Here is a 56,056-nt window from a genome sequence, read left to right on the forward strand (position 1 = left end):
TCCTCGACCTCGTCCAGGTCATGGACCGCATCCGCGCCGAGTGCCCCTGGTCCTCGCAGCAGACCCACAAGGGCCTGGCCAAGTACGGCATCGAGGAGGCGTACGAACTCGTCGAGGCCATCGAGGACGGCGACCGCGACGAACTCCGCGAGGAACTCGGCGACGTCCTCCTCCAGGTCGTCTTCCACGCCCGCATCGCCGAGGAAGACCCCGACGCCCCCTTCTCCGTCGACGACGTGGCGGCCGGCATCGTCACCAAGCTCATCCACCGCCACCCCCACGTCTTCGGCGACGAGACGGCCACGACCCCGGAGGAGGTCAAGGCCCACTGGCTGCGCACCAAGGCGCTGGAGAAGCAACGCGAGTCGATCACGGACGGCATCCCCCTGGGCCAGCCGGGCCTGGCCCTCGCCTCGAAACTGGCGTCGAGGGTCCGGACGGCGGGGCTGGAGGTGCCGCTGCCGGCAGGGCAGGGCGTCGGATACGAGCTCTTGGCGCTGGCGGCTCGGGCGGAGGCCGAGGGCGTTGATCCGGAGGCGGCGTTGCGGGTGGCCGCGCGGGCTTATCGGGATGCCGTACGGGCTGCTGAGGGGGTCGGTGCTTAGTACCGTTGCCTTCACGGGCGTGTGAGGTGTGGGGGCTTGGGTGGCAACGGAGTCGGAGGAACTCAGGGACGCGCTGCAGAGCGTGATGGACGAGTCGCCGGAGCAGACCCAGCGGGTCATGGACATGCTGTCGCGGCACTTCACCGGCGCTGGTGGGCTCTGGGCATCGCGCACGAAGGCGGTGAGAATGCTCGACATGCTGCGAGACGTCGGTCCGAAGGCGTACGCCGAACTGCAAGCCGTCGCCTCGCAGCCGGTGGCTTCACCGGCACCGAGGAGCGTCACCGCCGGCCGTGACATCGGGGTCGCCGTCACCGGAGACGACAACACCGTGGTCACCGGCGACCACGTCCACCTCCGTGACAGCACGTTGCAGCAGACGGTGGTCGGGGTACAGCACGTCCGGCACAACTACGGTGCCGACTCGGCCGTCCAGCGGCTCGTGCCCGACGACTGGCCTCTGGCGAAGGACGTGGAGCCGCTCGCCCACGGTGTACGGCCCACCCGCAACGTGAGCGGGCGCCCGCTGCTGCCGCCGTACGTGGAGCGCGAGGCCGACGGCGCCGTCGAGGCTCTGCTCACCGGCGCACCGACGGGCAAGTTCGTGGTGGTGCTGGGCGAGGCCTACGCGGGCAAGACGCGTACCGCGCTGCGGGCCGTCGCCGAAGTCCTCCCGGACGCACGGGTGTTCGCGCCCGGGCGGGGCGAGGACCTGCGCATGCTGCCCACCGTGCTGCGCGGGCGGCGTGACCCCTGCGTGCTGTGGCTCGACGACCTCGACGTTCACCTCGGCGCAGCCGCGCATGGTCTGGAGCCCCGGCTGCTGGCCCAGTTGACCGGGCTGGGCGTGGTCGTGGTGGCCACGTTACGGGAGGAGGCCTACGACGAGGTCCGGCAGAGCGTGGACGGCCGGGTCCTGGATCTGGCGCACTTCGTCGAACTGCCTCGGGAGTGGAGTGCGGGGGAGCGGGGACGTGCGCGGCTGGCGGGAGACGTCCGGCTCGCCGAGGCCGCGCGGCACAGCGGGCCGGAGGGCGTCGCCGCCTACCTCGCCGTGGGCCCGCAGCTCTTCGAGGACTGGCAGCGCGCCAGACGGGCTGACCGACACCCTCGCGGCCACGCGCTGGTGCGGGCGGCGATCGACCTGGCGCGATGCGGGTTGCGGGGACCGTTGCCGCAGGACCTTCTCGTGAAGGCGCATGAGAGCTACGAGGACGTGACGGGGCTGGAACGCGAGTCCGTGGCCGACGCGCTCGCCTGGGCGGCCGAGAAGCGGTTCGGTGTGCTGCCGCTGTTGCGCAGCGGCGGGGCGGGCAAGTGGGAAGCGGCACCGTACCTCGCGGAGGCGGTACTCAAGGGCGAGGGGCACCCGGCTGTCGACAGCGCGGTGTGGGACCTGGCGTTGGAGACGGCGCGTACCGACACGGCGTACGACTTCGCGACGGTGACGAGGACCGCCCGTGAGGCGTTTCGCCGGGCGGCCAAGCGGGGGGACGGGCGGGGCATGCTCCGGCTGGGGCTGCTGACCGAGAGCCTGGGGGAGCGGGACGAGGCCGAGGGATGGTTCCGGCGGGCGGCTGGGGCAGGGCAGCCGGAGGCCGCTGGACGGCTGGGACGGTTGCTCGTGGAGCGGGGGGAAGAGAAGGAGGCGACCGCGTTCCTGGAGACCGCCGCCGAGGCCGGGGACGGGAAGGCGGCGACGCTGCTGGGGAAGGTGCTGCTGGGGCAGACGCGGCGCTGGCTGAAGGTCGGGGCCGAAGCCGATGACCCGGAGGCGGCGCACCTCCTGGGGGATGTGCTGCTCGGCAGCGGTGAGTTCGACGAGGCGTCCTACTGGTACAGGAAGGCAGAACAACGTGGTCACGCGGCTGTCGCCAGGAGCGGCGGCGTACACGCATTTCTGGAAGGCTGGGCGGACGTAGCGGAGGTGTACCTGACGCGAGCGGCGGACGCGGGCGACACGGTGGCGGCCTACTTGCTGAAGGTGGTCCGAGGTGAGGCGGGGGACCACAACGCGGAGGCGTACTTCGACTACGGCGATGCCCGTACGTATCCGCTCGACGCCACCCACTACGGCCTCGTCATGGAAATGAAGGGCCGGCTCGACCAGGCTCGCGCAGAGTACGAGAAGGCGTACGAGCTCGGCGACGCCTACGGCGCCTACCGTCTCGCCCTCCTGCTCGAAAAGCAGGGCACCCCCGACGAGGCGAAGACCTGGTACCGAAAAGCCGCCGACATGGGCCACCCCGGCGCGAAGAAGGCCCTGGTGGAAAACCCGGATACCGTCAAGGAGTGACCGACCACCCCCTCGCCGACCGCACCGCCCCCGAACTCTTCACCTGGGAGTTCGCCACCGACCCCTACCCCGCCTACGCCTGGCTCCGCGAGCACGCGCCCGTGCACCGCACCCGGCTGCCCAGCGGTGTGGAGGCATGGCTGGTCACGCGTTACGCCGATGCCAAGCAGGCCCTCGCCGACCAGCGGCTCAGCAAGAACCCCGCGCACCACGACGAGCCCGCGCACGCCAAGGGGAAGACGGGCATCCCGGGGGAGCGCAAGGCGGAGTTGATGACGCATCTGCTCAACATCGACCCGCCGGACCACACCCGGCTCCGACGGCTCGTCAGCAAGGCGTTCACACCGCGCAGGGTCGCCGAGTTCGCGCCCCGGGTGCAGGAGCTCACCGACCAGCTCATCGACCGGTTCGCCGCGCAGGGCTCCGCCGACCTCATCCACGACTTCGCGTTCCCGCTCCCCATCTACGCCATCTGCGACCTGCTCGGCGTCCCGCGTGAGGACCAGGACGACTTCCGGGACTGGGCGGGCATGATGATCCGGCACGGGGGAGGGCCGCGCGGCGGAGTGGCGCGGTCGGTGAAGAAGATGCGCGGCTATCTGCTGGAGCTCATCCACCGCAAGCGCGCGAGCCTGCCCGCCGAGCCCGTCCCCGGCGAGGACCTCATCTCCGGTCTCATCCGGGCCTCCGACCACGGCGAGCACCTCACGGAGAACGAGGCCGCGGCGATGGCCTTCATCCTGCTCTTCGCCGGGTTCGAGACCACCGTGAACCTGATCGGCAACGGCACGTACGCCCTGCTCACCCACCCCGACCAGCGCACCCGGCTCCAGGACTCCCTCGCCGCGGGCGAGAGCGGCCTCCTGGAGACCGGCGTCGAGGAACTCCTGCGCTACGACGGCCCGGTGGAGCTCGCCACCTGGCGCTTCGCGACCCAGCCCCTCACCATCGGCGGGCAGGACATCGCCCCCGGCGATCCCGTCCTCGTCGTGCTCGCCGCCGCCGACCGGGACCCCGCGCGGTTCGCCGACCCCGACATCCTCGACCTCTCCCGCCGTGACAACCAGCACCTCGGCTACGGCCACGGCATCCACTACTGCCTCGGCGCACCGCTCGCCCGGCTGGAGGGCCAGACCGCGCTCGCCACGCTCCTCACCTGGCTCCCCGACCTCCGACTCGCGGTGGATGCAGCCGACTTGAGATGGCGTGGCGGCCTCATCATGCGCGGACTGCGGACGTTGCCGGTCGAGTTCACGCCGGCCTCGTAGAACGGCACAGCCGGCTTCACACCGACCTCGCGAAGCGTCACAGTCCGCTTCGCGCCGACCTCATGGCCCACTTCGCGACAACTCGGCCATTGGTGCTGGTCATTGTGAAGGTGACTTCCGCTCACCTCTGTGATCTTCACGTGATCTGCGCGGCATTAACTTGTGACAAGTGATCGTCTGCCGATACGTTCACCAACCAGCGTGGCGCCCAGCCTCACCCGCCACGCAGGTCACCGCTGTCTCGCGAAAGGTCCCCGCATGCTCTCCGGGAACGGTCGTCACCGTCGCCCCCGCCAGGCTCCGGCACTTCTCGTCGCGGCCGGAGTGACCGGCTCCGCCATCGCGATCCCGCTGCTCGCCGCCACCGGCGCGAGCGCGGCCGACGGCGGCACCTGGGACAAGGTCGCCAAGTGCGAGACCGACGGCTCCTGGAGCCAGAACAACGGTGACGGTTCCTACGGCGGGCTCAGCCTCTCGCAGGAGAACTGGGAGAAGTACGGCGGCCTCGACTACGCCCCGAGCGCCGACCTGGCCAGCCGCAACCAGCAGATAGCCGTCGCCGAGAAGGTCCTCGCCGACCAGGGTGTCGGCGTCTGGGGCGCCTGCGGGCTGCTCAACGGGCTCAGCAAGGACTCGGGCTCGGCCGACGTCGACACGGGCCTCGGGACCGGTTCCTCCTCGGCGTCGGGGTCCGGCGCGGAGTCCGATACGTCCGGATCGGGCTCGGAATCATCCGGGTTGCCCAACTCCGCGGAGTCCGGCTCGTCGGACGACGCGTCGGGTGCCGGTTCCACCGACGCCTCCCCCTCGCCCTCCACCTCCACCGCTACCGATGCGGACAAGTCCGCTAAGTCGGACACCTCCGGCTCTGATCCGGCCGCCTCGCAGTCGCCCGACGGCTCGCCCACGGTGCCGGCGAATGAGGTCGAATCGGACAACTCCTGGCAAGTGGGCGGCTCTTCGAACCTCGTCGACATCGGCGCCCTCGGTGGCGACGGCAAGAGCGACGACAAGGGCGGCAGCGAGGGTGGCGCCGGGAGCGACACCAAGGGTGAGACCGGCACCGGCCGGCACCGTGGCGCGAGCGCCGACGAGAAGGCGTACACCGTCCGCGAGGGCGACACGCTGGCCTCCATCGCCGACTCCCTTGGCCTCGACGGCGGATGGCGTCACCTCTACGCCGTGAACGAGAAGGTCATCGGCTCCGACCCGAGCGCCATCATGCCCGGTCAGACCCTCGTAGTCGGGGCTGAATAGGGCGAAAACCGGCGGGAGTTCACGTCACGCTTCGCGTTGAATGTCCGGTTTGGCGAAAGTGTGGGATGAGTCTCAGAAGCCCTGATCGTCTTTGAAATCCCCCGGGTTCCGTGTCTACGGTCAACACCGCTCGTCACCACGAGCCCCGGCTGTCGCAACGCCGAATCCTGCCAGCGGCCGTCCGGGAACAGTCGTCGCGTCAAGCGCCGTAGGCAGGAGCGGGGGACCCAAGGTAAGCGCCGGGCCCAGCAGTTCACGCTGGACCGGCTTGGGGTGAAGCCGCGCACCGCGAGGTGCGCGACCGGGCAACTCAACCGGCCCGAACCCGACAGCTCACCTCGCAGGCGTCGGTGAGGGGATCCACCATGCTGTTTTCCGGCAAGGGCAAGCACCGTCGTCCGTCCAAGGCCACCCGCGCCGCCGCGCTCGCCGGCGTCACCGGTGTCGCCATCGCCGCTCCGCTGATGGCGGCCGGCAACGCCTCCGCCGCCACCGCCTCCGAGTGGGACGCCGTCGCCCAGTGCGAGTCCGGCGGCAACTGGTCCATCAACACCGGCAACGGTTACTACGGCGGCCTGCAGTTCTCGGCCTCGACCTGGGCCGCGTACGGCGGCACCGCCTACGCCCCGCAGGCCAACCAGGCCACCAAGGCGCAGCAGATAGCCGTCGCCGAGAAGGTCCTCGCCTCCCAGGGCAAGGGCGCCTGGCCGACCTGTGGCGTGGGCCTGTCCGGTGCCGCCTACAACGGCGGCGGCAGCTCGTCGTCCTCCGGTTCCTCCAGCTCGTCGAGCAGCGACAGCACCCGCTCCTCCGAGCAGTCGACCTCCCGCTCCTCGGAGCGCACGGCCGCGAAGAAGACCGTCACCACCCCGACCGGCAAGAAGGTCAAGAAGGGTGACGGCGAGTACAAGGTCGTCAAGGGTGACACCCTCAGCACCATCGCCGCCGAGCACCACATCAAGGGCGGCTGGGCGAAGCTCTTCAAGCTGAACAAGGACATCGTCGAGGACGCCGACCTCATCTACCCGGGTCAGCAGCTTCACCTGAAGTAGTCCCGGGCCGCCGGCCCCACCTGAAGTGACACGGGGCTCGCAGCTGAACCACAGCGCCCTCACATCCGTGGTCCTCATACTGAAGGCCTCGTGAGGGTCCCCCCGTCCCCACGGGCTCCCCGCTCCGGTGCGTGTTCCCCCGTACGCACCGGGGCGGGGTTTTTTGTGCCGGGATTCTCGAACCGTCTTTGTTCCATTCGGAAACAATTTACGATCGGTTCTGTCCACGGGGCGGTCCACGCGGTGGCCGATCGCCCGGAGCCGGTTAGGCTCGTCTCGCAGAGTCGCTGCGGCAGTGCCGTAGCCGCGTCACATCCCAAGAAGGAGATGCTCGTGCCGTCCATCGACGTCGTCGTAGCCCGGGAAATCCTGGACTCCCGAGGCAACCCCACGGTCGAGGTCGAGGTCGGCCTCGACGACGGCAGCACGGGTCGTGCCGCCGTCCCCTCCGGCGCCTCCACCGGCGCCTTCGAGGCCATCGAGCTCCGCGACGGTGACCCGAACCGCTACCTGGGCAAGGGCGTCGAGAAGGCCGTCCTCGCCGTCATCGAGCAGATCGGCCCCGAGCTGGTCGGCTACGACGCCACCGAGCAGCGGCTGATCGACCAGGCGATGTTCGACCTGGACGCCACCGACAACAAGGGCTCCCTCGGCGCCAACGCCATCCTCGGCGTCTCGCTCGCCGTCGCCCACGCCGCCTCCGAGGCCAGCGACCTCCCGCTCTTCCGCTACCTGGGCGGCCCGAACGCGCACCTGCTGCCCGTTCCGATGATGAACATCCTGAACGGCGGCTCGCACGCCGACTCCAACGTGGACATCCAGGAGTTCATGATCGCCCCGATCGGCGCGGAGTCCTTCTCCGAGGCGCTGCGCTGGGGCACCGAGGTCTACCACACCCTCAAGAAGGTCCTGAAGAGCAAGGGCCTGTCGACAGGCCTCGGCGACGAGGGCGGCTTCGCCCCGAACCTCGAGTCCAACCGCGCCGCCCTGGACCTCATCCTCGAGGCGATCAAGGAAGCCGGTTACATCCCCGGCGAGCAGGTCGCCCTCGCCCTCGACGTCGCCGCCTCCGAGTTCTACAAGGACGGCAAGTACCAGTTCGAGGGCAAGGAGCGCTCCGCCGCCGAGATGACGGAGTACTACGAGGAGCTCGTGGCGGCCTACCCGCTCGTCTCCATCGAGGACCCGCTGTTCGAGGACGACTGGGCCGGCTGGAAGGTCATCACCGACAAGCTCGGCGACAAGGTCCAGCTCGTCGGCGACGACCTGTTCGTCACCAACCCCGAGCGCCTCGCCCGCGGCATCGAGGAGGGCACCGCCAACGCCCTGCTGGTCAAGGTGAACCAGATCGGCTCGCTCACCGAGACCCTGGACGCCGTCGAGCTCGCCCAGCGCAGCGGCTTCAAGTGCATGATGTCCCACCGCTCCGGCGAGACCGAGGACGTCACCATCGCCGACCTGGCCGTCGCCACCAACTGCGGCCAGATCAAGACCGGCGCCCCGGCCCGCTCCGAGCGCGTCGCCAAGTACAACCAGCTGCTGCGCATCGAGGAGATCCTCGACGACGCCGCGGTGTACGCCGGCCGCAGCGCGTTCCCGCGCTTCAAGGGCTGACACCCTTAAAGCCCTCAAGGACAGCGTCGTACGTACGTCCCCGTACTCGGTCCCGTACCGTGTGCGGGGACGTACGCGCGTGTGAACGGGAGTGAGAGATGGCCGTCAAGGACCGGGACCGTTTCTCCACCGCGACCCGGATCCGGCTGCTCGGCGAGCAGACCGCGGCCCGGGTCTACCGCTCCCAGACCAAGCGGCAGGCCCGCCGCTCGCGGCTCACCGGCCGCGCGGCCCTGCTCGCGCTGGTGCTGTGCTCGCTGGTCGTCGCGCTCGCGTACCCGATAAGGCAGTACGTCTCCCAGCGCGCCGAGATCGCCGATCTGCAGCGGGAGCAGGACCAGGCCCGGCAGCGCGTCGAGCAGCTGCGCGACCTCAAGGCGCGGTGGCAGGACGACGCGTACGCCGAGCAGCAGATCCGGCAGCGGCTGCACTATGTGATGCCGGGGGAGACGGGGTTCATCGTCGTCGACCCGGGCGCGGCCCAGCAGTCGCGGGCCGACCTGGGGGCGGCGGACCGCCCCTGGTACTCGAACGTCTGGGACGGGGTCGACAAGTCCGACGCCTCCGACCAGTAGACCGACAGAGGAATTCAGTAACAGGCATGGAAACGCCCCCGCCCACCACCCCGCGCACCGAGCCGACCGACGCCGACGTCGAGGCCTTCAAGCAGCAGCTCGGGCGTCCGCCGCGCGGGCTGCGCGCCATCGCGCACCGGTGTCCCTGCGGGCAGCCGGACGTGGTGGAGACGGCCCCCCGGCTCCCCGACGGCACGCCCTTCCCGACGCTGTACTACCTGACGTGCCCGAAGGCGAACTCCGCGATCGGCACGCTGGAGGCGAACGGCGTGATGAAGGAGATGACCGAGCGCCTGCGGACCGACCCGGAGCTGGCCGCCGCGTACCGGGCGGCGCACGAGGACTACATCCGGCGGCGCGACGAGATCGAGGAGCTCAAGGGCTTCCCGAGCGCGGGCGGCATGCCGGACCGGGTGAAGTGCCTGCACGTCCTGGTCGGCCACTCCCTGGCCGCCGGGCCGGGTGTGAACCCGCTGGGCGACGAGGCGATCGCGATGCTGCCGGAGTGGTGGCGCAAGGGTGCGTGCGTGACCCTGCCGAAGGAGGACGAGCAGTGACCCGTGTCGCCGCCATCGACTGCGGTACCAACTCCATCCGTCTCCTGGTCGCCGACTGCGACCCGGCCACCGGTGAACTCGTCGACCTGGACCGCCGGATGACGATCGTGCGGCTCGGGCAGGGCGTCGACCGGACCGGGCGGCTGGCTCCCGAGGCGCTGGAGCGGACGTTCGCGGCGTGCCGCGAGTACGCGGCCGTCATCAAGGAGCTGGGCGCGGAGCGGCTGCGGTTCGTCGCCACGTCCGCCTCGCGGGACGCCGAGAACCGGGACGACTTCGTGCGCGGGGTGCTGGACATCCTCGGCGTCGAGCCCGAGGTGATCAGCGGCGACCAGGAGGCGGAGTTCTCCTTCACCGGTGCCACGGGAGAGCTCAAGGGCCGTGCCGACCTCGCCACGCCCTATCTGGTCGTGGACATCGGCGGCGGTTCGACCGAGTTCGTGGTCGGCGCGGAGCAGGTGCGGGCCGCGCGGTCCGTGGACGTCGGCTGTGTGCGGATGACCGAGCGGCATCTCGTCCGGGACGGTGTCGTCTCCGACCCGCCCTCCGAGGCGCAGATCGCCGCCATGCGGGCGGACATCGAGGCCGCCCTGGACCTGGCCGAGGAGACCGTGCCGCTGCGCGAGGCGCGCACGCTGGTGGGGCTCGCCGGGTCCGTCACGACCGTGTCGGCGATCGCGCAGGAGCTGCCCGAGTACGACTCGGAGCGCATCCACCACTCCCGCGTCTCGCGCGAGAAGGTCCGCGAGATCACCGAGTGGCTGCTGCACTCCACGCACGCCGAGCGGGCGACCGTGCCCTCCATGCACCCGGGGCGCGTGGACGTCATCGCCGCGGGGGCCCTCGTCCTGCTGTCGATCATGGAGCGGATCGGGGCCGAGGAGGTCGTCGTGAGCGAGCACGACATCCTCGACGGCATCGCGTTCTCGGTGGCGTAGCCCTCTTTTGTTACCGATCAGTAGCCATCTGCTGAGCAGGTCGGATAACGTATGAGCGCCTCCAGGGGGCCCGGAAACGGCCCTCGGAGGCGCGCCTCCGAGAAACTTCGTGAAGTTCTTCACAAGGAATTCCGCCCTGCGGAACCACGAAAAGCGGCCGACTGACCCTTCCGGGGCCCTCAAAGGCCATTGAACGTGTTCAGAAGTGTGATACAGGGGGTCGACGGAGGCCCTCCACCGAGGGGGTCCCGAGGGGTGATTTCGGACCCCTCACAGGGGTCGCGGAGGCCAAGAGAGGCAGCTCACGCGGCATTGACAACGGTCCGCCGTAGCAGCCGGTTCCGGATCCGCGCCATGACGTTGATCACGCGAGTCGCGGAGGATAACACACCCCCTGTCGGAGCTTGTGAAGGGGCGCACGAGCGACCCCCTAGGAGCGGGTGGATACTCGATGGCATGAGCACCACGGAGCGTCCCAGGATCCTCGTAGTAGGCGGTGGGTACGTAGGCCTGTACGCAGCTCGGCGCATCCTCAAGAAGATGCGCTACGGAGAGGCGACCGTCACGGTCGTCGACCCCCGGTCGTACATGACCTACCAGCCCTTCCTCCCCGAAACCGCCGCCGGCAGCATCTCCCCGCGCCACGTCGTCGTCCCGCTGCGACGCGTGCTGCCCAAGGCGGAGGTTCTCACCGGCCGGGTCACCACCATCGACCAGGACCGCAAGGTCGCCACGATCGCCCCGCTGGTCGGCGAGGCGTACGAGCTGCCCTTCGACTACCTGGTGATCGCGCTCGGCGCGGTCTCCCGCACCTTCCCGATCCCCGGCCTCGCCGAGCAGGGCATCGGCATGAAGGGCGTCGAGGAGGCCATCGGCCTGCGCAACCACGTCCTGGAGCAGCTGGACAAGGCCGACTCCACCACCGACGAGGAGATCCGCCGCAAGGCGCTCACCTTCGTCTTCGTCGGCGGCGGCTTCGCCGGTGCGGAGACCATCGGTGAGGTCGAGGACATGGCCCGCGACGCGGCCAAGTACTACAAGACGGTCTCCCGCGAGGACATGCGGTTCATCCTCGTCGACGCCGCCGACAAGATCCTCCCCGAGGTCGGCCCGAAGCTGGGCACCTACGGCAAGGAGCACCTGGAGAGCCGCGGCGTGGAGATCTACCTCTCCACCTCGATGGACTCCTGCGTCGACGGCCACGTCGTGCTGAAGAACGGCCTGGAGGTCGACTCCAACACGATCGTCTGGACCGCCGGCGTCAAGCCGAACCCGGTCCTGGCCCGCTACGGCCTCCCGCTGGGCCCGCGCGGTCACGTCGACACCGCCCCGACCCTCCAGGTCCAGGGCACCGACTACATCTGGGCCGCCGGCGACAACGCCCAGGTCCCGGACGTCGCCGCCCGCAAGGCCGGCGTCGAGAACGCCTGGTGCCCGCCGAACGCCCAGCACGCGCTGCGTCAGGCCAAGGTCCTCGGCGACAACGTGGTCTCCGGCATGCGGGGCTTCCCGCAGAAGGAGTACGCGCACTCCAACAAGGGCGCGGTGGCCGGTCTCGGCCTCCACAAGGGCGTGGCGATGATCGTCATGGGCAAGATGAAGATCAAGCTCAAGGGCCGTCTCGCCTGGTACATGCACCGTGGCTACCACGGTCTGGCGATGCCGACGTGGAACCGCAAGATCCGCGTCTTCGCCGACTGGACGCTCGCGATGTTCCTCAAGCGCGAGGTCGTCGCCCTGGGCGCCCTGGAGACTCCGCGCGAGGAGTTCTACGAGGCCGCCAAGCCCGCGCCGGCGCCCGCCGCGGCGGCGCAGCCGGAGAAGGCCCAGGAGAAGGCCAAGGCCTCCTGACCGACTCCGGTCGCTGAACGACGTAAGACGTACGACGTACGAACCGAAGGGCCTCCCGCCATCCGTGGTGCGGGAGGCCCTTCGGCGTGTCCGGGGATCTTCGGCGTGTCCCGGGATTGCGTCACCCCTTGTCACTGTTTACGTAGGTGGACAATTCCGGGATCATCGTCACGGAGGTGTGCGCCATGGCCGACGCCGCGTCGCGGCTGAAGAACCTCTTCGAACTCCTGCTGGGAGCCCCGCTCCCGGTCCGCGTGCGGGCGTGGGACGGCTCGCAGGCGGGACCGCCGGGCGCCCCGGCGCTGGTGCTGCGCAACCGCCGGGCGGTGCGCCGGCTGCTGTACAAGCCCGGCGAACTCGGTCTCGCCCGCGCCTGGGTCGCGGGGGACCTCGACATCGAAGGCGACCTCTACACCGCTCTCGACCTGATCTCCGGCCTCGTCTGGGAACGCGGCGAGGGCACCAGGAGCCGGGCCGCGCTGCTCCGCGACCCCGAGGTGCGCGCCGCCCTGCGCGGCCTCGTGCGGCTCTCCGGGCTGCCGCTGCCGCCCGCCCCGCCGCCCGAGGAGGTCCGCCGGCACCGCGGCCACCTCCACACCAAGCGCACGGACAGACGCGCGGTCAGCCACCACTACGACGTCGGCAACGACTTCTACGAGATCGTCCTCGGCCCGTCGATGGTCTACTCGTGCGCCTACTGGGAGACCCCCGGCGGCACGCTCGAGAGCGCCCAGCGCGACAAGCTCGAACTCGTCTGCCGCAAGCTCGCCCTGACCCCCGGTCAGCGGCTCCTCGACGTCGGCTGCGGCTGGGGCTCGATGGCGATCCACGCCGCCCGCGAGCACGGCGTGCGGGTCGTCGGCATCACCCTCTCCCAGGAGCAGGCCGCCTACGCCCGCAAGCGCGTCGCCGACGAGGGCCTCACCGACCGGATCGAGATCCGCGTCCAGGACTACCGGGACGTCACGGACGGCCCCTACGACGCGATCTCCTCCATCGGCATGGCCGAACACGTCGGCGCCGAACGCTACTTGGAGTACGCCGAGGACCTGTACGCCCTCCTGGGACCCGGCGGCCGGCTCCTCAACCACCAGATCGCCCGCCGCCCCCAGCGCGACGAATCGGCGTACCACGTCGACGAGTTCATCGACGCCTACGTCTTCCCCGACGGCGAGCTCGCCCCGCTCGGCACCACCGTCACCCAGCTGGAACGCGCCGGGTTCGAGGTGCGTGACGTCGAGTCGATCCGCGAGCACTACGGCCTCACCCTGCGCCGCTGGGTGGCCCGACTGGAGGCCGACTGGGCCCGCGCCGTCCGGCTCGCCGGAGCCGGCCGGGCCCGGGTCTGGCGGCTCTACATGGCCGCCAGCGCGCTCGCCTTCGAACGCAACAGCATCGGCGTCAACCAGGTCCTGGCCGTCCGCGCCCTCGACTCCGGTGACTCCGGGATGCCGCTGCGGGCACGCACCTGGAACTGAACAGACCGAAGGGGCCCGTCACTCGCTGGTGACGGGCCCCAACTGCCGTACGACCGCTACTCGGCCTTGATGGCCGACAGCATGTTCAGCTTCGCCGCACGCCGGGCCGGCCACAGAGCCGCCAGCACGCCGACGACCGCCGCGCCCAGCAGGAACAGCGCCATCCGCCCCCAGGGCAGGACGAGTTCGTACGTCGCCATCTTCGTGCCCAGCAGTTCCCCGGCCGCCCAGCCGAAGAACACGCCCAGGCCGATGCCGAGGACACCGCCGAACAGCGAGATCACCAGGGACTCCAGGCGCACCATCCGCTTGACGCCCTTGCGGTCCAGGCCGATCGCGCGGAGCATGCCGATCTCCTGCGACCGCTCGAAGACCGACATGGCCAGGGTGTTGATGACCCCGAGGACCGCGACGAGCACCGCCATGGCGAGCAGGCCGTAGACCATGTTCAGGATCAGCGTGAACATCTGCGCGATGTCGTCGGACAGGTCCTGCTTGCTCTGCACCTTGATGGCCGGGTTGGTGCCGAGGGCCTTCACCAGCCGGTCCTTCGTGGCGTCGGAGGCGCCGTCGGCCGTCTTCACCAGGACCTGCATGTCGGCCGGGTCGCTCAGATGCGGGGTGAGGGTCTTGTTGTCGACCATGATGCCCCGGATCAGCTCGTTGCCCTCGTAGACCCCGGAGACCGTGAGCCGCTGCGCCCTGCCGTCCTCGAAGTGCGCCGTGAACGTCGAACCGGCCGTCCAGTCACGGGACTTGGCGGTGTCGCTGTCGACGACCACCTGGTCGCCGCCCACCTTGAAGGAGCCGCTGTCGACCTTCAGGTCGGTCAGCTCGCCGATCGCCGCGCCGGTCACGCCGGTCAGGTACTCGGTCTCGCCGTCGATGCGCGAAGGGGCGTTGCGCAGCGGGCTGGTGATGGTGACGCCGTCGGTGGCGTCGAGCTTGCGGTCGACGTCCGGGGACAGCTCGTTGCCGTTCGCCATCGACACGACGTAGTCCGCGCGGATCGCCGCCGACGCCATCTTGTCGATGGACTTCTGCAGGCTGCCCGCCATCACCGTCATACCGGTGATCAGGGTCAGGCCGATCATCAGCGCGGACGCGGTGGCGGCCGTACGACGGGGGTTGCGGACCGAGTTCTGCCGGGCCAGCTTGCCCGCCGTACCGAAGACGCGCAGCACCGGGGCGGCGGCCGCGATCAGCGGGCGGGACAGCAGCGGGGTCAGGATGAACACGCCGATGATGAGCAGGACCGCGCCGATGCCCATGGGGGCCTGGCCGTCGGAGCTGTTCAGCGTCGTCGCCCAGAGGACCACCGCGACACCGACGCCGGAGAACAGTGCGCCGAGGGTGTTGCGCAGCACCAGTGACTTCGTGGTGGCCTGCGCGTGCACGCTGCTCATCGCCGCGACCGGCGGGATCTTCGCGGCCCGGCGGCCCGGCAGCCACGCCGCCAGCATGGTGATCAGGATGCCGACCGCGAGGGCGGTGGCGATCGTGCCGCCGGAGACGACCAGCGGCCCGTCCGGGACGGTCGCGTCGAGCGCGCCCATCAGCGACCGCATCCCGGCGCCGATCCCGATGCCCGCGATCAGACCGGTCACCCCGGCGACCGTGCCGACGACGAACGCCTCGACGAGCACCGAGCGGGTGACCTGACGCCGGGAGGCGCCGACGGCCCGCAGCAGCGCCAGCTCCTTGGTGCGCTGGGCGACCAGCATGGTGAAGGTGTTGGCGATGATGAACGTCCCGACGAACAGCGCGATGCCCGCGAAGACCAGCAGCATCTGCCGGAAGCTGCCCATCTGGGAGGAGATCAACTCGGCCTGGTCGTCGGCGAGTTGCTTGCCGGTCGTGGTCTCGACGAGCTTCTCCGGCAGCGTCTTGTCGAGCGCGGCCCGCAGCGCCGTCTGGGAGGTGCCCGGGGCGGCCTGCACGTCGATCTCGTCGTACGTGCCGGTCTTGCCGAACAGCTTCTGCGCGGTCGCCGTGTCGAACAGCGCGAGGCTGCCGCCGGCCGCGACATTGCCGTCGTCGGTGGTGAAGATGCCGGTGACGGTGGGGGAGAGGACCGGACCGTCGATCGACATACGGATCTTGTCGCCGACCTCGTACCCGGCGCGCTTCGCGGTCGCGGAGTCGATGGCGACCTGGCGGGCGCCCTTTGGGGCCGTGCCCTCGACGAGCGGGTACCGGGGGTCCTCGGCGCCCCAGTAGTTCCCGCCCTGCGACTGGAAGCCGCCGCCGATGAGCTTGCCGTCCTTGTCGGCGAGGGCGGTGAAGCCGCTGACGACGCCGATGGCGGAGGCGGCGCCCGGGGTCTTCGCGCTCTTGTCGAGCAGCGCGTGGGTGAGTTCGGGGGTCTTGCCGACCTTGTTGCCCTTGCTCTCCTGGTAGTCGGGCCGGACCGCCACGTCGACCTGGTCGAAGCCCTTGGCGGAACTGTTCTGGTAGGCGTCCGAGATGGTGTTGGTGAAGACCAGCGTCCCCGACACGAAGGCCACGCCGAGCATCACGGCGAGGACGGTCATGAGGAGCCGGGCCTTGTGCGCGAGGACGTTGCGCAGGGCGGTGCGGAACATCAGGAGGTACGGCCCTTCGCGTCGAACTGCTTCATGAAATCAAGCACGTTGTCGGCGGTCGGCCGGTACATCTCGTCGACGATCCGCCCGTCGGCGAGGAAGACGACGCGGTCCGCGTACGCGGCGGCCACCGGGTCGTGGGTCACCATGACCACCGTCTGCCCCAACTCCCGCACGGAGTTGCGGAGGAAGCCCAGCACCTCGGCGCCGGAGCGGGAGTCGAGGTTTCCGGTCGGCTCGTCGCCGAAGATGATGTCGGGACGGGAGGCGAGGGCGCGGGCGACGGCGACGCGCTGCTGCTGGCCGCCGGAGAGCTGGGAGGGCCGGTGCGAGAGGCGGTCCTTGAGGCCGACCATCTGAATGACGGATTCCAGCCACTGCTTGTCCGGCTTGCGGCCCGCGATGTCCATCGGGAGTGTGATGTTCTCCAGCGCGGTGAGCGTCGGCAGCAGGTTGAACGCCTGGAAGATGAAGCCGATCTTGTCCCGGCGCAACTTGGTGAGCTGCTTGTCCTTCAGCGTGCCCAGCTCGGTGTCGCCGATGCGCACGGAGCCGGAGGAGAACGTGTCGAGTCCGGCCACGCAGTGCATCAGCGTCGACTTGCCGGACCCCGACGGGCCCATGATCGCGGTGAACTCGGCCTGCCGGAACTCGACGGAGACCCGGTCGAGCGCGACCACCTGGGTCTCGCCCTGTCCGTAGATCTTCGACAGATCCGTGGCGCGCGCGGCCACGGAGGTGGTCCGGTCGGCGATGGGAGTGGTGGTCACGGGTGGGTGCTCCTTGACGGACGACGACGGCGGTTCTGCGTTCTTGTGTTCCTGCGGCCTTTTCGGACCTTGAACCATCGTCGCGTCGCCTCGACGCCGTGTAGTCACCCGCTGTTCCGGTTCCGGAGGGCGACTCGAGTCTGACCGGAGGTGGCCGTGTCATACCTGGGGATGACGGACGTCCCTGAGCGGCCGCCGCGTCGAGAACAGGTGGAGCCCCCCGGTTGAGGCGGTGAAATTCCGTCATTCCGCATGCGCTGCCGGGCCTCGCACGTAAGGCTATTGGCAAGTGCGGATGGCGCGTTCCACGGGCTGATGCACCCTCAGACGTCAATAAAATAAGACAACATCGGTCCGCCCGTCCGCTGTTCGGGGGACGCGCCCCGATAGGCTCGGGACCTCGATGCGGAGCCCATGGCCTGCCCGGATGGTGGAATGCAGACACGGCGAGCTTAAACCTCGCTGCCCCTCGCGGGCGTACCGGTTCAAGTCCGGTTCCGGGCACCTCCGACCTCATTCGTCCCTTTTCCGTAAAGCCGATGGCTGGATGCCGGCTGCGGTGGGACGCTGCCTTCAGTGCATCGCGTTCGCGCAGTTGCGCGGCGCTGCTGGAACGAAGCGTCCCGTCGGGGGAGGGGGCCATGCGTGTTCTGTGCGTGCGGAGAGGCGTCGCCGGGGTCTGTCTGGCGGTGATCCTGGGACTCGGAGTCCTGACCGGGTGCGGCTCGGGAGCCGGGGGCGGCCCGGGTGGCGGAGGACCGGCACCGGGAGGGACCGGACCGGTCACGACCGCGGGTGACGGGGGTGCCGTCAGCGGCGGCCCCGCATCGGGTGGGGGGACCGACGGAAGCGGCGGAACCGATGGAACCGACGGGGGTGCCGGAACTGACGGAGGTGCCGGGACCGACGGTGATCCGGGGGTTCCGCCAGTGGATCCGCCGCCTTCGGACACCTGGGGCGACGGGGCGCCGGGTGCTGGTCTCGACGGCGGGCCGACGGGCAGTGCGCCCCCGTCGCCCGGCTGTTCTTCGCCGGCCCTGGCCGAGAGCGAGACCTCCTGTCCCGAGCCGGGCCTGACGACCGGGGGCGGGAGCGAGGGGACGAGTGACACCCCATCGCCCGTCGAAGACACCGACGACACGGGCGTGTCCCCGGAACAGAGCTGACGGCATGGCCTCCGCTCCCCAGGGCCCTGCAGGTTCCCCCACGCCACCCCGGCCGCGACGCCGTACGCCCGCGCCCCCGCGCATCCGCCCCGCCCGTCTGAGATCCCCAGGGACCACGGCCCCGCCGCCCGCCGCCCGCAGCCCACTCGAACTCGCCAACTCCGTGGCCGGACTGGCGTCCTTCGCCGGTGCCCTGATGCTGTACGCGGGCTACATCTACACGAACGCCTACTTCGGCTACTTCCGCCTCAATCCCTTCGCCGTCGGCTTCAGCACCTTCGAACTCGTCATGCGCAGCCTGCGTCTGGCCACGCTCCCCGTGCTGGAGCTCATGGCCCTGGCCCTCCTGGTCCCCGCGCTGCCCCGCCTGCTGGCGGTCCTGCACGTCCCCGGCCACCGGATCCGCCGCATCCGCGACTTCGGACGAGCCGTCGCACGGTCGTATCTCGCCTTCGTCGTCGTAGGTGTCGTCCTCATGGTGCTGTGGCGCTGGATCCAGCCCGTCCGCTGGCTGGCGCCCCTTCTCGTGGCGGGCGGGCTCCTCCTGGGGCTGACCCACGCCGCTCAACCCGCTCAACCCGCGCAGCGGCCCCGCATCCGCGCCCCTTGGGAACGCGCCGGCTCCCTCCTCGTCGCCGGACTCTTCCTCACCTGGGTCGCGGCCCTGGTCGCCGGGCAACTCGGCCGGCAGGACGCACAGCGCGACGCCGAACAGGTCGCGCGCCGCGTCGCCGTCGTCCTCATGAGCACCGAGCGTCTCGACTTCGCCCCGCCCGGCCCCCACTACGAAGACCTCGGCAAGGGCGTCCACTACCGCTACCGCTACACCGACCTGCGCCTCCTCCTCGAACGCGACCACCGCTACTACCTCCTCCGCGTCGGCTGGGACCACGACACCGACCCCACCTATGTCATCGAGGACGACGACACCGTCCGCATCGAGCTCCGCCCGGGCGTTCTGCCGCGCACCGACCGTTGACAGGGGCCCCGGGCCGTCGCAGACTCGGCGCAGGAAATGGTGAAGTAAATTTCACTACACGAACAGAGAGGTTCGTCGATGCGCACCACCGTCGGCATCATCGGAGCCGGCCCCGCCGGCCTCCTCCTCGCCCGGCTGCTCCACAACGCGGGCATCGACGCGGTCGTCCTGGAGTCCCGCGACCGCGCCTACGTCGAGCACCGCCAGCGCGCCGGAATCCTGGAGCAGGGGACCGTCGACGTGCTGCGCGCGGCCGGGGCCGGCGAGCGCATGGACCGCGAGGGGCTGCGGCACGACGGGATCGAGCTGCGGTACGAGCGCAAGCGGCACCGCGTCGACTTCCCCGCCCTCACCGGCGGCCGGTCCGTGATGGTGTACGCGCAGACCGAGGTCTGCAAGGACCTCATCGCCCTCCAGCTCAAGGAGGGCGGCCCGCTGCTGTTCGAGGCGGAGGCGCTGGCCGTCGAGGGCGCCGACAGTGACCGGCCCGTCGTCCGGTTCCGGCACGAAGGGCGCGAGGACGTCCTCGAGTGCGAGTACGTCGTCGGGTGCGACGGGTTCTGGGGGGTGGCCCGCAAGGCGGTGCCCGAGGAACTCGTCCGCGTCTTCGAGCGGACGTACCCCTTCGGCTGGCTCGGCATCCTCGCCGACGTCCCGCCCTCGCACGACGAGCTGGTCTATGCCCGGCATGACCGTGGTCTCGCGCTGCTGTCCATGCGGTCGCCGTCCGTGTCCCGGCTCTACCTCCAGGTCCCCGAGGGCACGGACGCCGAGAGCTGGAGCGACGAGGAGATCTGGGACGAGCTGGAGCGGCGCTTCGAGACCGAGGACGGGTGGGCCCTCGAACGCGGGCCCATCACCCAGAAGTCCGTCACACCCATGCGCTCCTACGTCCACGAGCCCATGCGGCACGGGCGGCTCTTCCTGGCCGGGGACGCCGCCCACATCGTGCCGCCGACCGGGGCGAAGGGGCTGAATCTGGCCGTCGGGGACGTCGTCACCTTCGCGCGGGCCCTCACCCACCAGCGGGACACGGGGTCCGCCGAGCTGCTCGACGCCTACTCGGAGACCTGTCTGCGGCGGGTGTGGCAGGCCGAGCGGTTCTCGTACGACATGACGACCCTCCTGCACCGGGCGCCCGACGCCCCTCCCTTCGAGGACCGGCTCCAGATCGCGCGGCTGGAACGGATCGCCACGTCCACGGCCGCGGAGACCGACCTCGCCGAGGGATACACCGGGTTCCCCTTCGGCTGACCCGATGTACCGGAATGGTCATGAACCTGCCCCCATCGTGGCTGGGAATCGACCGGCCGCGTAGCGTGTTGCGCAGCACGACGAGGGAAAGATCCTCCCCAAGCACTAGGGTCATTCCTTTGCCTACCTATTACTCTTGACGCCAAGGCCCACACGAAGTGGCCATGGAGGAGTGAAATGAGGAGCAGCAACCCGGTCTTCTCGCGACGGGGGTTCAGCCGCGACAACGGCTACGCGGGCTTCAACGCCCAGCCGCAGGCCGGGGGCGCAGCCGTGGGCACGCAGGGCAACCCCTACGCCCAGCCGCAGGCCGGCAACCCGTACGCGCAGAACCCCTACGCGCAGAACCCTTACGCCCAGCAGGACCTGCAGCACGGCGCGCCGCCGCAGGCCCCGGTCACCACCGGCCGGATGACGATGGACGACGTCGTCATGCGCACCGGTACGACCCTCGGCATTCTCATCGTCACGGCCGCGGTCGCCTGGGCGGCGCTGCCGGTCGACGACGCGAACATCAGCCGGTCCTACGGCATCGCCATCGGCGCCGGTCTGATCGGCATGGTTCTGGCGCTCGTCCAGTCCTTCAAGCGCAAGGCCTCGCCCGCGCTGATCGTGTCGTACGCCGCGCTCGAGGGCGTCTTCCTCGGCGTCGTCTCCAGCGTGGTCGACAACCGCATCGCGAGCGGTGCGGCCATGCAGGCAGTGATCGGCACGCTCGCCGTGTTCGCCGCCGTCCTGGTGGCGTACAAGGCGGGCTGGATCCGGGTCAACCGGCGTTTCTACGGCTTCGTCATGGCGGCCGCGCTCGGCTTCGTCCTGCTGATGGCCGTGAACCTGCTGTTCGCCGTCTTCGGCGGCGGTGACGGCCTCGGCTTCCGCAGCGGCGGCCTCGGCATCATGTTCGGCATCATCGGTGTCCTGCTCGGCGCCTGCTTCCTGGCTCTCGACTTCAAGCAGGTCGAGGACGGCATCGCCTACGGCGCGCCGAAGGACGAGGCCTGGCTGGCGGCGTTCGGTCTGACCATGACGCTGGTCTGGATCTACATGGAGTTCCTGAGGCTCATCTCGATCCTCAACAGCGACTGATCAACAGCGACTGATCAACAGCGACTGATCACGAGCGAGTGATCACGACGTTCGTACGGTCGTAGCGAAGGGCCCCCGGGCATCCGTCCCGGGGGCCCTTCGTCGTGTCGTCGTGCGCGCCGCTACAGGAACTTGCGCGCGGCCCTCCTCAGGTCGTACTCGTGGACGATCGCCTTCGCGTGGCCGTACGCGAGGTTGTGTTCGTGGCGGAGCCAGCTGACCTTTTCCTCGAAGCGGAAGAGAGCCGGGCCTTCTTCGACGGTGCGGATCCAGTCGGAGACTTCACGACCGGTGCAATGGGGGATGCGGGCGAGCATGTTGCGGTGGGTCTCCTCGGAGAGGACGTGGGACATCGGCGCCTCCGGACGCAAAGGGGATGTAAGCCGGTCCTTCAGGTCACCGTGCCTGAGCGTTCGCGTGTTGGCAACAGTCCCGGTGCGGCGCGTACGGTTGCGCCGTGGCTGATACGACGCGTCTGACGCAGGCTGTGGATCACTTCGCCGACCGTTTGCGGGCCGCTCCGCAGAGCCGGCTGCAACGGGGCGCCGCGGCCGAGGCACTGGGTCTGGCCAGGGAGTTGGCGCGCCGGGCGCAGCTTCTGGAGGACCCCTCCGGTGAGCCGCGGGAGATGCCGGACGCGGGCATGTTCGCCGCCGCGGACCAAATCACCGTCGCCGTGCACGACTTGGCCCTCGTCCTCACGGACGAGGGCCAGATCGACGAAGCCGTACGGCTGGTGGAGGAGGCGCAGAAGCGGGCGGGCGTCTGAACCCGGCGGGCTACAGACTCGCTATGACCCGGTCCGCCAGGATGTAGACGTTCTCCTCACCGCACGCGAACGTCAGCGTGTACGCGCCCGAGACTCCCGAACCGCCCAGCAGTATCGGCGTCTCGCCGGCCGTCAGGGCCGCGGAGAGGCGTTCCGCGGTCTCCTTGTGTCCCGGGGTCATGCACAGCGTGGTGCCGTCGGCGAAGACGTAGACGTCGAGCGTGCCGAGCGGACCCGGGCGGACGTCGGCCAGCTCCGTTCGCGAAGCGGCGAGTTCCTCCAGCGTCGCCACCGTGCGCTCATGGTCGTTCACGACCGGTGACTGGACCGGCACGAAGTCCGGGTGGGAGGGGTGCCGGCGGCGGGCCGCGGTCAGTTCGGGCGAGTCCGCGGCGAACTCGTCGGCGTCCGCGGCCGGCTCGGCGACCGGCTCCAGGTGCTCCAGGCCCACGAAGTCGCTCTGGCGGGGCAGGAACAGCTCGCTGTCGGTCAGCCCGAGGAGGGTGGGCGCGTCGGCGTCCCGGGCCTCCTGCGCGGCCCAGAAGGCGCGCGCCTCGGCGAGTTCCCGCTCCCGCTCCTCCGCGAGGGCCTCGGCCACCGCGGCGCGTATCTCGTCGGCCTCACCGGCGAGCCGGGCGGCGGGCACGAGGCCGTGCGCGGCGGCCGCCGTGTTCGTCCCGGCGAGCTGGGTGTGCAGGGCCGCCACCTGTCGGCGCAGCTGCAAGAGGGTGCGCAGGACGGCGACGCCCACGGCGCCCGTGGCGGCCGTGGTGACCAGCAAGGCGATCGGCATGGCGCTCACTGACGTACTCCCGGTTCAAAGTCGACCCCCGACTTCCTACATCAGCTTGAAGGGCGGACTATCCCGCTGTCAGTGCGTAACGTCACGAAACGGACAGGACTTTGGGCCCGGAGTTTAGTGTGAGAACGGTTCTGACCTGCGTAAATCCCTGCGCAGAGGGAGATAGGTCACATCCTGACGGAGATTGGATCACAAAACGGCCCAGAACCCCGGTGGTTCAAGGGTTCTGGGCCATGACCTCACGGCGGGTGTGCGGACGACTACTTTCGGCGTTGCACCGAACGGGACGCCAACTCGGTCAGCTGAGGCGCTCGATGACCATGGCCATGCCCTGGCCGCCGCCGACGCACATCGTCTCCAGGCCGAACTGCTTGTCGTGGAACTGCAGGGAGTTGATCAGCGTGCCGGTGATGCGGGCGCCGGTCATGCCGAAGGGGTGGCCGACGGCGATCGCGCCGCCGTTCACGTTCAGCTTCTCCAGCGGGATGTTCAGGTCGCGGTAGGAGGGGATCACCTGGGCGGCGAACGCCTCGTTGATCTCGACCAGGTCGATGTCGTCGATGGTGAGACCGGCGCGGCGCAGGGCCTGGTTGGACGCCTCCACCGGGCCGAGGCCCATGATCTCGGGGGACAGGCCCGAGACACCGGTGGACACGATCCGGGCGAGCGGGGTGAGGCCCAGCTCGCGCGCCTTGGTGTCGGACATGATCACGACCGCGGCGGCGCCGTCGTTCAGCGGGCAGCAGTTGCCCGCCGTGACCAGCCCGTCCGGGCGGAACACCGGCTTCAGGCCGCCGACGGCCTCCAGGGTGACGCCGGCGCGCGGGCCGTCGTCCTTGCTGACGACCGTGCCGTCGGGCAGCGTGACCGGGGTGATCTCGCGCTCCCAGAAGCCGTTCTTGATGGCTTCCTCGGCGAGGTTCTGGGAGCGGACGCCGAACTCGTCCATGTCCTGGCGGGTGACGCCCTTGACCCGGGCCAGGTTCTCGGCGGTCTGGCCCATCGCGATGTACGGGTCGGGGAGCAGGCCGTCCTCGCGCGGGTCGTGCCAGGTGGAGCCCTCGGAGGCGGCGGTGGCCGCGGTGCGGGCCTGGGCCTCGTCGAAGAGCGGGTTGGTGGTGCCCGGCAGGCCGTCCGAGCTGCCCTTGGCGTAGCGGGAGACCATCTCGACACCGGCCGAGATGAAGACGTCGCCCTCGCCGGCCTTGATGGCGTGCAGGGCCATGCGGCTCGTCTGGAGCGAGGAGGAACAGTAACGGGTGATCGTGCAGCCCGGCAGGTGGTCCATGCCCATCTGCACGGCGACGATCCGCCCCAGGTTGTAGCCCTGCTCCCCGCCGGGCAGACCGCAGCCGAGCATCAGGTCGTCGATGTCGCGCGGGTCCAGCTCGGGGACCTTGGCGAGGGCGGCCTGGATGATCGTGGCGGTGAGGTCGTCGGGGCGCAGGTCCTTGAGGGAGCCCTTGACGGCGCGGCCGATGGGGGAGCGGGCGGTCGAGACGATCACTGCTTCGGGCATCACGGCTCCATTGGCGTACGGGTTCTTCCGGGCAGGGCTGGTTGGGAAGTTACCCGTACGTAGAGGCGTGGTCACGGGGATGGGGGTGTGACCCTGGCCGCAGTTTTCTAAGCGCTTGCTTTTTGGTGGTCGGCGATGAAGGGCTCACGGTGACGGAGTGACCGGCGCCCGCTCCGGCTCGGGCACCCTCCGCCGCCTCCGCCTCTTCAGCAGCGCCCATGGCCCCTTCGGCCCCGTCGGCATCGCCGCCGTGACCTCGGTGCCCGGCTCGGCGACGGCCTCCGCCGCGGCGCGGGCCACGGGCAGGAAGCCCTCGCGGCGGCTGACGTCCGGGCGCTCCTCATCCGCCGGCCACAGCCCGAGGGCCGCGCACACCGTCGGCAGCACCGCCATCGCCGCGGTCGCGTAGCCCTCCGCCGACGGGTGGTAGTTGTCCGGCCCGAACAGCTCGCGCGGGTTCGCCGCGAACTCCGGGCCCAGCAGGTCGCCCAGGGACACGGTGCGGCCGCCCTGCTCGACGACGCCGATCGTCTGGGCGGCCGCCAGCTGACGGGAGGCCCGCCGGGCCAGCCAGCGCAGGGGCTGCTGGACCTGCTCGACGGTGCCGAGGTCGGGACAGGTCCCGACCACCACCTCCGCACCGGCCGTGCGCAGGCGCCGTACGGCTGTCGACAGGTGACGTACGGAACGGGTCGGCGGCATCCGATGGGTGACGTCGTTCGCGCCGATCATGATCACGCAGACGTCGGGCAGCCGTGCGGGGTCCGCGAGGACGAGGGCCACCTGGCGGTCCAGGTCGTCCGAGCGGGCACCCGGCAGCGCCACGTTGCGCAGATCCACCGGCCGTTCCGCGACCGCCGCAAGACCCGACGCCAGCAGCGCGCCCGGCGTCTGCCCCGAGCGGTGCACCCCCTGCCCCGCGGCCGTGGAGTCGCCCAGCATGGTCAGCCTGAGGGGCGGTTCACCGGGGACGGAATAGGAGAGGCCGTACAGGCCCTGCGCGTTGGGGACGTGCGGCGACGGTCCGTGGCCGTTGCCCACCTGGCGTTTGGCGAGCCGCACCTCGGCCAGCAGCACACCCACGGCCGCCGCGCCGACCAGCCCGATCCCGCCGCCGCCGTACGCCGCGCCCGCCGCGATCCGCCGGGCCACCCTCGCCCTCGACATGCTCGTCATGCGTCGCCGCCACCTCCTCGTTGCCGTACATCCACTCCTTGCCCCGTACGGGGCGTCGTCCAATCGCAACGAGGAGTGAACAACCGCCAAGGGGCCGTAGGCTGGCGGAACCACTACGACCACATCTTTTGCAGCATCCGGAGACAACGGTGCAATACCACGACTCGATGATCAGCCTCGTCGGCAACACCCCGCTGGTGAGGCTCAACAACGTCACCCAGGGCATCCAGGCGACCGTCCTGGCCAAGGTGGAGTACTTCAACCCCGGCGGGTCCGTGAAGGACCGCATCGCCCTGCGCATGATCGAGGCGGCGGAGGAGAGCGGCGCGCTCAAGCCCGGGGGCACGATCGTCGAGCCGACCAGCGGAAACACCGGCGTCGGCCTCGCCATCGTCGCGCAGCAGAAGGGGTACAAGTGCATCTTCGTGTGCCCCGACAAGGTGAGCACCGACAAGATCAACGTGCTGCGCGCGTACGGCGCCGAGGTGGTCGTCTGCCCGACCGCCGTCGATCCCGAGCACCCGGACTCGTACTACAACGTCTCCGACCGCCTGGTCCGTGAGACCCCGGGCGCCTGGAAGCCGGACCAGTACTCCAACCCCAACAACCCGCTCTCCCACTACCACTCCACCGGCCCCGAGCTGTGGGAGCAGACGGAGGGGAAGATCACCCACTTCGTGGCGGGCGTGGGCACCGGCGGCACCATCTCCGGCACCGGCCGCTATCTGAAGGACGCCAGCGACGGCAAGGTCAAGGTCGTCGGCGCCGACCCGGAGGGCTCGGTCTACTCCGGCGGCTCCGGCCGCCCCTACCTCGTCGAGGGCGTCGGCGAGGACTTCTGGCCGACCGCCTACGACCGGACCGTCGCCGACGAGATCGTCGCCGTCTCCGACAAGGACTCCTTCCAGATGACCCGCCGCCTCGCCAAGGAGGAGGGCCTCCTGGTCGGCGGCTCCTGCGGCATGGCGGTCGTCGCCGCTCTGCGGGTCGCCGAGCGGCTCGGCCCGGACGACGTGGTCGTCGTCCTCCTCCCCGACAGCGGCCGCGGCTACCTCTCGAAGATCTTCAACGACGAGTGGCTGGCGTCGTACGGCTTCCTGGAGGAGTCGGAGCCGGCCGCGAGCGTCGGGGACGTGCTGAAGCACAAGGCGGGCGCCATCCCCAGCCTCGTCCACATGCACCCGGAGGAGACGGTCGGCCAGGCCATCGAGGTGCTGCACGAGTACGGCGTCTCCCAGATGCCGGTGGTGAAGCCGGGCGCGGGGCACCCCGACGTCATGGCGGCCGAGGTGGTCGGTTCCGTGGTCGAACGGGATCTGCTGGACGCGCTGTTCACCCAGCGGGCGACTCTCACCGACCCGCTGGAGAAGCACATGTCGTCGCCCCTGCCGCAGGTGGGGTCGGGTGAGCCGATCGAAGACCTCATGGCGGTCCTCGGCCGTGCGGACGCCGCGATCGTGCTGGTGGAGGGCAAGCCGACCGGAGTGGTGACGCGTCAGGACCTGCTGGCGTACATGGCCCGCCCGGTGCACTAGGGCGGCTGGGGTGCCGTCCTCGATGACGGCACCCCGGGCAAGGCTTCCCCGGTCACGTCGCGGCAGTGATCCGCAGGAGCGTGGGGTCGAACGGGGCGCGGCGTGACCGGCCGGGCGGGAGCGGCAGGACGGTCACCGTCCGCAGGACGGTGCCCACCGCCGTCCGCCGCTCTTCGAGACTCATCACGGGCCAGCGTGACGCGTCCCAGCAGGCCGCCGCGTCCCGTCGGCTGTGGCTGTGCTTCTCCCGGGCGGCCTCCAGCCCGGAGATCCGGGCCTCGAGCTCGGTTCTCTGCTCAGGCCCGAGAGAAGCACGCCTGTTGATCAAGGACTGGAGCAGCGGAGTCCCGGCCCACTCCGGTTCCCGCTCCTCGGCGACGCCGCGCCGCTCGTCGAGCAGGGCGAGCACCACTTCCTGAAGGTGGCGATCGACGTCACGGACACTGCGCGCCGTGCCGCCGCAGTCCAGAGCGGCGCACACGTACACGGCGTTGGCGGGGTTCGTCGCGGTCGGCCGTGCACAACCACCCATCTTGGAACCGCACACCAAGCCATCCGCTCGGGAAGCACCGCAGCGCAAGTACCCACTGAACAGGTACTTGCGCAGGCTCCGGGGCTCGACCCCTGCGGGCGGGCCGCCGTTCGTCAGACGGGTGCCTCTCTTCGAGCCCCGCTCCCGGGAGAGTCGTACGAGAGCCTCCCACTCCTCGACGGTTGCGGGGGCGTCCCATTGGCCGACGACCGGTGCGCCGGTGGCCGGGTCACGGACCAGCTCGCCGTGAATGGCTCGGTAACCGCACATCACGGGGTTGACGAGGGCTTGGCGTACGGTCGCTCCGCTCCACCGGTTTCCCGAGGCGGTCGGGACGCCCCGGGTGTTGAGTCGCCGGGCGATGGCGTTCCAACTCGTGCCACACAGTGCGGAGTCGATCATCTCGCTGAGTACGGGCCATTCCTCGGGGTCTCTGCGCATATTGATCTTCCGCCCGGAGCGGGGGTCGGGTGGTAGCCAGCCGAAGCGTCTGCGTCCTCCCGGTGTCCCGCCGTCGATCGCCCGGCGCCGGACACGGCGCTCGATGCGCTCCTTCGCTCTCCGCACCTCGCCCTCGCTGGTGACGGTCGCCTCGGCGTGGCGAAGCGAACCGAGATCGAACACGCTTCGCCGCTCGATGAACAGTCCCTCGTCGGTGACCGTGACGGCTTGGCGGACCCGGGTGAAGTCCGAAGCCAGCCGCCACACGCGTTCATGTTCCGTGGCGACGAGCGCCAGGACGGGAAAGCCCTCGGTCGTCCTTCGGCAGTGCAGAGCGTCGACCATCTCCATGAAGGCCGGGCGTACGAGGGCCGGCTGTGCGGCCGTCAGTCCGTTGTCCTCGTAGAACTTGACGATGGCCACACCGAATTCGGCTGCCGTCTCGGTGTTCTCCTCGTGCTGGTGGCGAATCCCCGTGCCTGGCGCTCGGCCCTTGGCCAGGACGGCGGACCGCGTGCTCTGGTCGGCGCTGATCCGGGCGTAGTCCACGGCGGGTATGCGACCGCCGAGCCATTCCTCGAAGGTGCGTCCGGCCTCCAGGGCCACGACGAGCGAGGGATCGAGGAAGCTTCTGGACCAGCCGGGCATGCGAGCACCCCTTCCAGGGTGGATGAAATGTTCGGATGCCTCGAACTATGCGGCTGGACGACGTGACGGACGAGTCGATGACCGACTGGTTCCGTACATCGGGTGAGCCGGCGACTTCTCGTTGACGGAGTGGCCGAGTCCCGTTGGCTTTCCTCGCCAAGGGCGGAAAGCAGCGGTGAACGTCCGGTGAACCGGCGGGGCGGGCGGCGAACTTCCGTTTGCCTACCGAATCGGTGGACTTCCCGGAAGTGGTACGAGGGTGTCACGTCCGCGCAGCACTCGCTTAACACGCGTCCGGCACATTAGTGGGTGTCGGCAGGGCGGGAGCGGCTCCCCGCCCCCGCCGGCACCGAAACGTCCAAGGACCTCCGGAGCGGCTCCCGGACCTCCATGGACGCCGGACGCCAGACCTGGCCCTGACCCGGTCGACGTCCCTCGCGGGGACCGCCGTCGTCCCGCCCCCCGGTAACGGGGGTGCGGCGGTCCCCGCGCATATTTTTTTCCCCTCTTCTCCTCTTCCCCAATTCCCCTCTCGCCCTTTTGTCCCGCTCAGTGGGTGGTCGCCCAACTTCCCAGCAGCTGCAGCCGCTCCGCTGTCTCCGAGCCCGGTTCCGGGGTGTAGACGACGAGGGTCTGGTCCGGGGTCTCCGGGAGGGTCAGGGACTCGTACGGGAGGGTCAGCAGGCCCGCGACCGGGTGCTGGACACGCTTCACGCCGTACATGCACGCCCGGACCTGGTGGTCGGCCCACAGGCGGCGGAAGTCCTCGCTCTTGAGGGAGAGTTCGCCGACGAGGTCGCGCAGGGCGGGGTCGTCGGGGTGGGCGCCCGCGCTGAGGCGCAGGTGGGCGACGGTCTGGGCGGCGACCGCGGCGAAGTCGGGATAGAGGTCGCGCCCGCCGGGCTCCAGGAAGAGCTGGAGGACGATGTTGCGCCGGGCCGGCGCCATCCGGCTGAAGCCCAGCAGGGCGTCGCCGAGGGCGTTCCAGGCCAGGACCTCCATGCCGGGGCCGAGGACGAACGCGGGCGTGCGCTCCATGCTGTCCAGCAGGAGCTGGACGCCGGGGCGGACGCGCGGGGCGTTGCGGCGGGGCGTGTGCTTCTTCGGCGGCCTGGCCACCGCGCGCAGATAGGCGTGCTCGGTGTCGTCGAGGCGCAGGACGCGTGCGATCGCGTCCAGGACGGCGTCCGAGACGCTCGGGCCGCGGCCCTGTTCCAGGCGGATGTAGTAGTCGACGCTGACGCCGGCGAGCTGGGCCACCTCCTCGCGGCGCAGCCCGGGTACGCGGCGCCGCCCGTACGAGGCCAGCCCCACCTCCTCGGGCTGGATGCGGGCGCGGCGTGAGCGCAGGAAGTCTCCGAGGTCCCCGTCCATGGGTTCGATCGTAGGGGAGCGGCCAAATTCCAACCTGGTTCTGCCAGACCCAGGAAAAGCGCATCCCTGGGTAGGCCGCGCCGGGCGGCGCAGGGTGGTGGACGTCGCCGGGAGACACCGGGCGACTCACTCACCGAGGAGCACTCATGTCGTACGAGAACCTGGCCGGCCGTACCGCCGTCGTCACCGGAGCGGCGAGCGGTATCGGCGAGGCCGTCGCCGTCGGGCTGGCCGCGCAGGGCGCGAAGGTCGCGCTGCTGGCGCGCCGGGCGGAGCGGCTGGAGGCCGTCGTCGGGAAGATCCGGGCGGACGGCGGGCAGGCACTGGCCGTGGTCGCCGACGTGACCGACGGGGCCTCGGTGGACGCCGCCGTGCAGCGGATCCACGAGGAGTACGGGAGCGTCGACCTGGTCGTCAACAACGCCGGCGTCATGCTGCCCAACCCGATCGAGGACGCCCGCGTCGACGAGTGGCAGCGGATGATCGACACCAATGTCACCGGCGTCCTGCGCGTCATCGGCGCCTTCGCCAAGGACCTGACGGACGCGGCCGCGCGGGGCGGCAGCGCGGACCTGGTGAACGTCTCGTCCATCGGCGCGCACGTCACCGGCTTCACCAACTACGCCGTGTACGGGGCGACGAAGGCCGCGGTCACCCACCTGTCGGCGCTGCTGCGCGGTGAGTTCGGGCCGCGGGACGTGCGGGTCACCAACATCGAGCCGGGGCTGACGGAGAGCGAACTCGCCTCGCACATCGACAACGACGGTCTGCGCGAACAGGTCGGCGGGATGGTCGACGCGATGGGCACGCTGTCCGCGGCGGAGGTCGCCGACGTCGTCGCCTACGTCACCAGCCGCCCCCGGCATGTCAACCTGCGTCAGATCATGGTGCTGCCGACCCGCCAGGCGTGAGGCCGGTCAGCCCTCCCACTCGCTGTCCTGTCCGGACTTGCGGTGCCGCCGGCCCCGGAACAGCTCGGGGTTGGTGCGCACGGCCTGGAAGGCGTTGACGCCGACGATGCCGGCCCAGGCGACCAGCAGGCCGGGCAGATGGGCGATGCCGCCGCCGATCGCGGACAGCGGGACGGCGAGGACCAGCGAGACGATGCCGAAGCCGTAGCGCTCGCCCCAGGAGTCCGTCGGGCTCGGCTTCCGTGCCCCCCGGGCCACCACCATCTGCTGCTCGGCCAGCTGCCGGCGCACCCGGCGCTCCACCGCGCCGTCGATGCGCTGGTCGACCTTCTCCAGGAAGGAGTCCACCAGTGCGGACTCGTACTCCTCGCCCAGTTCCCTGCGGGCCTGCAGGGTGGCGTCGAGTTCTTTCTTCAGGTCGGCGTCCCGCGCGTCCATTCCGCTCATGCACTCAAAGTTAGGGAGCCGGGGCCCCCGCCGCACTGGGGATAGCCCCCGTGTTCGGGCTGGGGATGACCGGGAGGCCCCCTGGGGGCGACGGCGGGCCCGCGGAGCTGAGGCTCAGGGCAGTACCGAGACGAGGCCTGTGTCGAGGTCGAAGCGGGCGGCCGCCACGTGGGCCCGGCGGAAGGCGGGGTCGGCCCGGATGGCGTCCCGGACCCAGCGGGTGTGCGCCGTCATGGTGTGCTCGGCCCAGTCGCCGGGCAGGGCGCGGGTGCGGCGGGCGGACGGGGTGATCTCGTCGACCAGCAGATTCAGGTGGGCGGGCACGGGGGCCCCGGTGCGCAGGTGTTCCAGCGTGGCCGCGACGGCCCCGCACCGCTCGTGCCCGAGCACGACCACCAGCGGGATGCGCAGTTCCTCGACGCCGTACTGGACGGACGCCAGCACCGCCTCGTCCAGCACCTGGCCGGCCGTCCTTATGCACAACAGGTCCCCGAGGCCCTGGTCGAAGACCAACTCGGGCGGGACCCGGGAGTCGACGCAGCCGACCACCACCGCGAAGGGGTGCTGCGCGCCGGCCGGACCGTGCCGCAGGCGGTCGCTCTCGTGCGGGTGGCGGGAGCGGCCGGTGGCGTACCGCAGGTTCCCGGCGAGGAGTTCGGCGAGGGCCGTGCGGGAGTCGTGCGGGTGGCCGGTGGTGGCGGGGGCCGCCGCGGCGGGGGCGGCGGCCACTGCGCCGACGGCGGTGACCGTCACGAAGGCCCGGCGGTTGGAGGCCATGACGTGTCCTCAGGAGTCGTACGGTTGACGCCCGATCACCGTACGCGTGCGATCGGTCACCGAGCGTGCCGGTTTAACGACTCTTGGCTGATTCATCGTCAGATCATCGCCGTCGGATCGTCGACGTGTCAGCGACGGCTCACTTCGTCAGCCCGTGCTGCTTCGCGTAGGTGTTCGCCACGTCCTCCGGGTCCTTCTTGTCGTTGTCGACCTGGCTGTTGAGCTGGGTGAGCTGGTCCGTGGTCAGGACGTTGCCGAGCCGGGCGAGGGCCTTGCGGACCTTGTCGTCGGCCTTGCGGTCGGCGATGAGCGGGACGATGTGCTGGCTGGGGATCAGGTTCTTGGGGTCGGTCAGCACGACCCAGTCGTTGCCGGCGATGTCGGTGTCGGTGGTGAAGAGGTTCGCGACGTCCACGTCGCCCTTCTTCAGGGCGCCCTTGACGAGCGGGCCGTCCGAGTCCAGCGACTTGAACTCCTTGAACTCCACGCCGTAGACGTCCTTCAGGCCGATCGCACCCACCCGGCGCTTCTTCACCTCGGGCGCGGCGCCGATGACGAGCTTGCCGTTCTGCTTCGCCAGGTCGGCCAGGGAGGTCAGGCCGTACTTCCGGGCCGTCTCCCGGGTGACCACGAAACAGTCGGAGTCGGCGGCCTGGCCGTACGGCAGGACCTGGAGGCCGCTGGGCATCGCCAGCGTGAGCGCGTTCTGCATGGTGCCGGGCTCCGCCGAATCGTCCTTCGGGGCCAGGTAGTTGAGGAGGGCGCCCTGGTACTCGGGCAGCAGGTCGATGTCGCCGCTCTTCAGGGCGGGGATCACGATCTCGCGGGTGCCGAGGTTCGGGCGGACCTTCACCTTCACACCGGCGTCCTGGAGCACGGCGGCGTAGAGGTAGCCGAGGACCTGGTTCTCGGTGAAGTTGGCGGTGCCGATGGTGACTCCGCCCTTGCTGGAGCCGCCGCCACCGGAGGCGGAGCCCTGGCCGTCGAGGGAGGTGATGCCGCTCGCGCAGGCGGTCAGGGCGGGGACGGAGGCGGCCGCGAACAGGCCGCCGAGGAGGGTGCGTCGGTTCATGGTCTGTGTTCCCTAGGCGGTGCGGTGGCGGAAGAGGAAGCGCTGGAGGCCGGACAGGGCGAGGTCGAGGGTCACGGCGATGACGGCGACCAGCACCGCGCCGCCCAGCACCTGGACGAGGTCGCGCTGGGCGAGGCCGTCGAAGACGTAGCGTCCGAGGCCGCCGAAGGAGACGTACGCGGCGATCGTGGCCGTCGCGACGACCTGGATCAGCGCCAGGCGCAGGCCCGTCATGATCAGGGGGAGCGCGAGCGGCAGCTCGACCTGGAACAGCACTTGGTGGCCGCGCATGCCCTGGCCGCGGGCGGCGTCCTTGACGTCCGGGTCGACGGCCGTCATCCCGGCGTAGGTGTTGGTGACGATCGCCGGGACCGCGAGGGCGACCAGGGCGACGTACACCGGCAGCATCGACAGTCCGCCGGCCAGGAAGACGAGGACGACCAGGCCGACGGTCGGCAGGGCGCGCCCGAAGGAGGCGAGGTTGATCGCGACGAAGGCGCCCTTGCCGGTGTGGCCGATGAGCAGGCCGAGCGGCAGGCCGATGGCGGCCGCGACCAGGGTCGCGAGGAGCGAGTACTGGAGGTGTTCGGCGAGGCGGTGCGCGATGCCGTCCGTGCCGGTCCAGCTGGAGCCGCTGGTCAGCCAGGTGCCGAGGTTCCTGATGAGCTCGTACATGTCTTAGGCCCGCCTCCTCTTCCAGGGGGTGAGGACGTACTGGAGGGCGACCAGGGCCGCGTCCGCGACGACCGCGAGCAGGATCGTGAGGACCACGCCCGCGATCACCGGGGTCGGGAAGTCGCGCTGGAAGCCGTCGGTGAAGAGCTGGCCGAGGCCGCCGTCGCCGATGTAGGTGGCGACGGACACGAGGGAGATCGACATGACCGTGGCGATCCGGACGCCCGCCATGATCACGGGGAGCGCGAGCGGGAACTCGACGGTGAGCAGCGTGCGCAGCGGGCGCGTGCCCATCGCCTTCGCCGCCTCCTTGGTCTTCGCGGGGACCGAGTCGAGGCCCTCGACGGTGTTCCGCAGCAGCACGACCAGGGTGTAGACCGTCAGGCCGATGACCGTGGTGGTGCGGGTCAGGCCGCTGATCGGCAGCAGGAGGACGAAGATCGCGATCGACGGGATCGTGAACAGGACGTTCGAGAGGCCGAGCAGGAAGCCGCGCAGGGGGCGGACCCGGTGCGCGACGACCGCGAGCGGCAGCGAGATCAGGAGCCCGAAGAAGACGGCGGTCAGCGCGGCCTGGAGGTGGGAGACCGTGAGGCTGGTGAGGTCGTCGGTGTGGTCGCCTATCCACGACCAGTCGATGGTCATGCGGCCACCCGCGCTTCGCTGTGCGCCTGGCCCGCGTGCGTGTGGATGTCGTCGCGGGAGGTGACGCCGGTGAGGACGCCCGCCGCGTCGACGCGGGCTATCAGGCCGGTGGGGGAGGCGATCGACTCGTTGAGCGCGGACAGCAGGGAGTCGCCGTCCGTCAGCGGCCGTACGGGCAGCTCGGCGTCCGGCGAGGCCCAGTGCAGGGGCTTGCGTGCCGCGTCGAGGACGAGGGACCAGGTGCCGCCCTCCGGTGCGGGACCCTGCGGGACGCCCGCGAGGGTCTTCAGCGACAGCAGCTTCAGTCCGCGCTCGGCGCCGAGGAAGTCGGCGACGAAGTCGTCGGCGGGCCGGGCGAGGAGCTCGGCGGGGGAGGCGCACTGCACCAGGTGGCCGCCGGTGCGGAAGATCGCGATCTGGTCGCCGAGCCGGACGGCCTCGTCGACGTCGTGGGTGACGAAGACGATGGTCTTGCTCAGCTCCTTCTGGAGCCGGAGCAGTTCGTCCTGGAGCTGGGTGCGCACCACCGGGTCGACCGCGCCGAAGGGCTCGTCCATGAGGAGCACCGGCGGGTCGGCGGCGAGCGCGCGGGCCACGCCGACCCGCTGCTGCTGGCCGCCGGAGAGCTGGTGGGGGTAGCGCTTGCCGGCGTCGGCGGCGAGGCCGACGGTCTCCAGCAGCTCGGCCGCCCGGGCTCGTGCCTTGCGCCGGCCGTGGCCGAGGAGCAGCGGCACGGTGGCGATGTTGTCGAGCACCGTGCGGTGCGGGAAGAGGCCGGCCTGCTGGATGACGTACCCGATGGAGCGGCGCAGTTCGGCCGCGTCCTGCCGGGTGACGTCCTTGCCGCCGACCTTGATGGTGCCGGAGGTCGGTTCGACCATCCGGTTGATCATTCTGAGGGTGGTCGTCTTGCCGCAACCGGAAGATCCGACGAGGACCGTCACGCCGCCCTCGGGGATCTCCAGGGAGAGGTCGTGGACCGCTGTCGTGCCGTTGGGGAAGCGCTTGTGGACCGCGTCGAACTGGATCATGAGATGTCCCTTGCCCGGCTGTATAACGTCATGCAGAGTTCTCTTTAGCTGAATAGTTTGTCAACGGGTTGATGTAAATCCGAAGTAACGGATGCCCGCCAGGCAAGATCAGGTGTCCGGATTAAGGGGTGTTTGGGCTTTATGTCGTCTCAGATCGTGGACACACCTGCTTCTGTGCACACCGGACTGGTCGTCCTCGACGGGATCGGACTCGGCGTCTCCGACGTCGCGCGGCTCGCCGACGGGGCCGCGCGGCCGGTGCCCGGGACCGATGCGATGAAGCGGGTGACCACATCGTGGGACGCCGCCCGGCAGATCGCCGCGACCGGTCGCGTCTACGGCCGCTCCACCGGCGTCGGCGCCAACCGGAACGAGCCGGTGCCCACGGAGGCGGCCGCCGAGCACGGCCTCAGACTCCTGCGCAGCCACGCCGGCGCCATCGGCGAGGAGCTGCCCGCCCGGCAGGTGCGCGCGATGCTCGCCGTCCGGGCGAACCAGTTGCTCGCGGGCGGCGCGGGGCTGCGGCCGACCGTCGTCACCGCGCTGTGCGAGGCCCTGGAGAGCGGGGCGTACCCGGTCGTCCACGAGTTCGGATCGGTCGGCACCGGGGACATCGCGGCCCTCGCCCAGGCGGGCCTCGCGCTGGCCGGGGAGCACCCCTGGAAAGGCGCCGGTCCTGAGCCGCAGCCCCTCGACAACAACGACGCCCTCGCCTTCATCAGCAGCAACGCCCTCACCCTCGGCCAGGCCGCGCTCGCCCTGCACGAACTGCGCGGGCTGCTGGAGGCCACGCAGGTGGTCGGCGCGCTGTCACTGCTCGCGGTGGACGGCTCCCACGAGGCGTACGCCGCCCCCGTGCACGCCGCCCGGCCGCACCGGGGCAGCAGCGAAGTCGCCCGCCGGATGCGGGAGTTGATCGGCGCGGACGAACGGCCCACGCCGCCCCTCGGCCGTATCCAGGACCCGTACGGCTTCCGCTGCCTGCCGCAGATCCACGGCCCGGCGCACGACGCCGCCGACGCCCTCGAAGCCGTCCTCGCCGTCGAGATCAACGCCGCCGCCGAGAACCCGCTCATCAGCCCCGAGGACATGGCCGCCTACCACCACGGCGGCTTCTACCAGGCCCAGCTCGCCCTCGCCCTCGACCACTTCAGGCTGGCCCTCACCCAGGTGGCGAGGCTGTCGACGTCCCGGCTGTCCACCCTCAACGAGCCCGCCTACACCCGCCTGCGCCCCTTCCTCGCCGACCACGAGCCCGCCTCCTCCGGCGTGATGATCCTGGAGTACGCCGCCGGCGCCGCCCTCGGCGATCTGCGGGCCTTCTCCGCCCCCGCCTCCCTCGGGCACGCTGTACTCTCCCGGGGCGTCGAGGAACAGGCCAGCTTCGCCTCGCTCGCCGCCCGGCAGACCTTGCGGGCGTGCGGGGCGTACCGGCTCGTCGTCGGCTGCGAACTCGTCGCCGCCGTACGGGCCCTGCGCCAGCGCGACCACGGCCCCGACCCGGCGCTGCCGGTGGGGCGGGCGCTGGAGCTGGCCTACTCGGTGCTCGACGAGGACCAGGCCGACCGGCCGCTCACGGGTGACGTGACGACGGCGGCCGCACTGCTCGACCGGTTCACGGACATCTGGAGGGGGAGCGAGTGATGAGCGAGATGGGTGTGACGGACACACCGGCGGCACGGCTCCAGGCGCTCTTCGAGGGGCACCGGCTCACGCCGACCCAGCGGCGCATCGCGCACAGCATGGTGCGGCGCGCCGCGGACGTGCCGTTCCTGTCCAGCGTCGAGCTCGCCGAGCTCGCCGGGGTCAGCCAGCCGTCCGTGACCCGCTTCGCGGTCGCCCTCGGCTTCGACGGCTATCCCGCCCTGCGCCGCCACCTGCGCGAGGTCGCGCCCGGGGAGCAGCAGCAGGCGGCGGACTCGGCGTCGTACAACGAGTACCAGCAGGCCGTCGAGGCCGAGATCGCCAACCTCCGGCACCTCGCCGAGATGCTCGCCGACCCGCGGCCCGTGCAGCGCGCGGGCCGGGTGCTGGCCGCCTCCCGGCCGCTGCCGGTGCTGGGACTGCGGGCCGCCGCCTCGCAGGCCTACGGCTTCGCCTACTTCGCCGCCAAGGTCCACCCGGACGTCCGGCTGCTGCACGAGGGCGGCACGATGGTCCACGACCGGATCGACGCCGCCGTCCGCGCGGGCGCCTCGGCGCTGCTCTGCTTCGCGCTGCCCCGGCATCCCCGGGAGGTCCTGGACACGCTCGGCTACGCCAAGGAGGCCGGGCTGTCCGTCGTCACCGTCGCCGACTCCGCCTTCGCGCCGGTCGCCAAGGTCTCCGACCTGCTGCTGCCCGCCGCCGTCGGCACCGGGCTCGCCTTCGACACCGCCTGCGCGCCGATGCTGCTCGGACGGGTGCTGCTGGAGGCCATGGCCGACGAGCTGCCGGACGCGCAGGCGCGGCTGGAGGAGTTCGACACGAAGGCGGCGGCGCGGGGGCTGTTCGTGGAGTAGCCGGCGTTTTTCAGACTCGTCTCACTTTCGCCCGCTAACCTGCCCGGCCGAAAGGACTGTGTCGACAGGACTGTGCCGACAGGACGAGGAGGCGGACGTGGCACGCGGAGGACTGGGACTCGCCCGGGTGGCCGTCGTCGTACGCGCCGGAGCGGCGCCCCTGTGGTGGGCCGGGGTGTTCGCGGCGGGTGTCGGGGTGCTGGTGCCGGGGCTGACCGGGCGCCGGATCGGGGTGATGGCGGGGGCCGCGCTGTTCATTGTCGCGGTGGCCGTCGTGTCGTACCGCCGCCGCAGGCGCTACACCGCCCTCGCGGGCGCGGCCGCCCGCGCCGGGAAGCACGACGTGCTCCAGGACCGGGCCGTGACCGTACGGAACTGGCGGCGCGGACATCGCTGGTGGCTGCTGCTCGCCTGGCTGGCGGCGCTCGGCGCCAACTTCGCGGTGCCCGTCGCGGGCGGGCTGCTGCTCGCCGGGGCCGGGGTGGGGCTGTGGCTGAAGGCCGCCTGGCTCGGGCGGCGCGAGCGTGCCGGGGAGGCGCTGCTGTGGGTGCGGGTCGACTGGCTCGACGCGCGCGGCGGACGCCCGGCCGGCAAGGCGGTCAAGGCGTACCGCGGCACCGGCATCGCGGCGGGCGACGCGGCCCCGGGCGGGGCGCGCCGCCGCACCGCGGCGCTGGTCTGAGCGGCCCGCCGGTCAGACCTCCAGGTCCTCCTCGATCTTCTTCAGCTGGTGGCGGGCCATCGCCAGGTTGGCGCGCTTGGCGTCCAGGACCAGGTACATGAACAGTCCGTTGCTGCTGCGGCCGCTGATCAGCCGGATCAGGTGGTACTGGTCGGACAGGGTGATCAGGATGTCCTCGATCTGGCCCTTGAGCCCGAGGTGTTCCATGGTGCGCATCTTGGCGCGGACGACGTCGGTGTTCCCGGCGGCGGCCACGCTGAGGTCGAAGCTCTTGCTGCCCCCCAGGGTGCCGAGGGCCATGCCGCTGGTGTAGTCGACCAGCGCCACGCCGGTCGCGCCCTCGATGGAGGCGAGGCACTCTTTCAGGGAGGTTTCGGTGTTGGCCATGACTGTCTGCCTTTCCTGTGGGTTCAACTGTCGGTAGACGTACGTGCGTTGGTCGTACGAGGGGTGCGCGCCGCTCTGGTGCGGGCGGGCGCTCTGGCCGGTTTGGCGGCGACGGGTGCCTCCGCCGGCGCCCGGGAGTCGAGGAACTCCCCGATACGGGTGCCGGCGCGGCGGCCCTCCAGATGGAGCCGGCCGGCGTTGACGCGGTCCTGGGCGAGCAGCGTGAGGACGGCGCTGCGGCCCGCCGCGTACGTCGCCACATAGCCGTAGGCGCCCCGCACCGTCAGCTCCCGGAAGTCCCCCTGCCCGGTCGCGTCCGACAGCCGCATGGCGACGCCGAGCGCGGCCGCGGTGAGCGCGGCCATGCCGTCGGGCTCCACACCCGGGGTGTCCTGGGCGAGGACGAGCCCGTCCACGCTCGCCGCCAGGGCGCCGGTGAGATACGGCACCCGGCTCCTCAACCGCCGCAGCTCGTCCAGGATTTCGGGTTCGGCCGCCATCTGGTCACTCCTCTCGGCACGGGCGCGTTGTCGTTCAAAGGGACTCCAGCGCATCCCTGAGCCTCTTCAGCAGCGTGATGTCGGGGTCGGTGGTCTCGGGCCAGGCCGGTTCGGCGGGTTCCGGGGCGCCGCGCACCAGGACCCCGGCCGCCGCGAGCCGCCGTACGTCCACCAGGGTGTGGAACGCCGGGCGGCCCATCGCGCGGGCGATGTCCAGTGCCGTGCGGACGCCGTCGACCAGGTGCAGCACCGCCCGCTGCCGGGCGGTGGGGCCCGGGAGGGCGACGCTGTCGGCGCGCAGCAGCGGGGCCTCGTCGGTCGCCGGATCGGGCCATATGCGGTGCAGCAGGTCGCGGCGGCGCAGCGTCTCGTGCTCCAGGGCGGCCACCGTCACGGCACGCACCGCGCCGGCCCGGCCCGGGCTCGTGTACCGGAAGCGGCCCGGGGTGCTGCTGGGGGCGAGCGCGAAGTAGGCCGCGTCGTACAGCGTTTCGAGGTGGCACAGCTCCAGCGCGCCCCGGGTGAGCCGGCCGCGGCCGACGAGCAGCAGTCCGGCGCCCGGGGCCTCCGTGGCCTCCTCGGCGGCCTGCCGCCAGGTGTCGGCGTCGAGGGTGCCGTGCGCGGTGAGCAGGGCGCCGAGGCCGGGCGCGGCGGGGCTCTCGGCGTGCACGACCCGGCCCTCGGCGAGATGCAGGGTGCCGCGCTCGCGGACGAGGACACCGGTGGCCCGCTCGGCGGCGAGCCGGGTCAGCATCGGGGAGACGCCGCCCCAGGCCCGGTCGCGGGCCTCCGCCTTGTCCCGCACCGGCAGCCGGGGCGGTGGTGTGGTGGTCACCGCCGTCATCCCAGGACCAGCCGTCCGGTCATCTCGCCGAGCCGGATGCGGGCCAGCGCGAGGTTGCCCTCCACGCGGGCCAGCCACAGATGCAGGAAGACGCTGCTGTCGAACGACGTCTGGACGAAGCACAGGACGTGGTAGCTGTCCCGGTTGCTGATGATGACGTCCTCGACCGGGGGGTCGGTGATGTCGTCCTCCGGGGCGAACGCCCGGTGCTCGGCGGCCAGCCGGGCCAGTTCGGCGGCCTCGGCCGCGGCCGTCTCGTAATCACCGCCCGGTGACTCGCCGGCGGTGCCCAGGGCCAGCCCGCTCGTCCAGTCGACGAGCGCGGCGCCCCGGGCACCGGGCAGTTGCATGACTTCGAGCAGACACTCGTCGATACCGGGCACCGTGAGTTCCCCTCCCGCCTGGGGTTCGGCTGAGTGACGCCGAAACTACGCAGGGTGTGGGCGGGGGGTGAGGATTCCGGCATTTTCCGGTGGAACATGCGGCGGATGGCTAGGGTGGGTCAACTGCGCTCGTTTTCCGATCAGTTGACCCACAGGTCCACCGGCGTGCGTCAAGGGCGCGCGGTCGTCCCGAGGGTGGTGAGCGCGGAGGCGTGCGCCCCTCCCGACTCGGCCACGATCTCCTCGAGCGTCTGCGGGGTGCGCACGGTCGCGAAGGCGACGGAGCCGCCCTCGTCCGACGCGAACCCGTAGATGCCGGGCCGCGCGAGGGAGTTGTAGGCGTAGTGGTGCGCGAAGTAGTACGCGCCGGTGTCCAGCGCCGCCGCGTAGTCGCCCTGCTCGAGCAGCGGCAGCGCTCTCGCCTCGGCGAGCAGGTCGCCCGAGAAGCAGGCCGGCCCGGCGATGTCCTGCACCACCTCGGCCCCCGCCTTCGGCCGCCCCTTCCCGTCGTACGCGGCGATCCTGAGCGGCCACGCCCCCGGTACGTACACCGTCCGCGTCGCCACCTGCACGCCCGCGTGCGTCACCGCGACCGGCCGCCCGCCCGCGCTCTTGGCGTACTCCACCCGGGCCACGATCGTGCCGTGCTTGGCCAGCAGCGACCGCCCGAACTCGGTCACCAGCCCGTACCGCCCGTCGAACAGGCCCGGCACCGCCTCGCTCAGCAGCCGCGCGTACTGCGCGTAGGTCGGCGCCGTCGTGTCCGAGCCGAAGTTCACCGGCAGTCCGCCGCCGATGTCGATCGTGTCGATCTGGGGGCGCCCGATGTGCCGGTTGATCTCCTCGGCGAGCGCGTACGTCTCCGCGACCCCCTGCGCCATCAGGGACAGCGGGATGCCCTGGGAGCCGGTGTGCGCGTGCAGCCGGTTGAGCCAGGGCCGGTCGGCGTAGGCGCGCAGGAGCCACTCCCGGGCGCCCTCATCGCGCAGCGCCACCCCGAACTTCGAGGTCGCCGTCGCCGTCGAGGTCGCCCCGATGGAACCCCCGCCGATCTGCGGGTTCACCCGGATCCCGAGCGGTGAGCGACTCGGGCCGGACCTCATGAGGGCGTCGATGCGGTCCAGCTCCTGCGGATTGTCGGCGTTGACGGCGATCCCGAGGGCGAGGGCCTCCCGCAGCTCGGCCGGTGTCTTCGCGGGCGAGTCCAGCACCGTCTGCTGCGGGGCGATCCCCGCCGCCCGCGCCAGCGCCAGCTCACCCGGACTCGCCACCTCCGCGCCGATCCCGGCCTCCCGCAGCAGCCGCAGCACCGGCACCAGCGGGGTCGCCTTCACCGCGAAGGCGTGCAGCACGGGCGTGCCGGGCGCGGTGACGGCGTCGAACGCGGCCCGCAGCTCGGCCGCCGACTCCCGGATGCCGGTGACGTCCAGGAGGCCGACGATCGGGGAGCCCGGCCCCAGCAGCCCCTGCTCCACCGCGGCCCGCACCGCCTCGTCCCGCCGGACCGCGCGATCTTCTTGCCCTTCGATGCCCACGACGTCCCCCGTCAGGTCGTTGTCCGCGCCCATGCATCCAGCGTCTGCGCCCATACATCCAGCCAAACATCCGCGGCGCGCCCGCGCTGAGGGACCGCCCTATTGACTAGCTCTATTCAGGAGGTCAGGATGTGAATAGAGACTCAAACATTCCGCTAGGAGGCAGACCATGTCAGGACCCCGCCCCGTACGAGCGCCGCGCGGTACGGAACTGAGTGCCCTGGGATGGCAGCAGGAAGCCGCCCTGCGGATGCTCCAGAACAACCTCGACCCCGAGGTCGCCGAGCACCCCGACAAGCTCGTCGTCTACGGCGGCACCGGCAAGGCCGCCCGCGACTGGCGCTCCTTCGACGCCATGGTCCGCACCCTGCGCACCCTCAAGCAGGACGAGACCATGCTCGTCCAGTCCGGCCGCCCCGTCGGCGTCATGCAGACCCACGAGTGGGCCCCGCGCGTCCTCATCGCCAACTCCAACCTCGTCGGCGACTGGGCCAACTGGGAGGAGTTCCGCCGCCTGGAGGCCCTCGGCCTGACCATGTACGGCCAGATGACCGCCGGCTCCTGGATCTACATCGGCACCCAGGGCATCCTCCAGGGCACCTACGAGACCTTCGCCGCCGTCGCCGCGAAGAAGTTCGGCGGCACCCTCGCCGGGACCATCACCCTCACCGCCGGCCTCGGCGGCATGGGCGGCGCCCAGCCCCTCGCGGTCACCATGAACGACGGCGTCGCGATCTGTATCGACGTGGACCCCCGCGCCATCGAGCGCCGCATCGAGCACCGCTACCTCGACGTCAGGGCCGACAACCTCGCTCACGCCCTCCAGCTCGCCACCGAGGCCCGCGACCAGCGCAAGCCGCTGTCCATCGGCCTCCTCGGCAACGCCGCCGAGCTGCTCCCGCAGATGCTCGCCGAGGGCGCCCCCATCGACATCGTCACCGACCAGACCTCGGCCCACGACCCGCTGTCCTACCTGCCGGTCGGCGTCGCCTTCGAGGACATGGCCGACGCGGCGGCGAAGGACCCGGCCGGGTTCACGGTGAGGGCCCGCGAGTCCATGGCCCGGCACGTCGAGGCCATGGTCGGCTTCATGGACGCCGGCGCCGAGGTCTTCGACTACGGCAACTCCATCCGCGGCGAGGCCCAGCTCGCGGGCTACGACCGCGCGTTCGCCTTCCCCGGCTTCGTCCCCGCCTACATCCGCCCCCTCTTCTGCGAGGGCAAGGGCCCCTTCCGCTGGGCCGCCCTGTCCGGTGAGGCGTCCGACATCGCCAAGACCGACAAGGCGATCCTCGACCTGTTCCCCGAGAACGAGTCCCTGCACCGCTGGATCAAGATGGCCGGCGAACGCGTCCACTTCCAGGGCCTTCCCGCCCGCATCTGCTGGCTCGGCTACGGCGAGCGCGACAAGGCAGGCGAGCGCTTCAACGACATGGTCGCGAGCGGCGAGCTGGCCGCGCCCCTGGCCATCGGCCGCGACCACCTCGACTGCGGTTCCGTCGCCTCCCCGTACCGCGAGACCGAGGCCATGCTCGACGGCTCCGACGCGATCGCCGACTGGCCGCTGCTCAACGCCATGGTGAACGTCGCCTCCGGCGCCTCCTGGGTCTCCCTCCACCACGGCGGCGGCGTCGGCATGGGCCGCTCCATCCACGCCGGCCAGGTCACCGTCGCCGACGGCACGAAGCTCGCCGGCGAGAAGGTCCGCCGCGTGCTGACCAACGACCCCGGCATGGGCGTCATCCGGCACGTGGACGCGGGCTACGACATCGCGGACTCGGTCGCCGACGAGCGCGGCGTGCGGATCCCGATGCGCGAGGGTGACCCGGCGTGACGCAGACGTCCCACAGCAGCTCGTTCCACTCCATGTGGCGCGAGCTGCTCCCCATCGGCCGCCACCCCGACTCCCACGGCTACCGCCGCTTCGCCTGGACCGGCGCCGACACCGAATGCCGGGCCTGGTTCCAGGAGCAGGCCGAGGCGCGGGGGATGAGCTACGAGCTCGACCGGAACGGCAACCAGTGGGCCTGGCTCGGGGACCCGGCCGCCGGGGACGCCGTCGTCACCGGCTCGCATCTGGACTCCGTGCCCGACGGCGGGGCCTTCGACGGGCCGCTCGGGGTCGTGTCGTCCTTCGCCGCGCTCGACGAACTGCGGTCCCGGCAGGTGGAGTTCACCAAGCCGCTCGCCATCGTCAACTTCGGCGACGAGGAAGGCGCCCGCTTCGGACTCGCCTGCGTCGGCTCACGGCTCACCTCCGGGCAGCTCACCGTCGAGCAGGCGCACCGGCTGACCGACGGCGAGGGGATCAGCCTGCCCCGGGCCATGGAGGCCGCCGGCTACGACCCCGACGCCATCGGGGCCGACCACGAACGGCTCGGCCGCATCGGCGCCTTCGTCGAACTGCACGTCGAGCAGGGCCGCGCGCTGGACCTGTCCGGCGACCGCGTCGGCATCGCCAGCGCCATCTGGCCGCACGGCCGCTGGCGGTTCGACTTCCGGGGCGAGGCCAACCACGCCGGCACCACCCGTCTCGTCGACCGGCACGACCCCATGCTGTCGTACGCCGAGACCGTCCTCGCCGCCCGCCGCGAGGCCGAACTCGCCGGTGCCGTCGCCACCTTCGGCAAGATCTCCGTCGAACCCAACGGCGTCAACGCGATCCCCTCCCTCGTGCGCGGCTGGCTCGACTCCCGCGCCGCCGACCAGGCGAGCCTGGACCAGGTGGTCGGCGGGATCGAGAAGGCCGCCCGCGAGTACGCCGACGCCCATGGCATCGCCCTCGACATCGTCCGGGAGTCCTTCACCCCCGTCGTCGAGTTCGACCACGCCCTGCGCGACGAACTGGCCCGCATCCTGGGCAAGGAGGCGAAGGACACGGAGTTCACCGTCCCCGTCCTGGGTACCGGTGCCGGACACGACGCCGGAATCCTGTCCGGGACGATCCCGACCGCCATGCTGTTCGTACGCAACCCCACCGGCGTCTCGCACTCCCCGGCCGAGTTCGCGGCCGAGGACGACTGCGTGGCCGGGGTACTCGCCCTCGCCGACGTACTGGAAGGACTGGCCACCTCGTGACGACGTACTGGCTGGAGCACGCCTGGCTCGACACCCACGTCGAGCCGGGCGTCGCCGTCGAGGTCGCGGACGGCCGGATCACCGCCGTCCGCACGGACGTGCCCACCCCGCCCCCCGGCGCCGAGATCCTGCGCGGTCTCACGCTCCCGGGGCTGGCGAACGCCCACAGCCACGCCTTCCACCGCGCCCTGCGCGGCACCGTCCAGGTCGGCTCCGGCACCTTCTGGACCTGGCGCGAGGTCATGTACGCCACCGCCGACCGGCTGACCCCGGAGAGCTACCACGCCCTCGCCCGGGCCGTGTACGCGGAGATGGCCCTGGCCGGCGTCACCTCCGTCGGCGAGTTCCACTACCTGCACCACGCCCCCGGCGGCACCCCCTACGCCGACCCCAACGCCATGGGCGAGGCCCTGATCGCGGCCGCCGCCGACGCCGGCATCCGCATCACCCTCCTCGACACCGCCTATCTCTCCGCCGGCTTCGGACAACCCCCCAACACCCACCAGCTCCGCTTCTCCGACGGCACCGCCGAGGCCTGGGCCGAACGCTGTTCTCTTCTCAAGGAACGGGATCACGCGCGGATCGGGGCCGCGATCCACTCCGTACGGGCCGTGCCCGCCGGCCAGTTGGCGACCGTGGCCGCATGGGCCGAGGCGCGGCGGGCGCCGCTGCACGTCCACCTGTCGGAGCAGACCGCCGAGAACGACGCCTGCCAGGAGGCCCACGGCTGCACGCCCACCCGGCTCCTCGCCGACCACGGCGTCCTCGGCGGCCGCACCACCGGCGTCCACAACACCCACCTCACCGACGAGGACATCGCCCTTCTCGGCGGATCGGGAACTGGCACCTGCATGTGCCCGACCACCGAGCGGGACCTCGCCGACGGCATCGGACCCGCCGTCGCCCTGCAGAAGGCCGGCTCCCCGCTCTCCCTCGGCTCCGACAGCCACGCCGTCATCGACCTGCTCGAAGAGGCCCGCGCGATGGAGCTGAACGAGCGGCTGCGCACCCGCACCCGCGGCCACTGGACGGCGGCGGCGCTGCTGCGGGCCGCCTCCGCCGACGGCCACGCGGCCCTCGGCTGGGACGAGGCGGGCGCCATCGAGACCGGCGCCCTCGCCGACCTCACGACGATCGCGCTCGACTCGGTCAGGACAGCGGGCCCGCTGCCCCGGCTGGGCGCCGAGACGGCCGTATTCGCGGCGACGGCAGCGGACGTACGGCACACGGTCGTGGGCGGCCGGCAGGTCGTACGCGACGGGGCGCACACGCTCGTACCGGATGTGCCGCAAGCGCTCGCGCGGGCCGTCGACGCCCTCCGCGGCTGACCACCACCCCCAAGGCCGCCACCCTCAAGGACGCCACCGCCATGAGCAGCACCGTCATCACCAACATCGCCGCGCTCGTCACCAACGACCCCTCCCTCGGTGACAACTCCCCCCTCGGCCTGATCCAGGACGCGGCCGTCGTCATCGACGGCGACCACGTCGCGTGGACCGGTGAATCAAGCAAAGCACCCGCCACTGACAACCGCGTCGACGCCCGGGGACGGGCCGTCCTGCCCGGCTTCGTGGACTCCCACTCCCACCTCGTCTTCGCGGGCGACCGCACCCAGGAGTTCAACGCCCGCATGTCGGGCCGCTCCTACACCGCGGGCGGCATCCGCACCACGGTCGCCGCGACCCGCGCTGCGAGCGACGCCGCACTCGAAGCGAACCTCACCCGCTATCTCGCCGAGGCCCTGCGCCAGGGCACGACGACCTTCGAGACCAAGTCCGGCTACGGCCTCACGGTCGAGGACGAGGCCCGCGCCCTGCGCATCGCCGCCGCCCACACCGACGAGGTCACCTACCTCGGCGCGCACATCGTCTCCCCGGACTTCGCCGACGACCCGGCGGCGTACGTGGCCCTCGTCACCGGCGCGATGCTGGACGCCTGTGCCCCGTACGCCCGGTGGATCGACGTCTTCTGCGAGAAGGGCGCCTTCGACGGCGACCAGGCCCGCGCGATCCTCACCGCGGGCAAGGCCAAGGGCCTGCACCCGCGCATCCACGCCAACCAGCTCTCCTACGGCCCCGGCGTGCAGCTGGCCGTCGAACTGGACGCCGCCAGCGCCGACCACTGCACCCACCTCACGGACGCCGACGTCGACGCCCTCGCGAGCGGCGACACCGTCGCCACGCTGCTGCCCGGCGCCGAGTTCTCCACCCGCGCCGAGTGGCCCGACGCCCGTCGCCTCCTCGACGCCGGCGTCACCGTGGCCCTGTCCACCGACTGCAACCCGGGCTCGTCCTTCACCTCGTCCGTGCCGTTCTGCATCGCGCTGGCCGTGCGGGACATGGGCATGACCCCGGACGAGGCGGTCTGGTCGGCCACGGCGGGCGGCGCGGCGGCCCTGCGCCGCACGGACATCGGCCGGATCACCCCGGGCGCCCGGGCGGACCTCACCCTCCTCGACGCCCCGAGCCACGTCCACCTGGCCTACCGGCCGGGGGTGCCGCTGGTGAGCGGGGTATGGCGGCGGGGCGTGCGCGTCGTCTGACGCACACGCCCCGCACCCGAAGAACCCCGCATCTCAAAAGAACAGCGGTCAATCCTCGACCGTCAGCCCCTTTCGCAGCCGCACCAGCGTCCGCGACAGCAGCCGCGACACATGCATCTGCGAGATGCCCAGCTCGTCGCCGATCTCCGACTGGGTCATGCCCGCCACGAAGCGCAGGGACAGGATCTGCCGGTCCCGGGCGGGGAGGTCGGCGATCAGGGGCTTGAGGGACTCCACGTACTCGATGCCCTCGATGCCGTGGTCCTCGTAGCCGATCCGGTCGGCCAGCGCGCCCTCGGCGTCGTCCTCCTCCGGCTGGGCGTCCAGCGACGACGCGGTGTACGCGTTGGAGGCGGCCATGCCCTCCACGACCTCGTCCTTCGTCAGCTTCAGGCGCTCGGCGAGCTCGGCCACCGTCGGCGCCCGGTCCAGCTTCTGCGCCAGTTCGTCGCCGGCCTTGGCCAGGTCGAGGCGGAGTTCCTGGAGACGGCGAGGCACCCGCACCGACCACGAGGTGTCGCGGAAGAAGCGCTTGATCTCGCCGATGATCGTCGGCATCGCGAAGGTGGGGAACTCCACACCGCGGCTGAGCTCGAAGCGGTCGATCGCCTTGATCAGGCCGATCGTGCCGACCTGGATGATGTCCTCCATCGGCTCGCTGCGGGAGCGGAAGCGGGCGGCGGCGAACTTGACCAGGGCCAGGTTGAGCTCGACGAGCGTGTTGCGGACGTACGAGTATGCGTGGGTGCCCTCCTCCAGCGACTCCAGCCGCGCGAAGAGGGTCTTGGACAGGGCTCGTGCGTCCACTGCCCCCACCTCGTCGTACGGGGGGATCTCCGGAAGCCCGGCCAGCAGGTCGTCCCGCTGGTCCTGCTCGATGTGTTCGAGCTGCTCGATGGGATCCAGCTGTTCCGGGGGGGATGTCGACGTCGCGTTCTGGGTATGCGATGCGTCGAGCCGGGGTGACATGATGTCCTCCATCGTTCTCGGCATGTGGCTGCCGAAGCCGTCGTGCACTGCGGTGTGCGGCGCCTCCAAAGCCGGCCGTGTCGAGTACGTGTCCCTACTAGCCCTACCTGCTGTCCCGACCTCGCCGCAAGTGCACTGTGTGGGGAAATGTCCGTTTGTGTGCGGATGTTCAGGTGTCAGGGTGTGTGAGGAAGGCGTAGTGTTCGAGGGCGTCAGCAGCAGCCACGACGTCGGGAGAGAGAGACGGCATGGACCGCGGGACGGTCGGCAGCGCACAGTCTGGCCGGCTTCTGGTCGAGGTGCGGGAAGAGGGCGCCAGCGCCGTCGTGACCCCGGCAGGTGAGCTCGACCACCACACGGCCGATTTGTTGCGTGAGCCACTCGAGGAGTGCCTCACCAAGGGCTTCAGCCGCCTGGTGGTCGACTGTTCGCGCCTGGAGTTCTGTGACTCCACGGGCCTGAACGTACTGCTGGGTGCGCGGCTGAAGGCGGAGGCCGCCGGGGGTGGGGTGCATCTGGTGGGGATGCTGCCCGTCGTGGCGCGGGTCTTCGAGATCACGGGCGCCGACGCGGTCTTCACCGTGCATGACACGCTCGCCGCCGCCCTGGCCGACGAAGCCGGCTGAGCCGGCCCGTGCCGGCCGCGCGGAGCACCCTGTCGCCCCAGGTGGCGCGGCGCTTTTTCGGCGTGCCGCGTTCTGTGCCGAAACAGGGGGTGTTCTGCCGGTTCGGTCGGGCAGGAGACATCCTGGGCGTCGCGCAGGCGACATCCGGAAAAGTCGCGCGGCGGACCCGTCGCGACGTGACTATTGAATCGTGCATTGATGACTTGGTGAATCGGTGAGGTGAAGCGCTGATGAGCAGCACCCGGCCTTACTCGCCGGGCGACCGCGGCCGGGAGGCCGACGGCGCTTCCGGGGCGTCCGAAGGGGGTGCGGTCGTGCCGTCTGAGTCCTCGGCGGGCCGGCAGGTCCGCAGGCTGAGCTTCGACGGTGCGAGCGGGGTCGTCCCGCTGGCCCGCGACTTCGCCCGGCAGGCGCTGTATGCGTGGGGCTGGCTGCCCGCCGCCGGTGCGGACCAGCGGGCCGCCGCCGAGGACGTGCTGCTCGTCGTCTCCGAGCTGGTCACCAACGCCTGTCTGCACGCCGAGGGGCCGGACGAGCTGTGGCTCGCCTGCGACAACAAGGTGATCCGCGTCGAGGTCTCCGACCGCGGCGCGGGCCAGCCGGCGCCGCGCACCCCGCACCGCGCGGGCCGCCCCGGCGGCCACGGCATGTTCATCGTGCAGCGGCTGTGCCTGGACTGGGGGGTCATCCGCAACCCCGGGGCGACGGGCAAGACGGTCTGGGCGGAGCTCGGAGCACCCGCGTAAGCGGCCGCCGACGCGTGTGATGAGGGTCACCAGCCGCTGATGTCACAGACGGACCGGGCTCGTCAGTCCTAGGTGTGCAAGGCCACGCAACGGCAGAGGAGCACACCATGGAAGCCCGACTCTCCCCCCACGGCACCCCCCTTCTGGGCAACGTCCTGCCCCACCTCATCGCGGTGAGCAAGGCGGTCGCCGCGTCCGGAGTGCCCGCCGCGACGCAGGAGCTGGTCAAGATCCGCGCGAGCCAGATCAACGGCTGCGGGGCCTGCCTCGACATGCACACCAAGGAGGCCGCCGCCGCAGGAGAGACCCAGCACCGCCTCCTCATGGTCGGCGCGTGGCGTGAGGCCAAGGCCTTCACCGAGCCCGAGCGGGCGGCGCTGGAGCTGACGGAGGCGGGCACCCGGCTCGCCGACGGGTCCGGAGTGCCGGACGACGTGTGGCAGAACGCCGCGAAGCACTACGACGAGGAGCAGCTGCTGGCCCTCGTGATGCTGATCGGCGTCATCAACCTGTTCAACCGCATGAACGTCATGACCCGCCAGCCGGCCGGCGACTACCAGGTCGGCATGGTCCACTGACCCGAGCGGGGCGATACGACCGAGGCGCGGCCGGGACCTGTACGAGGGGTCCCGGCCGTCGCCGTTCCGCACCGCCCGGCCCTCCACCCGAATCCCCTTCGATGCGCGCCGGATCGTCACAACTCCGGCGCGCACCGTGTCTTCCTTCCTCACGACCCCGGGCGTACCTTGACGGCCCGATCTGATGTGCCGTCAGGAACCGAGGAAGAGGGAGCGGAACCGTGTCGTACCGGAATCGAACCGCCGCGCTCGCGTCCGCCGCGGCTCTGGCCGGCTCGGCGGTGCTGATGGCCGCCCCCGCCGCCCATGCCGAGGTCGTCGACGTCAAGTACCAGTGCAAGACACCGATCGGCGACAAGAGCGCCGTCTCGCCCATCGACATCAAGGGCGTCAAGAGCGGCAGCGGCTACAAGATCACCATGTCCTGGCAGAAGGGCGTCTCCTCCAGCCCGGTCGACCTGGGCAAGGGGGCGATGGCCCCGAGCGCCGTCATCAAGCTCGGCGGCGCCGACAGCGGCACCCTGAGTGTGTCCGGGCCGGCCAACCAGGCGGTCGTCCCCGCCAACACCCCCATCAAGATCAGTGACTTGAGCGGCACGTACACCCCGAAGAAGTCCGGCAAGGTCACCTTCACCGCGGGCGTCCTCACCATCAAGGCCCTCGGCACCACGACCACATGCACGCCGACGAACAGCCCCGGCCCGTCGCTCACCCTCGACGTCACGGCCGCGGGCGGCGGTTCCGGCGGCAGCGGCACCCGGAGCGGCACCGACTCCGGCGGCGAACTCCCGCAGACCGGCCCCGAGGACTCGGCGATCGCCCTCGGCACCCTCGGCGGCACGGTCCTGCTCGCGGGCGCGGCCGGCACGCTGTGGCTGACGCGCAGGCACCAGGCAACGGCTCGCCGCTGACCCCGCGAGCCGTGCGGGACGGCCGCTGACCCGTCGCCGAACCCGCGAGCCGTGCGGGACGGCCACTGGCCCGTCGCCGAACCTGTGAGCCGTGTGGGACGCCCACTGACCCGTCGCTGAACCCGTGAGCTGTGCGGGACGCCCACCGACCCGTTGCCGAACCCGTGAGCCGTGCGGGACACCCGTTGACCCGTCGCCGAACCCGTGAGCCGTGTGCGGCAGCCGGAGGCCCGCCGCACCCGTAAGCCGTACGACAGCCGGAGCCGCCGATGCCGTCCGCCGCCCGTGTCCTGGGCCTGACCCTGCTTGCCTTCCTCCCCCTCCTCACCCTGCTCACCGCCGCCCCGGCCGCGCACGCCGCCGTCGGCGACGACGGCTGGTCGGCCGCGCCCGCCGGGGAGGCGCGGCCGTCGTTCTACGCCGAGGGCGGGCCCGGCGCGGTCCTGGAGGACACGGTGGCCCTGACCAACCGCGGCCGCACGGCCGTGGACGTCTCGCTGCGCGCGGAGGGCGCCGAGGTCACGTTCGCGGACACCCGGCTCCGGCTGCCCCCGCGCACCCGCACCGAGGTGCCCTTCACGGTGACCGTCCCGGCCCACGACGCCACCGCGCGCCTCGTCGCGCGCGACAGCGAGGGCACCACGCGGCGGGTCGCCGTCCATCTGCGGGCCACCGTCCCCACGGTGGCGGCCCTGACCGTCGAGCACGTTTCCGTGCACGCCGACCGCATCACGTACGAGCTGGTCAACCGCGGTACGACCCCGCTCGCACCCCGGCTCGCCGTGCACGCCGACGGACTCCTCGGCCCCCTCCTCGACCGCGCCCCGCGCCCCTTGCCCGTCACACTCGCGCCGGGCAGCCGCACCGAACTGAGCGAGCCCTGGGACGGCCCCGCGCTGGACTCCGTCGAGGTGCGTCTGACGGTCACGGCGGCGGGCGGTGCGCGGGACGAGGCGCGCATCTCGGCGGGCGTCGGGCCGTGGGGCGCGGTGGCGGGCGGTGCGGGGGCGGTGGCGGGCGGGGGCGCGCTGTTCGTCGTACGGCGGCTGCCGGTCGTACGACGTCACAGGCGCCGTGCGGCTGTTCCGCCCGAACCCTCGTGTCCGGAAGCCGAGTTGACGGGAGCGGTGTCGTGAAGCTGCGGATTCTCGGGGCGGCGGTGCTGGCGCTGCTGCTGGCGTCGGTCTCGGTCGGCCCGGTGCAGGCCGCCGAGCAGCCCGTCGTCAAGCTCTCCAAGTCGCAGGCGGGTACCGGCGGTTCGGTCACCGTCACCGGCAGCGGCTGGCGGGCGAAGGCGCTGCTGATGATCCTCGTCTGCGGCCAGGCCGTGCCGTCGCGGGGCGTGCCCGGCGGCACCAACTCCTGTGCCAACGCCGACGGTCGGGCCGTCACCACCGACGCCAAGGGCCGCTTCAGCAGGAAACTGCCGGTCGCCGAACCCCCGGTGCCCTGCCCCTGCGTGGTGCACGTGGCGACGGTGACCGGGGCGAAGGCGGAAGCGGACGCGATCTTCCAGGTGGCCGGGCACGCCGTGGAGCCGCTGCCCGCCGAGACCTCCGGCGGACGTCTGTCGGTCCTCACCGACACCCGCCTCGACGGCTCCGGCGGGCTGCTCACCTGGTTCGGTGCGCCGCCCGCCCGCACTCTGGTCTTCACCGTCGGCAACGTCGGCACCGCGGCCGTCAGGAACCCCGTCTTCCACGTCGGCACCTCCCACGGCGTGTTCGCCCCGCAGTGGGAGGAACAGCAGTGGCGCGGCACGATCGAGCCCGGTGACAAGGCCCGCATCGAGCTCCCCGTCGAGCTGACGGGCGGCGCGCACGGCGACTACACGGTCTCGCTGAAGTACGGCGGCAAAGTCCTCGCCGAACAGCCCTGGGGGGTGGGCCGCCCCTGGGGCGTGACCCTGTTCTGGGTCCTGGTCTGCCTGGTCGTGCCCGCCGCGCTGTTCCGGCTCGGGATGGCCGTCGTCGACCGGGCACGGCCCCGCCGCCCGGGCCGCCCCTCCCGCGCCCCCGCCCGGCTGCGGCTGCCCGAACTCACCCTGCGGCTCCCGGGGTTGCGCACCGGCCCCGCCGAACAGCCGCCCCCGCCCTCGACCCTGCCGTGGTTCACCCCGGACTCCGATCCGGGCACGGCCGGTCGGCTCTCCGCACCGCACGACGACAGCCCGACGACCCCCACCAGAAAGGGACCCACGTGAGCAAGCGAAGGAGAGCCGTACCCGACCGTGCCAGAGTCGCGCTGGCGTTCTGCGGGGCGGGCGTCCTGATCGGCGTCGCCGTCGCGCCCGCGCAGGCCGCGGAGGTGTCGTACGCGACGCACTGCGTGCCGCCCGCCGGCGTCGGCCTCGACCCCGTGGACGGCACCACCAAGGTGGAGATCACCGCGCCGGCCACCGCCGAGGTCGGCGACGAGGTCGAGGTGGTGTGGAAGTTCGTCCAGGCCGCCTCGAAGAACCCCGACCTCATCGACATCGGGGAGAACCAGGTCAAGCCGACCGGCACCCTCAAGGCGGCCGGTGCGCAGAGCGCCGACATCGCCATGGCGGGGCCGCAGGAGAACCCGCCCATCCCCAAGGGCGGCGCCATGGTGCTCTCCGACATGAAGGGCACGCTGAAGCTGACGACGGCGGGCGAGGTGACGCTGACGCCGGACGCGTACACGGTCACCGCGTACGGCACGGACACCAAATGCACGCCGAGCGCGCAGGTGCCGACGGCGGCGACGATCGACGTCCAGGCGGGGGACGGGAGTAGTTCGCCGACCCCGACGACCTCCGAGGAGCCGAGCGCGAGCCCGAGCCCGACCTCCAGCTCCTCCGACGAACCGACCCCGACCACCACCGCGTCCGACGGCGGACAGACCGACTTCCAGGGCAAGGTCGTCGACATCCCCTACACCTGCAAGTCGCCGATCGGCGAGCAGAAGGCGACGTCCACGATCCAGATCGACGCCAAGAAGAGCGGCGGGAACTACGGCCTCACCGTGCAGTTCAAGAAGTCCCCGATGAACAGCCCGGCCAACATCCCGAAGGACTCCATCAAGCCGTCGATGGAGGTCGTCCTGGGCGGCGCCGACAAGGGCTCGGTCCATGTGGAGGGCCCGACCAACGCCGAGGACATCAAGGCGGGCGACCCGATCGAGATCCCGGACATGACCGGCACCTACAAGCCGGGGGCGACGGGCGAGTCGACCCTGTCACCGGGCGTCCTGACGATCAAGGCCCTCGGTACGACGACCACGTGCGAGCCGGACTCGACGTCGGTGTCCTTGAAGCTCGACACCACGCAGCAGGAGGGCGGGGCGTCCGGCGGCTCCTCGTCAGGCGGCTCCTCGTCGTCCGGCGGAGACTCCTCCGGAGGCCTGGCGGCGACCGGTGCCGAGGACCACGGCGCCCTGAAGGCCCTGGGCCTGGTGGCGGGCACGGCCGTACTGCTGGGCGCGGCGGTGTTCACGTTCCTGCCGGGCAGGCGGCGCGTCTGAGAACGCGAAGGGCCGCCGCACCTCATGGTGCGGCGGCCCCTTCGTCACCGTCCTCGGGTCAGCGGACGCTGCCCATGAGTTCCTTGACGCGGTTGCGGTACATCCAGACCGCGGCGCCGGCGACCACGGCGAGCGTGGCCTCCAGGGCGACGATGCCCGTCTTGTTGAGGTCGACGCCGGCGATGGACAGCAGGCCCGTCGTGGCGTCACCCGCGGTGACCGCGAGGAACCAGACACCCATCATCTGGGAGGCGTACTTCGCCGGGGCCATCTTCGTCGTCACCGACAGGCCGACCGGGGAGAGCAGGAGCTCGCCGACGGTCTGGACGAAGTAGATCGCCACCAGCCAGGCCGCCGCCGCCTTGTGACCGCCGTCGGCGATCGCCAGCGGGGCGAGGAACAGGAAGAAGGACGCGCCGACCAGGACCAGGCCCGAGGCGAACTTCACGATCGTGCTCGGCTCCTTGCCGCGCCGGTTCAGCGCCAGCCAGAACCAGGCGAAGACCGGGGCCAGCGCCATGATCAGGACCGGGTTGACCGACTGGTACCAGGAGACCGGGAACTCCCAGCCGAAGATGGTGTTGTCGGCCGAGGAGTCGGCGA

At 71.2% G+C, this 56,056-nt stretch carries 52 protein-coding genes, 1 tRNA gene and 1 riboswitch (2 of these 54 running past the window's edge); of the genes, 32 read left to right on the forward strand and 21 right to left on the reverse strand.

Going from position 1 to position 56,056, the window contains the following annotated elements:
• From ACFUO4_RS29575 to ACFUO4_RS29625, 11 genes are all read left to right on the forward strand, one after another.
• Positions 1-605 carry the 3' portion of a nucleoside triphosphate pyrophosphohydrolase gene (locus tag ACFUO4_RS29575; RefSeq protein ID WP_383490605.1) on the forward strand. 391 nt of this gene lie to the left of the window's left edge, so 605 of the gene's 996 nt are visible here — the last part of the coding sequence; its start codon lies beyond the left edge, outside the window; it ends in the stop codon at positions 603-605.
• A 40-nt stretch (positions 606-645) separates the two neighbouring features.
• On the forward strand, positions 646-2,901 hold the full coding sequence (locus tag ACFUO4_RS29580; protein ID WP_383490607.1) for a tetratricopeptide repeat protein: 2,256 nt from the start codon (positions 646-648) through the stop codon (positions 2,899-2,901).
• The gene (locus ACFUO4_RS29585) at positions 2,898-4,169 is read left to right on the forward strand and encodes a cytochrome P450 (RefSeq protein ID WP_383490609.1); all 1,272 of its coding nucleotides are present in this window, start codon (positions 2,898-2,900) and stop codon (positions 4,167-4,169) included. Before ACFUO4_RS29580 ends, ACFUO4_RS29585 begins: the two co-directional genes overlap by 4 nt.
• A gap of 258 nt (positions 4,170-4,427) precedes the next feature.
• Positions 4,428-5,426 (forward strand): transglycosylase family protein, encoded by a 999-nt coding sequence (locus tag ACFUO4_RS29590; RefSeq protein WP_383490611.1) that lies wholly within the window; start codon positions 4,428-4,430, stop codon positions 5,424-5,426.
• Between the two features lie 194 nt (positions 5,427-5,620).
• A riboswitch (cyclic di-AMP (ydaO/yuaA leader) is annotated at positions 5,621-5,788 on the forward strand.
• A 3-nt stretch (positions 5,789-5,791) separates the two neighbouring features.
• Positions 5,792-6,478 carry a transglycosylase family protein gene (locus ACFUO4_RS29595; protein ID WP_079310128.1) on the forward strand — a complete coding sequence of 229 codons (687 nt, stop codon included), beginning with the start codon at positions 5,792-5,794 and terminating at the stop codon, positions 6,476-6,478.
• 327 nt (positions 6,479-6,805) lie between these two features.
• Positions 6,806-8,092 carry a phosphopyruvate hydratase gene (eno, locus tag ACFUO4_RS29600; protein ID WP_059196146.1) on the forward strand — a complete coding sequence of 429 codons (1,287 nt, stop codon included), beginning with the start codon at positions 6,806-6,808 and terminating at the stop codon, positions 8,090-8,092.
• A 98-nt stretch (positions 8,093-8,190) separates the two neighbouring features.
• Positions 8,191-8,667 (forward strand): septum formation initiator family protein, encoded by a 477-nt coding sequence (locus ACFUO4_RS29605; protein ID WP_079310127.1) that lies wholly within the window; start codon positions 8,191-8,193, stop codon positions 8,665-8,667.
• 26 nt (positions 8,668-8,693) lie between these two features.
• Positions 8,694-9,224, forward strand: a complete 531-nt coding sequence (locus ACFUO4_RS29610) for a DUF501 domain-containing protein (protein WP_079310126.1) — start codon at positions 8,694-8,696, stop codon at positions 9,222-9,224.
• Positions 9,221-10,162: a Ppx/GppA phosphatase family protein gene (locus ACFUO4_RS29615; RefSeq protein WP_079310125.1), complete on the forward strand. Its 942-nt coding sequence runs from the start codon at positions 9,221-9,223 to the stop codon at positions 10,160-10,162. The genes ACFUO4_RS29610 and ACFUO4_RS29615 overlap by 4 nt, the downstream gene beginning before the upstream one ends.
• Before the next feature lie 456 nt (positions 10,163-10,618).
• Positions 10,619-12,013, forward strand: coding sequence for an NAD(P)/FAD-dependent oxidoreductase (locus ACFUO4_RS29620; RefSeq protein WP_383490614.1), 1,395 nt, complete (start codon positions 10,619-10,621; stop codon positions 12,011-12,013).
• Between the two features lie 185 nt (positions 12,014-12,198).
• Positions 12,199-13,491 carry a cyclopropane-fatty-acyl-phospholipid synthase family protein gene (locus ACFUO4_RS29625; protein ID WP_079310137.1) on the forward strand — a complete coding sequence of 431 codons (1,293 nt, stop codon included), beginning with the start codon at positions 12,199-12,201 and terminating at the stop codon, positions 13,489-13,491.
• A gap of 56 nt (positions 13,492-13,547) precedes the next feature.
• Here the strand turns inward: ACFUO4_RS29625 and ACFUO4_RS29630 are convergent, their stop codons facing one another.
• Together ACFUO4_RS29630 and ACFUO4_RS29635 are read right to left on the reverse strand one after the other, a co-directional pair.
• Positions 13,548-16,076 (reverse strand): ABC transporter permease, encoded by a 2,529-nt coding sequence (locus tag ACFUO4_RS29630; RefSeq protein ID WP_383490616.1) that lies wholly within the window; start codon positions 16,074-16,076, stop codon positions 13,548-13,550.
• On the reverse strand, positions 16,076-16,846 hold the full coding sequence (locus ACFUO4_RS29635; protein ID WP_383490618.1) for an ABC transporter ATP-binding protein: 771 nt from the start codon (positions 16,844-16,846) through the stop codon (positions 16,076-16,078). Before ACFUO4_RS29635 ends, ACFUO4_RS29630 begins: the two co-directional genes overlap by 1 nt.
• A gap of 421 nt (positions 16,847-17,267) precedes the next feature.
• Here ACFUO4_RS29635 and ACFUO4_RS29640 point away from each other — a divergent pair.
• From ACFUO4_RS29640 to ACFUO4_RS29655, 4 genes are all read left to right on the forward strand, one after another.
• A tRNA-Leu gene (locus ACFUO4_RS29640) sits at positions 17,268-17,350 on the forward strand.
• Positions 17,351-18,175: 825 nt separating this feature from the next.
• Complete coding sequence (locus tag ACFUO4_RS29645) at positions 18,176-18,991, forward strand: hypothetical protein (protein ID WP_383490620.1); 816 nt, start codon at positions 18,176-18,178, stop codon at positions 18,989-18,991.
• A 78-nt stretch (positions 18,992-19,069) separates the two neighbouring features.
• A complete protein-coding gene (locus tag ACFUO4_RS29650) occupies positions 19,070-20,245 on the forward strand; it encodes a 4-hydroxybenzoate 3-monooxygenase (RefSeq protein WP_383490622.1) in 1,176 nt (391 codons plus the stop codon).
• 177 nt (positions 20,246-20,422) lie between these two features.
• Positions 20,423-21,331, forward strand: a complete 909-nt coding sequence (locus tag ACFUO4_RS29655; RefSeq protein WP_383490624.1) for a Bax inhibitor-1/YccA family protein — start codon at positions 20,423-20,425, stop codon at positions 21,329-21,331.
• A 122-nt stretch (positions 21,332-21,453) separates the two neighbouring features.
• Here the strand turns inward: ACFUO4_RS29655 and ACFUO4_RS29660 are convergent, their stop codons facing one another.
• A complete protein-coding gene (locus ACFUO4_RS29660; RefSeq protein WP_079310120.1) occupies positions 21,454-21,684 on the reverse strand; it encodes a DUF4287 domain-containing protein in 231 nt (76 codons plus the stop codon).
• A gap of 104 nt (positions 21,685-21,788) precedes the next feature.
• On the opposite strand from ACFUO4_RS29660, the gene ACFUO4_RS29665 reads away from it, so the two are divergent.
• Positions 21,789-22,100, forward strand: coding sequence for a hypothetical protein (locus tag ACFUO4_RS29665; protein ID WP_179143432.1), 312 nt, complete (start codon positions 21,789-21,791; stop codon positions 22,098-22,100).
• Between the two features lie 10 nt (positions 22,101-22,110).
• Here ACFUO4_RS29665 and ACFUO4_RS29670 read toward each other — a convergent pair whose 3' ends face one another.
• The 3 genes from ACFUO4_RS29670 to ACFUO4_RS29680 form a co-directional block, all read right to left on the reverse strand.
• Positions 22,111-22,893, reverse strand: a complete 783-nt coding sequence (locus ACFUO4_RS29670; RefSeq protein WP_383490764.1) for a hypothetical protein — start codon at positions 22,891-22,893, stop codon at positions 22,111-22,113.
• A gap of 307 nt (positions 22,894-23,200) precedes the next feature.
• Positions 23,201-24,421, reverse strand: coding sequence for an acetyl-CoA C-acetyltransferase (locus ACFUO4_RS29675; RefSeq protein ID WP_079310118.1), 1,221 nt, complete (start codon positions 24,419-24,421; stop codon positions 23,201-23,203).
• 144 nt (positions 24,422-24,565) lie between these two features.
• Positions 24,566-25,597, reverse strand: coding sequence for an SGNH/GDSL hydrolase family protein (locus ACFUO4_RS29680; RefSeq protein WP_079310117.1), 1,032 nt, complete (start codon positions 25,595-25,597; stop codon positions 24,566-24,568).
• A gap of 149 nt (positions 25,598-25,746) precedes the next feature.
• On the opposite strand from ACFUO4_RS29680, the gene ACFUO4_RS29685 reads away from it, so the two are divergent.
• Entirely contained in the window at positions 25,747-27,132 is a 1,386-nt protein-coding gene (locus ACFUO4_RS29685) for a cystathionine beta-synthase (RefSeq protein ID WP_079310116.1), read from the forward strand.
• A 52-nt stretch (positions 27,133-27,184) separates the two neighbouring features.
• On the opposite strand, the gene ACFUO4_RS29690 is transcribed toward ACFUO4_RS29685, so the two are convergent.
• Both ACFUO4_RS29690 and ACFUO4_RS29695 read right to left on the reverse strand, forming a co-directional pair.
• Positions 27,185-28,753 (reverse strand): recombinase family protein, encoded by a 1,569-nt coding sequence (locus ACFUO4_RS29690; RefSeq protein ID WP_383490628.1) that lies wholly within the window; start codon positions 28,751-28,753, stop codon positions 27,185-27,187.
• 549 nt (positions 28,754-29,302) lie between these two features.
• Positions 29,303-30,127 (reverse strand): helix-turn-helix transcriptional regulator, encoded by an 825-nt coding sequence (locus tag ACFUO4_RS29695; protein ID WP_079310114.1) that lies wholly within the window; start codon positions 30,125-30,127, stop codon positions 29,303-29,305.
• A gap of 146 nt (positions 30,128-30,273) precedes the next feature.
• Between ACFUO4_RS29695 and ACFUO4_RS29700 the strand changes: the two genes are divergently transcribed.
• Positions 30,274-31,038 carry an SDR family oxidoreductase gene (locus ACFUO4_RS29700; protein WP_079310113.1) on the forward strand — a complete coding sequence of 255 codons (765 nt, stop codon included), beginning with the start codon at positions 30,274-30,276 and terminating at the stop codon, positions 31,036-31,038.
• A 6-nt stretch (positions 31,039-31,044) separates the two neighbouring features.
• Here the strand turns inward: ACFUO4_RS29700 and ACFUO4_RS29705 are convergent, their stop codons facing one another.
• The 6 genes from ACFUO4_RS29705 to ACFUO4_RS29730 form a co-directional block, all read right to left on the reverse strand.
• Positions 31,045-31,476: a hypothetical protein gene (locus ACFUO4_RS29705; protein ID WP_079310112.1), complete on the reverse strand. Its 432-nt coding sequence runs from the start codon at positions 31,474-31,476 to the stop codon at positions 31,045-31,047.
• A 123-nt stretch (positions 31,477-31,599) separates the two neighbouring features.
• Positions 31,600-32,262, reverse strand: coding sequence for a carbonic anhydrase (locus tag ACFUO4_RS29710; RefSeq protein WP_383490630.1), 663 nt, complete (start codon positions 32,260-32,262; stop codon positions 31,600-31,602).
• Positions 32,263-32,401: 139 nt separating this feature from the next.
• Positions 32,402-33,334 (reverse strand): ABC transporter substrate-binding protein, encoded by a 933-nt coding sequence (locus ACFUO4_RS29715; RefSeq protein WP_079310110.1) that lies wholly within the window; start codon positions 33,332-33,334, stop codon positions 32,402-32,404.
• A gap of 12 nt (positions 33,335-33,346) precedes the next feature.
• A complete protein-coding gene (locus ACFUO4_RS29720; protein ID WP_383490632.1) occupies positions 33,347-34,009 on the reverse strand; it encodes an ABC transporter permease in 663 nt (220 codons plus the stop codon).
• Between the two features lie 3 nt (positions 34,010-34,012).
• Positions 34,013-34,654 (reverse strand): ABC transporter permease, encoded by a 642-nt coding sequence (locus ACFUO4_RS29725; RefSeq protein WP_383490634.1) that lies wholly within the window; start codon positions 34,652-34,654, stop codon positions 34,013-34,015.
• A complete protein-coding gene (locus ACFUO4_RS29730; RefSeq protein ID WP_079310108.1) occupies positions 34,651-35,685 on the reverse strand; it encodes an ABC transporter ATP-binding protein in 1,035 nt (344 codons plus the stop codon). The genes ACFUO4_RS29725 and ACFUO4_RS29730 overlap by 4 nt, the downstream gene beginning before the upstream one ends.
• A 141-nt stretch (positions 35,686-35,826) precedes the next feature.
• Here ACFUO4_RS29730 and ACFUO4_RS29735 point away from each other — a divergent pair, with 141 nt between their 5' ends.
• The 3 genes from ACFUO4_RS29735 to ACFUO4_RS29745 all read left to right on the forward strand — a co-directional run bounded on the left by ACFUO4_RS29735 (position 35,827) and on the right by ACFUO4_RS29745 (position 38,868).
• Entirely contained in the window at positions 35,827-37,329 is a 1,503-nt protein-coding gene (locus ACFUO4_RS29735) for an aromatic amino acid ammonia-lyase (protein ID WP_383490637.1), read from the forward strand.
• A complete protein-coding gene (locus tag ACFUO4_RS29740) occupies positions 37,329-38,186 on the forward strand; it encodes a MurR/RpiR family transcriptional regulator (RefSeq protein WP_079310107.1) in 858 nt (285 codons plus the stop codon). Before ACFUO4_RS29735 ends, ACFUO4_RS29740 begins: the two co-directional genes overlap by 1 nt.
• A gap of 97 nt (positions 38,187-38,283) precedes the next feature.
• Positions 38,284-38,868, forward strand: coding sequence for a hypothetical protein (locus ACFUO4_RS29745; RefSeq protein ID WP_383490639.1), 585 nt, complete (start codon positions 38,284-38,286; stop codon positions 38,866-38,868).
• Between the two features lie 12 nt (positions 38,869-38,880).
• On the opposite strand, the gene ACFUO4_RS29750 is transcribed toward ACFUO4_RS29745, so the two are convergent.
• From ACFUO4_RS29750 to ACFUO4_RS29770, 5 genes are all read right to left on the reverse strand, one after another.
• On the reverse strand, positions 38,881-39,255 hold the full coding sequence (locus tag ACFUO4_RS29750; protein ID WP_383490641.1) for a hypothetical protein: 375 nt from the start codon (positions 39,253-39,255) through the stop codon (positions 38,881-38,883).
• A 23-nt stretch (positions 39,256-39,278) separates the two neighbouring features.
• Positions 39,279-39,755, reverse strand: coding sequence for a roadblock/LC7 domain-containing protein (locus ACFUO4_RS29755; protein WP_079310105.1), 477 nt, complete (start codon positions 39,753-39,755; stop codon positions 39,279-39,281).
• A gap of 34 nt (positions 39,756-39,789) precedes the next feature.
• A complete protein-coding gene (locus ACFUO4_RS29760; protein WP_079310104.1) occupies positions 39,790-40,599 on the reverse strand; it encodes a hypothetical protein in 810 nt (269 codons plus the stop codon).
• The gene (locus tag ACFUO4_RS29765; protein WP_383490643.1) at positions 40,596-40,982 is read right to left on the reverse strand and encodes a hypothetical protein; all 387 of its coding nucleotides are present in this window, start codon (positions 40,980-40,982) and stop codon (positions 40,596-40,598) included. The genes ACFUO4_RS29760 and ACFUO4_RS29765 overlap by 4 nt, the downstream gene beginning before the upstream one ends.
• A gap of 170 nt (positions 40,983-41,152) precedes the next feature.
• Positions 41,153-42,550 carry a diaminopimelate decarboxylase gene (locus ACFUO4_RS29770; protein WP_383490645.1) on the reverse strand — a complete coding sequence of 466 codons (1,398 nt, stop codon included), beginning with the start codon at positions 42,548-42,550 and terminating at the stop codon, positions 41,153-41,155.
• A gap of 136 nt (positions 42,551-42,686) precedes the next feature.
• Here ACFUO4_RS29770 and hutU point away from each other — a divergent pair, with 136 nt between their 5' ends.
• From hutU to hutI, 4 genes are read left to right on the forward strand one after another with little or no spacing between them, the layout of a single operon-like run.
• The gene (gene hutU, locus ACFUO4_RS29775) at positions 42,687-44,351 is read left to right on the forward strand and encodes a urocanate hydratase (protein WP_383490647.1); all 1,665 of its coding nucleotides are present in this window, start codon (positions 42,687-42,689) and stop codon (positions 44,349-44,351) included.
• A gap of 32 nt (positions 44,352-44,383) precedes the next feature.
• Positions 44,384-45,595, forward strand: a complete 1,212-nt coding sequence (locus ACFUO4_RS29780; RefSeq protein ID WP_383490766.1) for an allantoate amidohydrolase — start codon at positions 44,384-44,386, stop codon at positions 45,593-45,595.
• On the forward strand, positions 45,592-46,923 hold the full coding sequence (locus tag ACFUO4_RS29785) for a formimidoylglutamate deiminase (RefSeq protein WP_383490649.1): 1,332 nt from the start codon (positions 45,592-45,594) through the stop codon (positions 46,921-46,923). The genes ACFUO4_RS29780 and ACFUO4_RS29785 overlap by 4 nt, the downstream gene beginning before the upstream one ends.
• Positions 46,924-46,964: 41 nt before the next feature.
• Entirely contained in the window at positions 46,965-48,137 is a 1,173-nt protein-coding gene (hutI, locus tag ACFUO4_RS29790; RefSeq protein WP_383490651.1) for an imidazolonepropionase, read from the forward strand.
• A 48-nt stretch (positions 48,138-48,185) separates the two neighbouring features.
• Here the strand turns inward: hutI and ACFUO4_RS29795 are convergent, their stop codons facing one another.
• Complete coding sequence (locus ACFUO4_RS29795; protein ID WP_179143430.1) at positions 48,186-49,106, reverse strand: SigB/SigF/SigG family RNA polymerase sigma factor; 921 nt, start codon at positions 49,104-49,106, stop codon at positions 48,186-48,188.
• A 248-nt stretch (positions 49,107-49,354) separates the two neighbouring features.
• On the opposite strand from ACFUO4_RS29795, the gene ACFUO4_RS29800 reads away from it, so the two are divergent.
• The 7 genes from ACFUO4_RS29800 to ACFUO4_RS29830 all read left to right on the forward strand — a co-directional run bounded on the left by ACFUO4_RS29800 (position 49,355) and on the right by ACFUO4_RS29830 (position 55,453).
• A complete protein-coding gene (locus ACFUO4_RS29800) occupies positions 49,355-49,732 on the forward strand; it encodes an STAS domain-containing protein (RefSeq protein ID WP_079310098.1) in 378 nt (125 codons plus the stop codon).
• 230 nt (positions 49,733-49,962) lie between these two features.
• Positions 49,963-50,478 carry an ATP-binding protein gene (locus ACFUO4_RS29805; RefSeq protein ID WP_383490654.1) on the forward strand — a complete coding sequence of 172 codons (516 nt, stop codon included), beginning with the start codon at positions 49,963-49,965 and terminating at the stop codon, positions 50,476-50,478.
• Between the two features lie 107 nt (positions 50,479-50,585).
• A complete protein-coding gene (locus tag ACFUO4_RS29810; RefSeq protein WP_079310096.1) occupies positions 50,586-51,056 on the forward strand; it encodes a carboxymuconolactone decarboxylase family protein in 471 nt (156 codons plus the stop codon).
• Positions 51,057-51,277: 221 nt separating this feature from the next.
• Positions 51,278-51,967, forward strand: a complete 690-nt coding sequence (locus ACFUO4_RS29815; protein ID WP_079310095.1) for an LPXTG cell wall anchor domain-containing protein — start codon at positions 51,278-51,280, stop codon at positions 51,965-51,967.
• Positions 51,968-52,236: 269 nt separating this feature from the next.
• The gene (locus ACFUO4_RS29820; RefSeq protein ID WP_383490656.1) at positions 52,237-53,103 is read left to right on the forward strand and encodes a hypothetical protein; all 867 of its coding nucleotides are present in this window, start codon (positions 52,237-52,239) and stop codon (positions 53,101-53,103) included.
• Positions 53,100-54,170: a hypothetical protein gene (locus ACFUO4_RS29825; protein WP_383490658.1), complete on the forward strand. Its 1,071-nt coding sequence runs from the start codon at positions 53,100-53,102 to the stop codon at positions 54,168-54,170. The genes ACFUO4_RS29820 and ACFUO4_RS29825 overlap by 4 nt, the downstream gene beginning before the upstream one ends.
• Positions 54,167-55,453 carry a hypothetical protein gene (locus tag ACFUO4_RS29830; protein WP_383490660.1) on the forward strand — a complete coding sequence of 429 codons (1,287 nt, stop codon included), beginning with the start codon at positions 54,167-54,169 and terminating at the stop codon, positions 55,451-55,453. The genes ACFUO4_RS29825 and ACFUO4_RS29830 overlap by 4 nt, the downstream gene beginning before the upstream one ends.
• A 58-nt stretch (positions 55,454-55,511) precedes the next feature.
• Here the strand turns inward: ACFUO4_RS29830 and ACFUO4_RS29835 are convergent, their stop codons facing one another.
• Positions 55,512-56,056, reverse strand: the 3' portion of a protein-coding gene (locus tag ACFUO4_RS29835; RefSeq protein ID WP_079311136.1) for an oligopeptide:H+ symporter. It continues 952 nt past the right edge of the window; 545 of the gene's 1,497 nt are visible here — the last part of the coding sequence; its start codon lies beyond the right edge, outside the window; its stop codon occupies positions 55,512-55,514.

The organism is Streptomyces sp. NPDC057280 (genome assembly GCF_042668605.1).
Classification (GTDB): Bacteria; Actinomycetota; Actinomycetes; order Streptomycetales; family Streptomycetaceae; genus Streptomyces.

Bases quoted from the DNA above. Each gene is read 5' to 3' on its own strand.
- ACFUO4_RS29590 (WP_383490611.1), top strand. From the start codon at position 4,428: ATGCTCTCCGGGAACGGTCGTCACCGTCGCCCCCGCCAGGCTCCGGCA.
- ACFUO4_RS29595 (WP_079310128.1), top strand. From the start codon at position 5,792: ATGCTGTTTTCCGGCAAGGGCAAGCACCGTCGTCCGTCCAAGGCCACC.
- eno (WP_059196146.1), top strand. From the start codon at position 6,806: ATGCTCGTGCCGTCCATCGACGTCGTCGTAGCCCGGGAAATCCTGGAC.
- ACFUO4_RS29605 (WP_079310127.1), top strand. From the start codon at position 8,191: ATGGCCGTCAAGGACCGGGACCGTTTCTCCACCGCGACCCGGATCCGG.
- ACFUO4_RS29610 (WP_079310126.1), top strand. From the start codon at position 8,694: ATGGAAACGCCCCCGCCCACCACCCCGCGCACCGAGCCGACCGACGCC.
- ACFUO4_RS29620 (WP_383490614.1), top strand. From the start codon at position 10,619: ATGAGCACCACGGAGCGTCCCAGGATCCTCGTAGTAGGCGGTGGGTAC.
- ACFUO4_RS29625 (WP_079310137.1), top strand. From the start codon at position 12,199: ATGGCCGACGCCGCGTCGCGGCTGAAGAACCTCTTCGAACTCCTGCTG.
- ACFUO4_RS29630 (WP_383490616.1), bottom strand. From the start codon at position 16,076: ATGTTCCGCACCGCCCTGCGCAACGTCCTCGCGCACAAGGCCCGGCTC.
- ACFUO4_RS29650 (WP_383490622.1), top strand. From the start codon at position 19,070: ATGCGCACCACCGTCGGCATCATCGGAGCCGGCCCCGCCGGCCTCCTC.
- ACFUO4_RS29655 (WP_383490624.1), top strand. From the start codon at position 20,423: ATGAGGAGCAGCAACCCGGTCTTCTCGCGACGGGGGTTCAGCCGCGAC.
- ACFUO4_RS29660 (WP_079310120.1), bottom strand. From the start codon at position 21,684: ATGTCCCACGTCCTCTCCGAGGAGACCCACCGCAACATGCTCGCCCGC.
- ACFUO4_RS29670 (WP_383490764.1), bottom strand. From the start codon at position 22,893: ATGCCGATCGCCTTGCTGGTCACCACGGCCGCCACGGGCGCCGTGGGC.
- ACFUO4_RS29675 (WP_079310118.1), bottom strand. From the start codon at position 24,421: ATGCCCGAAGCAGTGATCGTCTCGACCGCCCGCTCCCCCATCGGCCGC.
- ACFUO4_RS29680 (WP_079310117.1), bottom strand. From the start codon at position 25,597: ATGACGAGCATGTCGAGGGCGAGGGTGGCCCGGCGGATCGCGGCGGGC.
- ACFUO4_RS29690 (WP_383490628.1), bottom strand. From the start codon at position 28,753: ATGCCCGGCTGGTCCAGAAGCTTCCTCGATCCCTCGCTCGTCGTGGCC.
- ACFUO4_RS29695 (WP_079310114.1), bottom strand. From the start codon at position 30,127: ATGGACGGGGACCTCGGAGACTTCCTGCGCTCACGCCGCGCCCGCATC.
- ACFUO4_RS29700 (WP_079310113.1), top strand. From the start codon at position 30,274: ATGTCGTACGAGAACCTGGCCGGCCGTACCGCCGTCGTCACCGGAGCG.
- ACFUO4_RS29705 (WP_079310112.1), bottom strand. From the start codon at position 31,476: ATGGACGCGCGGGACGCCGACCTGAAGAAAGAACTCGACGCCACCCTG.
- ACFUO4_RS29710 (WP_383490630.1), bottom strand. From the start codon at position 32,262: ATGGCCTCCAACCGCCGGGCCTTCGTGACGGTCACCGCCGTCGGCGCA.
- ACFUO4_RS29715 (WP_079310110.1), bottom strand. From the start codon at position 33,334: ATGAACCGACGCACCCTCCTCGGCGGCCTGTTCGCGGCCGCCTCCGTC.
- ACFUO4_RS29720 (WP_383490632.1), bottom strand. From the start codon at position 34,009: ATGTACGAGCTCATCAGGAACCTCGGCACCTGGCTGACCAGCGGCTCC.
- ACFUO4_RS29725 (WP_383490634.1), bottom strand. From the start codon at position 34,654: ATGACCATCGACTGGTCGTGGATAGGCGACCACACCGACGACCTCACC.
- ACFUO4_RS29730 (WP_079310108.1), bottom strand. From the start codon at position 35,685: ATGATCCAGTTCGACGCGGTCCACAAGCGCTTCCCCAACGGCACGACA.
- ACFUO4_RS29735 (WP_383490637.1), top strand. From the start codon at position 35,827: ATGTCGTCTCAGATCGTGGACACACCTGCTTCTGTGCACACCGGACTG.
- ACFUO4_RS29740 (WP_079310107.1), top strand. From the start codon at position 37,329: ATGAGCGAGATGGGTGTGACGGACACACCGGCGGCACGGCTCCAGGCG.
- ACFUO4_RS29750 (WP_383490641.1), bottom strand. From the start codon at position 39,255: ATGGCCAACACCGAAACCTCCCTGAAAGAGTGCCTCGCCTCCATCGAG.
- ACFUO4_RS29755 (WP_079310105.1), bottom strand. From the start codon at position 39,755: ATGGCGGCCGAACCCGAAATCCTGGACGAGCTGCGGCGGTTGAGGAGC.
- ACFUO4_RS29760 (WP_079310104.1), bottom strand. From the start codon at position 40,599: ATGACGGCGGTGACCACCACACCACCGCCCCGGCTGCCGGTGCGGGAC.
- ACFUO4_RS29770 (WP_383490645.1), bottom strand. From the start codon at position 42,550: ATGGGCGCGGACAACGACCTGACGGGGGACGTCGTGGGCATCGAAGGG.
- hutU (WP_383490647.1), top strand. From the start codon at position 42,687: ATGTCAGGACCCCGCCCCGTACGAGCGCCGCGCGGTACGGAACTGAGT.
- ACFUO4_RS29780 (WP_383490766.1), top strand. From the start codon at position 44,384: ATGTGGCGCGAGCTGCTCCCCATCGGCCGCCACCCCGACTCCCACGGC.
- hutI (WP_383490651.1), top strand. From the start codon at position 46,965: ATGAGCAGCACCGTCATCACCAACATCGCCGCGCTCGTCACCAACGAC.
- ACFUO4_RS29795 (WP_179143430.1), bottom strand. From the start codon at position 49,106: ATGTCACCCCGGCTCGACGCATCGCATACCCAGAACGCGACGTCGACA.
- ACFUO4_RS29800 (WP_079310098.1), top strand. From the start codon at position 49,355: ATGGACCGCGGGACGGTCGGCAGCGCACAGTCTGGCCGGCTTCTGGTC.
- ACFUO4_RS29805 (WP_383490654.1), top strand. From the start codon at position 49,963: ATGAGCAGCACCCGGCCTTACTCGCCGGGCGACCGCGGCCGGGAGGCC.
- ACFUO4_RS29810 (WP_079310096.1), top strand. From the start codon at position 50,586: ATGGAAGCCCGACTCTCCCCCCACGGCACCCCCCTTCTGGGCAACGTC.
- ACFUO4_RS29820 (WP_383490656.1), top strand. From the start codon at position 52,237: ATGCCGTCCGCCGCCCGTGTCCTGGGCCTGACCCTGCTTGCCTTCCTC.